The sequence below is a fragment of the Tistlia consotensis USBA 355 genome (assembly GCF_900177295.1).
GTDB classification, from domain to species: Bacteria; Pseudomonadota; Alphaproteobacteria; order Kiloniellales; family DSM-21159; genus Tistlia; species Tistlia consotensis.
Genome location: NZ_FWZX01000006.1, coordinates 54,777 through 110,274, shown reverse-complemented (window position 1 = coordinate 110,274; position 55,498 = coordinate 54,777). Strand labels below are relative to the sequence as shown.

The window sequence follows — 55,498 nt, the reverse complement described above, 5'->3', positions numbered from 1 at the left end:
CCGGGCCAGACGTAGACCGGGGCGCCGCCCATGGTGACGCGGGTCAGGGCCGACTTGACCGAGCGGGTCAGGTGCACCGGGTTCTCGGTGACGCCGGCGCGCAAGGACCCGCCGGCGCCGGCCATGAAGACGACCGAGCAGAGCGCCGGCTCGCAGTTCTCGCCGATGCGCTCGACCACCTTGCGGACCGCCGCCGGCATCTCGGCCGGCACCGGCGTCAGCGTCTCGTCGAGCACGCAGTAGAGCGCATCCTCGCCGGTCGTCGAGGTCAGCAGCAGGCGCAGGCCCGGCCAGGCCGTCTCGGGGTCGATCCGCTCGATGATCGACAGCGGCTCGGTGATGTCGGTGCCGCCCCAGCCGCTGCCCGGCTCGGCGACCTGGAAGTAGCGGCCGGGGGTCGAGCGGCGGCCGCGCACCCGGATGCCGGCCGGCGGCATGTCGAGGCAGCGGCCGGCCTGGTGCTCGGTCAGCACGCCGGTGATGTGGTCGTCGACGACGATCACCTCGTCGACCTCGCCGTGCCACTGCTGGGCGAAGATGCCGACGGTCGCCGAGCCGCAGCCGACGCGCATGCGCTCCTCGGCGTGGCCGTCGACGACCGGCGCCCGGCCGGCCTGGACGACCACCCGCGAGCCGCCGTCGATGGCCAGCTCCACGGCCTCGCCGCTGCACAGGCTGAGCAGCGTCCGGCAGGTGACGTTGCCTTCCTTCTTGCTGCCGCCGGTCAGGTGCCTGACACCGCCGAGCGACAGCATCTGCGAGCCGTACTCGGCGGTGGTGACGTGGCCGACCTGCTCGCCGTCGGCGCGGACCGCGGCGGTCTCGGGGCCGATGTGCCGGTCGGTGTCGATCTTCACCTTGACGCCGCAGTAGCTGAAGATGCCCTCGGTCACCACGGTCACGGTATCGAGGCCCTGGTACTGCGAGGCGACGATGAAGGGCGCCGGCTTGTAGTCGGGATAGGTCGTGCCGCTGCCGATGCCGGTCACGAAGGTCTCGGCCTGCTGCAGGATCCGGCCGTCCCATTCGTCTCCCCCCTGGAACGGCACCAGCTCGCCGCCGGCCTCGGCGACGCGCTGGGTCAGCACCAGCGGGTCGGTGCGGGTCAGCAGGCCCTCGAGGTTGGCGTAGCGCCCGCAGGCGCCGGCCTTGCCGGGCCGGATGCGGCAGAGCACGGGGCAGGCGTCGCAGCGCACGATGCCCTCGTCTCCCTCGCGGGCGCCGAACTTCTGGTTGACCGGCGGGGCGCCGCCCGGAAGCCCGTTAGCCATGGCCGGCCTCCTTGATCAGCGCGCGCAGCCGGTGCGGCAGGCAGGGCGCGTGGCGCACGACGACGCCGGTGGCGTGGCGGATCGCGCCGAAGATCGCCGGCGCGGTCGGCACCAGGGCCGGCTCGCCGATGCCCTTGGCGCCGTAGGGGCCGAGCGGCTCCGGGTCCTCGACCAGGTGGATCTCGATCTCCGGCACGTCGCCGATCGAGGGGATCAGGTAGTCGTGCAGGTTCTCGCTGCGCCCCGGCAGGTACTCCTCCATCAGCGCGAGGCCGATGCCCTGGGCGATGCCGCCCTGGATCTGGCCCTCGACCAGCAGCGGGTTGACCGCCTTGCCGAGGTCGTGGGCGGCGACGATGCGGTGCAGCCTGACCGTGCCGAGGTCGAGGTCGACCGAGAGATCGGCGAGCTGGGCGGCGAAGCCGTAGGTCGCGTAGGGCACGCCCTGGCCCTTGTCGTCGAGCGGCGAGGTCGGCGGGTCGAAGCGGCCGCGGCCCTCGAGGTCGGCCTCCAGGCGGTCGAGCGGGATCGAGCGGCCGTGGCCGCCCTCGATGATCTCGATGCGTCCCTCGGCGAGCCGCAGCGTCGAGTCCGGCCCGGCGTTGGCGAGGCGCAGGATCTGGGCGCGCAGGTCGAGGCCGGCCAGCTCGGCCGCCTTGCCCGAGACGAAGGTCTGGCGCGACGCCGAGGTCTTGCCGGCGTCGGGGGTGAGATCGGTGTCGCCGACGACCTGGCGGAAGGCCGAGACCGGCAGGCCGAGCGCGTCGGCGCAGATCTGCAGCATGATCGTCGCCGAGCCCTGGCCGATGTCGACGGCGCCGTTGTAGAGCGTCAGCGTGCCGTCGCGGCCGAGCACGACCCGCATGTCCGAGGGGTTGGCCAGGGCCGTATTGCCGATGCCGTACCACATGCAGCCGACGCCGACGCCGCGCCGGCTCCGGCCTTTCGTCGCGGCGTTGAAGGCCTCCGCCTCGGCGCGCAGCGCCTGCCAGCGCGGCCTTTCTCGCAATCTCTCTGCGCTGCTCTGCGCTGAGAGACAGCGCACGGGCCTTCCCGCCTTGGCTCTGAGGGGATCGATCAGACATAACTAGCCTCCGCTGCTTGCTGCGGCGAAGTAGACCACTTGCTTGCTGAGTCTGCAAGCAGGATTCTGTCTCAGGCTACTCGTCTGCTTGCTGCTTGCCCCATCGCTTTGCCGCCGCCTTCCTCGCGACCTCCCAACGCTGCTCAGGCGTCGGCTTGTCGGCGCGTGCCTTACCGCCCTTCTTGCCCAATGCCTGGCGGCCTCGTCCTTGCCGTTGTCCTCGGTCTGCGCTTCGATCTCGCTGGTGTCGATCTTGGCGACCATGGTGGCGTCGCCTACAACGTCGGCGGGGCGCTTCTCGCCTTTGGAGCCCTTAGGCTTCAATCGTCTCGGAGCTGCTCAAGGATTTCCTCCGGCGTCTCTCTCACATCAATAAAGTCGTTCCCGTCTCCAGGGAACGCAATGCGCGTCTCATCCCCGCTATGTCGCTTCAGGGTGCTGGCTGCGGCCACATTGACATAGATCGGGCCGCCAACGACCAGGGTGCATCTGATCCAATTCTTGTGCATGTTCGTTTACTCCTCCCATGCTTGCCCCTAAGCATATGGGAAGCTGAGGCGTCGAGCGAACCCCGCGCTAAGGCCGACGAAATTCAAACGGAGGCACTACCGGGCGCCCTTGGCGCGTGCAGCGCCCCGGCCGCGTCGTTCAGGCGCTCAGGCGCACGACGCGCTTGCCGAAGGCCTCGCCCCGGAGCAGCCCGACGAAGGCCGACGGCGCCTGCTCCAGTCCCTCGATGATCTCCTCGCGGTAGCGGATCTCGCCCGACTCGACCCAGGCGCCCATCGTGCGGGCGAACTCCGGATAGAGATGGCCGAAGTCCTGGAAGACGATGAATCCGCGCAGGGTCATCCGCTTGCGCAGGATCTGCCCCATCAGCAGGCTCATGCGATCGGGGCCGGGCGGCAGCGCGGTGGCGTTGTACTGCGAGACTAGGCCGCAGACCGGGATGCGTGCGCAGGGGTTCAGCAGCGGCATCACGGCGTCGAACACGGCGCCGCCGACGTTCTCGAAATAGATGTCGATGCCGTCCGGCACAGCGGCCTTCAGCGCGTCGGGAAAGCCCTCGGCCTTGTGGTCGATGCAGGCATCGAACCCCAGGGTCTCGACCACGTGGGCGCACTTCCGGGCCCCGCCCGCGATGCCGACGACGCGACAGCCCAGGATCCTGCCGACCTGGCCGACCGTCGCGCCGACCGGTCCGCTGGCCGCGGCGACCACGAGCGTCTCGCCCGCCTTCGGCTGACCGATCTGCGTCAGGCCGGCCCAGGCGGTCATGCCCGGCATGCCCAGCACGCCCAGCGCCCAGGAGGGGTTCTCGGGGGCCTTGCCCAGGTTGACCACGCCCGTGCCGTCGGACAGCGCGTAGTCCTGCCAGCCGCCGAAGGCCACGACCCAGTCGCCTTCGGTGAAGCCCGCGACGTCGGAGCCGACGACCTGTGCGACCGTGCCGCCGACCATGACGCCGCCGATCTCGACCGGCGGGGCATAGGAGGGCGCATCGCTCATCCGCCCGCGCATGTAGGGGTCCAGCGACAGATACTCGTTGCGCAGCAGCATCTGGCCCTTGCCGGGGACCGGCAGATCCTCGGTCTCCAGCCGCAGCGTCCTGTCGTCGGGCTCGCCCCTGGGGCGCTCGGCCAGGACGAACCTGCGGTTCCGGGTCTTGGACTGCGGCATGGGAGGACTCCTTTTCCTGGTCGGATCCCGGGTTCGGAATTGGCCGTGGCCGGCCGTGGCGCCTGGCGTCGGCCGGCAGGGCAGGGCAGGGCAGGGCAGGGACGAGCGCCGGCCGGGCAGGTCAAGCCATAGCTATGGCCGCAAAGCTCGAAAACAATGCCGGCCCCGTCCCGAGATCTTCTGCAGAAGACGCCGGGAGGTCCGTGCCGCCGGAGAGCGCCCGAGGGCGGCGGCAGACCCCCATGCCGTCTCCCGGTCAGCTCCGGCCGTGGTATCGCGCTCGACCCGCTCCGTTCATCGACGCAATGGCCGACTGCAAATTTCGCCGTCGAAACTAAGTCTCCAGGCAAAGGGCAAATCACGAAGTCGGGAACGGGCAGTGACAATCAAAGGAACGCGTTATTCCACTCGATGACAGGCTTCTCACCCGCTCGTGATGGCAGTTGAGGGCCATGTGAATTCCGTTGGACGGGGGCGAATGCTTAGGTCTTCAGCGTGAGTTTTCACACACCCTGAGACGGAGAACAGCATCATGCGTAAGCTTTCCCTGACCGCGCTCGGCGTCTCGGCCGCCCTGGCCACCGCGATCGCCGGCGCGGCCGCCCTGTCGACCCCGGCCTCGGCCGCCGACCAGGTCAAGTGCTACGGCGTGTCCAAGGCCGGCGAGAACGACTGCGCCAACCAGGCGGCGGGCCATTCCTGCGCCGGCCACTCGAAGGTCGACTACAGCGGCATGGACTTCAAGGCGCTCGAGAAGGCCAAGTGCATGGAGATGGGCGGCAAGGAGATGCCGTTCGAGGGCGTCAACAAGAACGTCAAGATGTAGGCTCCGGCAGCCGCCGGGGATCTCGGCCCGGGTCCGCCCGCCATGTCCGCCTCCCGCACCACCGTCGCCGCCGGCGCGCCCGCCGCGCCCCGTTCCGCTCCGCTTCCGGAGCGGGCCGGGGTCGGCCTCAGGCATCGTCACGTCCCGGACTTCCTGACCGGGCGGCCGGCGGCGGCGTGGCTGGAGGTGCACAGCGAGAACTATCTCGTCGAGGGCGGGCCGCGGACCGCCCAGCTGGAGCGGATCCGGGCCGACTATCCCCTGTCCTGCCACGGCGTCGGCCTGTCGCTCGGCTCGGCCGAGGGGCTCGACGCCGGGCATCTCGCCCGTCTGCGGGCGCTCTACGACCGCTTCGAGCCGGGCCTGGTCTCCGACCACCTGTCCTGGTCGGTCGCCGCCGGCACCTATGCCGCCGACCTGCTACCGCTGCCGATGACCGAGGAGGCGCTGGCGGTGGTCGCGCGCAACCTCGACCACGCGCAGGCCGCCCTCGGCCGGCGGCTCGCGGTCGAGAATCCCTCCTGCTACCTCTCCTTCGCCGCCTCGACGATTCCCGAGGCCGAGTTCCTGGCCGAGCTGGTGCGGCGCACCGGCTGCGCCCTGCTGCTCGATGTCAACAACCTCTACGTCTGCCAGCGCAACTTGGGTCTCGACCCGGCGGCCTGGCTCGACGCCGTGCCCGGCGAGGCGGTCGCCGAGATCCATCTCGCCGGCCATGCGCGCATCGAGGTCGAGGGCCGCGAGCTCCTGATCGACGACCACGGCAGCCGGGTGATCGAGCCGGTCTGGCAACTCTACCAGGAGACGCTGCGCCGCTTCGGACCGCGGCCGACCCTGATCGAATGGGATACCGCCCTGCCGCCGCTCGAGGTGCTGCTCGGCGAGGCCGAGCGGGCCCAGGAGTTCCTCGATGCCTGCGACATCGGTCTGCCGGCCGTCGCGCGCGGAACGGCCCGGGAGGCGCTCCATGCCGGCTGACGTCGGCAGCCCCGGCGGCCTCGCCGACCTGCAGCGCGCGATGGTGCGGGCCGTGCACGGCGACCGGCAGGCCTTCGCCAGCGTGACGGCGGCGATCGACGACGACGGCCTCGGCGCCAACAAGCGGCTGTTCTTGCACCTCAACACCATCACCCACGCCCTCACCGGCGTGCTGCGCCAGGCCTATCCGGCGACCGCCGGGCTGCTCGGCGCCGAACGCTTCGAGACCTTGGCCAGGGGCTTCCTGCGCGCGGCGCCGCCGCAGCGGGCCGAGCTGTCGGCCTATGGCGCGGGCTTCGACCGCTTCCTGGTCGCCGAGGGGGCGCTGGCCGAGCCGCTGGCCGCGGTCGCGCGGCTCGACTGGGCGGTTCAGGAGGCCTATTTCGCCGCCGACGCCGAGCCGCTGACCGCCGCCGCCCTGGCCGCGATCCCGGAGGAGCGGCAGGCCGCGCTCGGCTTCGCCCTGGTGCCCTCGGCGCGGCTGCTGCCGCTGCCGGCGGCGCTGGCCTGGCGGCGCTGGGTCGCGTTCGCCGACCGCGGCGTCGTCGCCATCGCCGAGGCGCCGGGCCGGCCGGACTCGGGGCCGGCGCCGGTGCCGGCCGCCGCGCTGGTCTGGCGCCGGCCCGACCTGACCGTGGCGGCGCGCCCGCTCTCCGTCGGCGAGCTCGTCTGCCTGGCCGCGCTGGCGGCCGGCGAGAGCCTGCTCGACGCCGCCGCCGGCGCGGAGGCCACCGCCGAATTCGATCTCGCCGCGCTGCTGACCGACGGCCTGGCCGGCGGCCTGTTCGACGCCGCGCCGCCCGGCGGCCCCTGAGGCCCTGCCGCGACGCCTGCTTCCCCTGTCCAATTCTTCGAGGAGACTTTCGCATGACCGACGTCCTGCGCCTGGCCCGGTTCGCCCTCGACCCCGGCCCGACCGCGCGCTGGTCGCAGCCGGGCGCGCTGATCGCGGGGCTGGTGCTGCTCGCCGCCCGCCTGTGGCTCGGCTGGGCCTTCCTGATGACCGGCCTGCACCGGGTCATGACCTGGGACAGCCAGGCCTTCCTGTTCATGTCGGTGCACCCGGTGCCCTACGTCCCGGCCGAGATCGCCGCGCCGCTGACGACGACCGCCGAGCTGGTGCTGCCGAGCCTGCTGATCGCCGGCCTGCTGGCGCGGCCGGCCGCGCTCGGCCTGATGGTCATGGCGGCGACGATCTACTTCGTGATCGGCCAGACGCCGGAGGGCATGGAGAACGGCATCGCGCTCGCCTCCGAGCAGTTTCCCTGGATGGCCGTCGGCCTGGCGATCGCCGCGGTCGGGGCGGGGCAGCTCTCGCTCGACGCCCTGGCGCGCAGCCGTCTCGGCCGGCGCTCGCCGGCGGAGTAAGGCGCGGGTCCATGGCATTCACGCATCCTTCTCTCTCTCGTCATCCCGGGCGCCAGGCGAGCCCGAAAGCACAGCTTTCGGCTTGCGAGCCTTGCGACCCGGGACCCAGGGCCGTCACGCCGCGGCTCGTGGCCCTGGGTCCCGGACAGCGCGCTTTGCCGTCGGCAGCCGAGCTGCCGGGCAAAGCGGCTTCCGGGATGACGGATATGTTGCGGTCTGCGGAAGGGGCACGGAGGGGCCGCCGAACCGGACCGATTTGCTGTACCTGACGGAAAGCGTTGACCGGAGGCGCCGGGCTGCACAGCTTTCCGGGAGTACCTTCCCGCTGCTCCCGGAGATTCCCCCATGACCCATCCCGCCCTCGTCCCCGGCGCCGTCGCCGTCGTCACCGGCGGCGCCGCCGGCATCGGACTCGCCGCCGCCCGGCGTTTCGCCGCGCTCGGCCTCAGGGTCTGCATCGCCGATCTCGGCGCCGAGCGCCTGGCCGAGGCCGCCGCGGCGCTGGCGGCCGAGGCGCCGGGCGGTGCCGGCGCGGTCATGGCCGAGGAGGCCGACGTCAGCCGGCTCGAGGAGCTGACCCGCCTGGAGGCGGCGGTGCGGGCCCGCTTCGGCGGCACCGACCTGCTGATGAACAACGCCGGCATCCAGCCCGGCAGCGGCCTGTTCGGCCCGCGCGAGAACTGGGAGCGGGTGCTTGCCGTCAACCTCTGGGGCGTCGTCAACGGCACCCAGGCCTTCGTGCCCGGCATGATCGAGCGCGGCCGGCCCGGGCTGGTGATCAACACCGGCTCCAAGCAGGGCATCACGACGCCGCCCGGCGATCCGGCCTACAACGTCGCCAAGGCCGGGGTGAAGGCCTTCACCGAGGCGCTGCAGCACGAGCTGCGCAACACCCCCGGCTGCAGGCTCGGCGCCCACCTGCTGATCCCGGGCTTCGTCTTCACCGGGCTGACCGCGCGCGGCCGGACCGAGAAGCCGGCCGGCGCCTGGACGCCGGAGCAGACCGTCGACTTCATGCTCGGCAGCCTCGACAGGGGCGACTTCTACATCCTCTGCCCGGACAATGACGTGCCGCGGGCGCTCGACGAGCGGCGCATCCTCTGGGCCGCCGGCGACATCGTCGAGAACCGGCCGCCGCTGTCGCGCTGGCACCCCGACTACGCGGCAGCGTTCGAGGCCTTCGCCGGGAAGCCGACCTGAGCCGCGCCCGCGCCGCCGCATTGACCTCGCCGGGGCCCCGGCGCAGCATGGCCCCAGCTGGGATCTTGCGGAGAGGCGGGCGATGGCGGACGACGGGGTGCTGGGGGCCGAGCTGGCCGAGGAGCTGCGCGGCAGGCGCATCGACTTCCACGAGGTGCCGCTGGTCGACATCGCCGGCCTGCTCGACGGCAGCGACCCGCAGGGCGTCGCCGCGAAGGTCGCCGAGGCCTGCGAGCGGGTCGGCTTCCTCTACGTCACCGGCCACGGCGTCTCCGACAAATTGATCGAGGCGGCCTTCGCCCAGACCAAGGCCCTGTTCGACCTGCCGCTCGAGGCCAAGGACCGCTGGCACATCCGGCACTCCTCGGCGCACCGCGGCTACGTGCCGCTGTTCGAGGAGAACACCGACCCCGAGGACACGGCCGACAAGAAGGAGGCCTTCGACCTCGGCGTCGACCTCGCCGCCGACGATCCCGACGTCGTCGCCGGCAAGCCGCTGCACGGGCCGAACACCTGGCCCGAGGCGGCGCTGCTGCCGGCCTTTCGCCCGACCATCGAGGCTTACGACGCCGAGATGCGCCGGCTCGCCGGTGACCTCCTGCGCGCCTTCGCGCTCGGCCTCGAGCTGCCCGAGCAGTGGTTCGCCGACAAGGTCGACCGGCCGCTGGCGCAGCTGCGCCTGCTGCACTATCCGCCCCAGGCCGGCCGCATCGAGCGGCGCGAGCTCGGCTGCGGTGCCCATACGGACTACGGCTGCCTGACCATCCTGGCCCAGGACGCGGTCGGCGGCCTGCAGCTGCTGAACTCGGCCGGCGAGTGGGTCGACGCGCCGCCGGTGCCGGGCGCCTTCGTCGTCAACATCGGCGACCAGATGGCGCGCTGGACCAACGACCGCTTCAAGGCGACGCTGCACCGGGTGATCAACGTCTCGGGCCGCGAGCGCTACTCGATGCCCTACTTCTTCGACCCGAACTACGACACCTGGGTCGAGACCCTGCCGTCCTGCCTGGCGCCCGGCGAGACGCCGCGCCACGCCCCGGTGCTGGCCGGCGAGTGGCTGGCCCAGCGCCTGACCGCGACCTTCACCTACCGCCAGCAGCCGGGGGCCTGACCGACGGCATGGCACGGGCCGCCGACCTCCGCTTCCTCTCGGCGACGGAGGCCCGGGCGGCCTTCCTCGCCGGCCGCCTGTCGCCGGTCGAGCTGCTGCAGGCGCAGCGCGCCGCCGCCGAGGCGCTGGTGCCGCGGCTCAACTGCTTCACCCAGCAGTACTGGGACGAGGCCGAGGCGCGGGCGCGCCGGGCCGAGGCGCGCTTCGCCGCGCATCGCAAGGGCTCCGGCCCGCGGCCGCGGCCGCTCGAGGGCATTCCCTTCGGCGTCAAGGAGGGCCACGGCGTCGCCGGCCAGCCCTGGACCGACGGCTCGCTGCTCTACGAGGACCGTATCGCCGCCGCGACCGACGTCTCGGTCGCCCGCCTGCTCAAGGCCGGCGCCAACCAGGTGGCGCGCACCACGGCGCCGGAGTTCGCCTGCATCACCGTGACCCACAGCCGGGCCAACGGCGTGACCCGCAACCCCTGGAACCCGGCGGTCTCGCCGGGCGGCTCCGGGGGCGGCGCGGCGGCGGCGCTCGGCGCCGGCCTGCTGACGGTCTGCGAAGGCTCCGACTACGGCGGCTCGATCCGCATCCCGGCCGGGCTCTGCGGCCTGGTCGGCTTCCGGCCGCCGGCCTTCCGGGTTCCCGAGGGCAGCGGCTGGCTGTTCAACCGCATGAACGAGCGCGGGCCGCTGGCGCGCTCGGTCGCCGACTGCCTGACGCTCTACCGGCTGATGGCCGGGCCGCACCTCGACGACCCGATGGTCGCCGCCCGGCCGCGGCTGCCCCGCGGGGCCTCCGGGCGGCTGCCGGAGGTGCGCGGCTGGCGGATCGCCTACAGCCGCGACTTCGGCGGCCTGTTCGAGGTCGAGCCGGAGGTCGCGGCGACGGTCGAGAACGCGCTGCCGGGCTTCGCCGAGGCCGGCTGCCTGGTCGAGCCGGCGCGCCTGGAGATCGCGCGGGAGCCCTTCTTCCGGGCGGCGCTCAGCGCCTATCGCCTGCATTCCCAGGGCCTCGTGGAGTCCTTCGACGATGCGCAGCGCGCCCAGCTGTCCGATTACGTGCGCCGCTACGACGACTATTTCGCCCGCCTCGACCCCTGGCCGCTCGACGAGGTCTGGGACGTCGCGAGCAGCGGCTACCGCCGGCTCGCGGCGCTGTTCCGCGGCGGCGTCCGGGCGCTGGTGACGCCGACCCTGGCGACCACGGCGGTGCCGGCCGACCTCGACCCGGTCGACGGGCCGGTGACGGTCGACGGCAGGGCGGTCGACCCGCTGCTCGGCTGGGCGCTCAGCTATCCGGTCAACCTCTGGGGCACGCTGCCGTCGATCACGCTGCCCTGCGGCCTCACCTCGAACGGCGTGCCGCTCGGCCTGCAGATCGTCGGCCGGCCCTACGACGAGGCCGCGGTCTTCGCCCTGGCCGCCGCCTTCGAGGCGGCGCGGCCGTTCCGTGACCGGCCCTGGCTCGATGGTTTCGAGGGGTAGGGGCCGGGGATGCCGCTCAGCGTCGCCATCGTCGGCTCGGGGCCCAGCGGCTTCTACGCCGCCGAGGCGCTGCTGAAAGGAGGCGACGTCGCGATCGACCTGATCGAGCGGCTGCCGACGCCCTTCGGGCTGGTGCGCGGCGGCGTGGCGCCCGACCACCAGTCGACCAAGCAGGTCGTGCGCGCCTTCGAGCGCACGGCCCGCGACAAGGCGGTTGCCTACTTCGGCCATGTCGAGATCGGGCGCGACCTCTCGATGGACGAGCTGTGCGGCCTCTACGACGCCGTGGTGCTGGCGGTCGGCGCGCCGGCCGACCGGCCGCTCGGCATTCCGGGCGAGGAGCTGCCGGGCGTGGTCGGCTCGGCGGCCTTCGTCGGCTGGTACAACGGCCATCCCGATTTCGCGAGGGTCGATCCGCCGCTCTCGACCGAGCGGGCCGTGGTCATCGGCAACGGCAACGTCGCCCTCGACGTCGCGCGCGTCCTGGTCAAGACGCCGCAGGAGATGGCGGCCTCCGACATCGCCGAGGAGGCCGAGGCGGCGATCAGCGCTGCGCCGCTGCGCGAGGTCGTGCTGCTCGGCCGGCGCGGGCCGGTCGAGGCGCGCTTCACCCTCAAGGAGCTGCGCGAGATGGGCACGCTGGCGGCGGCCGCGGTCGCGCTCGATCCGGCGCAGCTGCCGGCGGCCGCGCCCGCGGGCCTGCCGGAGCGCAAGCGGCGCCTCGCCGAGCGCAACCTCGAGATCCTGCGCGGCCTCGCCGCCGCGGCTGCGGCCCGGCCGAAGCGCGTGCGCTTCGAGTTCTACGCCCGGCCGGTCGCGGTGCTCGGCGCCCGCCGGGTCGAGGGCCTGCGCTGGGAGCGCACCGAGCTCCGGGACGGCCGGGTCGTCGGGACTGGCCAGCTCCACGACCTGCCCTGCGGCCTGATCGTGCCGGCGATCGGCTACCGCTCGAAGCGGATTCCCGGCGTGCCCTTCGACGCCGGTCGCGGCCGCCTGCGCAACCGCGACGGCCGGATCGCCGAGGGCCTCTACTGCGTCGGCTGGTGCAAGCGCGGGCCGAGCGGCGTGATCGGCTCGAACAAGCAGGACGGCGACCTGGCCGCCGAGACGATCCGCCGCGAGCTCGGGCCGCGGGTCGCGGGCGGCGGCGGCAAGCCCGGGCGGCCGGGCCTGCAGCGGCTGCTCTCCGCGCGCGGCGTGCGCTGGGTCGACTACCCGGCCTGGCAGGCGATCGACGCGGCCGAGCGGGCCGCCGCCGCCGAGGGCGCGCCGCGCCGCAAGTTCGTCTCGATCGACGACATGCTGGCACTGCTCGACCAGGCATCGCCGCACGGCTCTTGAGCCAGCTCAATGCGGCGCGCCGCCCGCCGGTGCCACTGCTGCCCCGCGTGGAGGGACAAATTCCACAGTTATTCCGGGGCTGAAGTGCGCGGAGCTACGTGCTAGAGCGCTTCAGCGCCGCCGCCGGCGTCGACTCGAAGGCCGGTGGTGCGACGAACGAAGAAGACAAGGCCGAAAACGGCCGGCGGACATAGGGTCAGGAAGCGAGGGTTGACGGGAATGGAAGGTTCTAGCGTCCTCACGCCGCCGCGGCAGGAACTGGAGTCGGCAGTCGTCCGATTCGCCGGCGACTCCGGCGACGGCATGCAGCTGACCGGCAGCCAGTTCACCCTGGCGACGGCCCTGGCCGGCAACGACCTGGCGACCTTCCCGGACTTCCCGGCGGAGATCCGCGCGCCGGTCGGCACGACCTACGGCGTCTCGGCCTTCCAGATCAACTTCGGCGCGCGCACGATCCGCACCGCCGGCGACGCGCTCGACGTGCTGGTCGCGATGAACCCGGCGGCGCTCAAGGTCAACCGCGCCGACGTCAAGCCGGGGGCCCTGATCATCGTCGACAGCGGCGCCTTCAACGCCAAGAACTTCGCCAAGGCGCACTACGAGGCCGACCCGCTGGCGGACGGCTCGCTCGACGCCTACCGCGTCCTGAAGGTCGACATGTCGTCGGCGACCGAGAAGGCGGTCGAGGGCCACGGCCTCAGCAAGAAGGAGGCCCTGCGCTGCAAGAACATGTGGGCGCTGGGCCTGATCTACTGGATGTTCGGGCGCGACCGCCAGCCGACCGTCGACTGGCTGGAGACGAAGTTCGGCAAGACCCCCGAGCTCGCCAACGCCAACATCGCGGCGCTCAACGCCGGCCACGCCTACGGCGAGACCGCCGAGCTGCCGACCGGGGTGCGCACCTATTCGGTGCCGGCCGCCAAGCTGCCCGCCGGCCTCTACCGCAACGTCACCGGCACCGAGGCGCTGGCCTGGGGCCTGGTCGCCGGCTGCGAGCTGGCCGGCCTGCCGATGACCTTCTGCAGCTATCCGATCACCCCGGCCTCGCAGCTGCTGCACAGCCTGGCGGCGCTGAAGAGCTACGGCGTCACGACCTTCCAGGCCGAGGACGAGATCGCCGCGGCCTGCGCAGCGATCGGCGCCTCCTACGCCGGCTCGCTGGGCGTGACCTCCTCCTCCGGCCCCGGCATCGCGCTCAAGACCGAGGCGCTGGGCCTGGCGATCTCTGTCGAGCTGCCGCTGGTCGTGGTCAACTCCCAGCGCGGCGGCCCCTCGACCGGCCTGCCGACCAAGACCGAGCAGTCCGACCTGTTCCAGGCGGTCTGGGGCCGCAACGGCGACGCGCCGCTGGCAGTCCTCGCCTCGCGCTCGCCGCACGACTGCTTCGAGGTCGCGATCGAGGCGGTGCGCCTGGCGACGAAGTACATGACCCCGGTGATCCTGCTGACCGACGGCTACCTCGCCAATGCCGCCGAGCCCTGGCGGATTCCGAGCTTCGCCGACTACGCGCCCTTCCCGGTCTCCTTCCGCGAGGACCCCGAGGGCTTCCAGCCCTTCCTGCGCGATCCCGAGACCCTGGCGCGGGTCTGGGCGAGGCCCGGCACGCCGGGCCTGATGCACCGCATCGGCGGCATCGAGAAGGACTACGACAGCGGCAACATCTCCTACGACCCGGCGAACCACCAGCGCATGACCGACACGCGCGCCGACAAGATCGCCGGCATCGCGAGGGACATTCCGGCGCAGACGGTGGAGCAGGGCAGCGAGGGCGGGCGCCTGGCGGTGGTCGGCTGGGGCTCGACCTACGGCCCGATCAGCCGCGCCGTCGCCAACCTGCGCAACGCCGGCCAGGACGTCAGCCACGTCCACCTGCGGCACATCTGGCCGCTGCCGGTCAACCTCGGCGAGCTGCTCGCCGGCTACGACAAGGTGCTGGTGCCCGAGATGAACCACGGCCAGCTGGTCAAGCTGCTGCGCGCCGAGTTCCTGCTGCCGGCCCAGGGCCTGTCCAAGGTCTCGGGCAAGCCGTTCAAGATCGTCGAGCTCGAGACGGCGATCCGCGCCGCCCTGGAGGGTTGAGAGAGATGAACGTCGTGCCCCCCCCGCAGACTGTCGGCGAGCTCAAGGCCAAGGACTACGCCAGCGACCAGGAGGTCCGCTGGTGCCCGGGCTGCGGCGACTACGCGATCCTGAAGGCCGTGCAGAAGACCTGCGCCGACCTGGCGCTCGAGCCGGAGAAGACCGTCTTCGTCTCGGGCATCGGCTGCGCCGCGCGCTTCCCCTATTACATGTCGACCTACGGCTTCCACACGATCCACGGCCGCGCACCCGCGGTCGCGACCGGCGTCAAGCTGGCCAACCCGGAGCTCGACGTCTGGGTGATCGGCGGCGACGGCGACATGCTGTCGATCGGCGGCAACCACCTGCTGCACGCGCTCCGGCGCAACGTCGACCTCAAGATCCTGCTGTTCAACAACGAGATCTACGGCCTGACCAAGGGCCAGTACTCGCCGACCAGCCGGATCGGCACGCGCTCGCCCTCGACGCCCGGCGGCTCGCTCGACGCGCCGGTCTCGGCGACGCTCTACGCGCTCGGCGCCGGCGCCCGCTTCGTCGCGCGCGGCGTCGACACCCAGCAGAAGCAGCTGCCCGAGGTGCTGAAGCGCGCCCACGGGCACAAGGGCGCCTCCTTCGTCGAGGTGTTCCAGAACTGCATCGTCTACAACGACGGCGCCTTCGACCACTTCACGGCGCGCGACGTCGCCGAGGAGATGCAGATCTTCGTCGAGCACGGCCGGCCGCTGGTCTTCGGCAAGAACCGCGACAAGGGCCTGCGCGTGACGCCCGGCAAGCTGGCGCTGGAGGTCGTCGAGCTCGGCGCCGAGGGGCCCGAGGCCGCGGGCGTGCTGCGCCACGACGAGACCGACCAGATGCTGGCGACCCTGCTGGCCGGCCTGCAGCCGCCGCTGCCGGTCGCGATCGGCGTGCTCTACTGCAACCCCGGCCCGTCCTACGAGCACCAGGTCGTCGGCGACCGGCCGGTCGAGCCGGTGCGGGGCGACATCGACGCCCTGCTGCGCCGCGGCCACACCTGGACCGTGGCGTAGGGGCTCGGAGGCGGGTCGCCTGGACCTTTCACAGAGCCCGATCAGGTCGCTTCGACTAGCTCATCCGGTCCCGACATGGCTTCATCCTGAGCCTGTCGAAGGGTGAAGCCATTCGGCCCTGCCCGTGCCGGGTTCGCTTCACCCTTCGACAGGCTCAGGATGAAGCGAATCAGCAGGTGCCAATGACGTGGCTGGCGTCGGCCCCTATCCCTGCTCCGCCGCCTCCCGGCAGGCGCGCCAGACCTTCTCGGCGGTCACCGGCATGTCGATGCGGGTGACGCCGAGCGGCTCCAGGGCGTGCAGCACCGCGCTGACCAGCGCCGCCGGGCCGGCGATGGCGCCGGCCTCGCCGCAGCCCTTCACGCCGAGCGGGTTGTTGCGGCAGGGCGTCTCCAGGGAGTCGAGGCGCATCGGCGGCAGGTCGGCGGCGCGCGGCAGGGCGTAGTCGAGCAGCGTGCCGGTGACCAGCTGGCCGCTGGCCTCGTCGAAGACGCACTGCTCGAACAGCGCCTGGCCGACGCCCTGGGCCAGGCCGCCGTGGATCTGCCCCGCGACGATCATCGGGTTGACCTGGACGCCGAAGTCGTCGACGGCGGCGAGCGCCAGCACCTCGGTCCGGCCGGTCTCCGGGTCGACCTCGACCTCGCAGAGGTGGCAGCCGTAGGGGAAGGTGAAGTCCGGCGGGTCGAAGTAGCTGGTCTCCTCCAGGCCGGGCTCGATCTCGTCCGGCGGGAAGGCGACCGGGTTGTAGGCGGCCGCCGCGACCTCGGCGAAGCCGGCCGAGCGGTCGGTGCCGGCGACCTGGTAGCGGCCCTGCTCGAAGGCCAGGTCGGCCGGATCGCACTCCAGCAGGTGCGCGGCGATGCGCCGGCCCTTCTCGATCACCTTGTCGAGCGACAGCTTTAGCGCCGAGCCGCCGACCGCGAGCGAGCGCGAGCCGTAGGTGCCGATGCCGTAGGGGATGCGGTCGGTGTCGCCGTGGACCACCTCGATGCGCTCGAAGTCGACGCCCAGGGCGTCGGCGGCGATCTGGGCGAAGACCGTCTCGTGGCCCTGGCCGTGGCTGTGGCTGCCGGTCAGCACCGTCACCGTCCCGGTCGGGTTGACGCGCACCGTGCCGACCTCGAACTGGCCGCCGCGGCAGCCCTCGCGGTTCAGCATCTTCGAGGGGCCCATGCCGCAGGACTCCATGTAGAAGGCGAAGCCCAGGCCGCGCAGCCGCCCGCGGGCCCGCGACTCCTCGCGGCGGGCGGCGAAGCCGGCGAAGTCGCCGACCGTCTCGGCGCGCTCCAGCAGCCGGTGCGGCTCGGCGACGTCGTAGGTCCAGAGCAGCGGCGTCTTGTAGGGGAAGGCCTCGGCGGGGATCAGGTTGCGCCGGCGGATCTCGAGCCGGTCGAGGCCCAGCTCGCGGGCCGCGGCGTCCATCAGCCGCTCCAGCGCGTAGGTGCACTCCGGCCGTCCGGCGCCGCGGTAGGCGTCGACCGGCACGGTGTTGGTGAAGACCGCGCGGACCCGGCAGTGCACGGCCCGCACCCGGTAGGCCCCGGGGAAGGGGTAGGCGTAGAAGAACGAGGGGATCGCCGGCGCGAAGGTCGAGAGGTAGGCGCCCATGTTGGCCAGGGTGTCGACCCTCAGGCCCTGCATCACGCCCTCTGCGTCGAGCGCGGCCGAGACCGTGGTGACGTGGTCGCGCGCATGGGTGTCGGAGAGGTAGCCCTCGGCGCGCGTCGCGATCCAGCGCACTGGCCGCCTGAGGCGGCGCGCGGCGAAGAGCACCAGCACCTCCTCGGCGTAGTGGTAGATCTTCATGCCGAAGCCGCCGCCGACGTCGGGCGCCACGACGCGCAGCTTCTCCTCCGAGATGCCGAGCGTCGAGGCCGCGAGCAGCACGCGGATGACGTGGGGGTTCTGGTTCGAGGTCCAGAGCGTGTAGCGGTCGCTGGAGCTGTCGTAGTGGCCGAGCGTGCCGCGCGTCTCCATCGGCGAGGCGTGGACCCGGTTGTTGACCAGCTTGACGGTGGTGACGTGGTGGGCGCCGGCGAAGGCCGCCTCGACGGCGGCGGCGTCGCCGACGTCCCAGTCGTAGCAGAGGTTGCCGGGCGCCTCGGGCCAGATCCGCGGCGCCGCGGGCCCGACCGCGGCCTCCAGGCCGACGACGTGGGGCAGCGGCTCGTAGTCGACCTCGATCGCCTCGAGGGCGTCGAGCGCGGCCTCCGGGGTCTCGGCGACGACGAAGGCGACCGGGTCGCCGACGTGGCGCACCCGCTCCGCGGCCAGCACCGGGTGCGGCGGCTCGGCCATCCTGATGCCGTCGCGGGTCGTGACACCCCAGCCGCAGGGCAGGCCGCCGACCTGGGCCGCCTCCAGGTCGGCGCTGGTCAGGATCAGCAGGACTCCGGGCAATGCGGCGGCGGCGGCCGTGTCGATGGCGCGGATCCGCGCGTGGGCGTAGGGCGAGCGCAGGACCTGGGCCTGCGCCATGGCGGGCAGCGCGAGGTCGGCGAGGTAGCGGCCCTCGCCGGTGACGAAGCGGCGGTCCTCCTTGCGGCGGATGGGCTGGCCGACCAGGCGGCCGGCGGACTCGGTCATCGCAGGCTCCGGAAGAGGTTGGACTGCGGGGATTGTGGACCCGCCGGGCGCTCGCGGCTTGCGCCCCAGCGCGCAGTCCCTTGTCGGAGAGCGCGTCAGCCGCCGCCGCGGCGTCGCGCCTCGGCCCGGCGCTCGCTCGGCGTGCGGCCGAAGCGGGCCCGGTAGTGGCGCGAGAACTGCGCCTGGTCGCCGAAGCCCCAGTCGTAGGCGACGGCCGCGATGCTGCTGTCCGAGCGCGGGTCGCCGAGCGCCGCGTCCGCCCGGCGCAGCCGCTCCTCGCGGATCCAGGCGCCGAAGGGCGTGCCGCTGTCGTGGAACAGCTGGTGCAGGTAGCGCACCGAGAGGCCGCAGGCCGCGGCGACCGAGGCCGGCGTGAGGTCGCCCGAGCCGAGGTTGCGCCGCAGGTAGCGCCGGACGCGCAGCAGATGGGCCTGGCGGACCGGGCTCTCCCGGCTCTCGCCGAGCGGCCGGTCGCCGTCCAGGGCGAGGCCGAGCAGGTCGAGGAGCTGGCGCTCGACCGCCGCCCGCGCGGGGCCGTCCAGGCCCGCGACGCAGCCGGGCAGCAGGCGCAGCATCTCGCTGAACAGGCGGCCGGCGCCGTCCGTGGCGTCGACGCTGAGCGAGGCCAGGCCTTCCGGGTCGGGCAGGCGGGCGCGCAGGGCCGCGCCGCCGACCCTCAGGATCCACAGCACCGCCGGCTCGGCATGGTCGAAGCGGTAGGGCAGGTAGCTGCGCTCGATGACGAAGGAGCCGGCCCGGCTGACCACCTCGCGGCCGTCCTGGGCGAAGCGGACCTCGCCCTCGGTCGGCACGGTGATCAGGAAGGCGTCGTCCTCGTCGCGCAGCAGGTGCCGGCTGTGGCGCCGGTAGCGGATGCCGTCGGTCGCGAGGCGCGACAGGCGTGCGCCGCCCAGGTCCCAGAGGTCGAGCGAGCCCTCGAAGCGACCGGCGTCCCGGAAGGTCAGCTCGAGCGGGAAGTAGGCCTCGGCGATGGCGCGGTTCCAGTGCCGCGCCCGGTTCGGCGGCGTCGCCTCGCCCGTGGTCAGGTGCCTGTGCACGCACGCGCCTCCAGCAGAGCCCGGCGGCCATGCTTCCAGAAGGGGCCGGGAGCTGCAAGGGCAGCGGGAAAGGTGCCTGCCGCCCAGGAGCCGATGGAGCTCGGCTCCAGCCTCTTCTCGTCATCCCCGCGCAGGCGGGGATGACGAGACAACGGGGCAAGATCAACGGAGGGAGCCGTATCGACGGCTTGCCGACTCGCGTGCGTACCGAACCGAAATGGCGAAGCGTGCCGATCGGGCCGTCAGACCGTCGCCGGCGGCGTCACCCCCAGCGGTGCGCCGACGGTCTGCTGCCAGCTGCCCGTCGGGTCGCTGGAGAACTGCCAGCCCATGGCGCCGCCGATGCCGCCGGCCTGCAGCGGGTCGATGATGTCCGAGACGATGTCGGCGGCCGGGATCCAGCCGCTGCCGGCGTCGCCCTGGCCGATCGGCTTGCCGACCAGCAGCTGCTTGGGCTTGAGCCCGGCAAAGCCGCTCCAGCCCTTGAGCAGGGTCTGGTAGTGGGCGACGACCTGGTCGGCGTCGTTGAAGCCCGGGTTGTTGTAGTACTGCATGTTCAGCCAGTCGATCTTGCCGGCCGTCTCGGTCCAGATCGTGGCGTAGACGTTCCAGCCGCCGGAGTATTCGGGCCCGGCGATGTAGGGTGGCTGCGGGGCGTGGCTGATCAGCTTGCCGCGCCCGACCCCGGCCAGCGCGTCGTGGATCGAGTTGGTCAGGGTGATGGCGAACTCGCCGCCGTTGTAGCCGCTGTTGTTCATCAGCGCGCCGCTGTCCTCGTAGTCGACGTCGATGCCGTCGAGGCCGTACTGCTTGACGAAGGCGGCGAGCTGGGCCGCGATCGCGGGCTCGTTGCCAACCATTGCCTGGTACTGGGCGCTGGAGACCGTGCCGCCGCCGAACGACAGCATGACCTTCTTGCCGGCGGCCTGGACCTGCGGCACCTGGCCGAGCAGGGTCGAGGTCAGGTTGCCGGAGATCTCCAGGGTCAGGGGATTGCTGGCGCTCGGGATGGCGAAGGCCAGATTCAGGTGGGTCAGGGCATCGCCGGCGGCGTCGAGCACCGGCGTGTAGTTCGCATTGTAGTAGACGACGAGCTTGGCATCCTCGGCCATGGCGCAGTCCTCCCCTCGGCTGGCGTGCATACCAGTATCGAGAGTGTCGACGCTCGAAGTCTACGACTTGTGAGCGGTGGCCCGGCGCAGCAGCCCGACCATGTTCTGGGTCGCGGCGTCGATGTGGTGCTGCATCTCGGCGACCGCGCGCGCGCTGTCGCGCGACCGGAAGGCGGCCAGGATGGCGCGGTGCTGGTCCTGGGAGTGGTCCTGGTAGTCCTGCATCTGCCAGACCGCGCGCAGGTAGCGGTCGGCGTTGCGCCAGAGCTGCTCGATCGTGCCCATCAGCCGCGGCCTGCCGGCCGGCGCATAGAGCGCGCGGTGGAAGTCCCAGTTGGCCGTCGCCCAGTCGTCGATCTCGCTCTTGCCCTCGGCCGCCTCGATCGCCGCCTGCGCGCGCTCCCAGTCGGCCTCGCCGGCCTTCGGCACGGCGAGCGTGACGGCGAGGCACTCCAGGGTCCGGCGCAGGTCGCCGAGGTCGATGGCATCCTCGGCGTCGAGCCTGGCGACGAAGGAGCCGCGGTTGCGCTCGGCGATGACGAAGCCCTCGACCTCCAGCTTGCGCAGGGCCTCGCGCACCGGGATGTGGCTGACGCCGTGCTCGATGGCGATCTTGTCCTGGCGCAGCGCGGTGCCGGCCGGCAGCTTGCCGGCGATGATCTCGCTGCGCAGCCGGCTGGCGATGGTCTCGGGCAGCGAGGGTCCGGCGCTCTTGGCCAAGGGTCTTCCGTCCTGTTTTAATATATAATATATTAAACGAGGTCTCCGGACCTCATTCTTCACAGCCGACAGCGGGAATCAATGCCATGCCGGTCTCGCGCTTGAAAGACATCCCGGGCATCGGCGTCGACCGGATGGGCGATCTGGCCGACGCTGCCGGGGATGCAGAGCTGCTGCGCCTCGAGAACCTCGACACCGACATCCGGCCGCCCGAGGCGGCGCTGGCCGCGACGCGGCGGGCGATCGAGGACGACGCCGCCAACAGCTACCTGCCGTTCCTCGGCCAGTGGCCGCTGCGCGAGGCCGCGGTCGAGCATGTCCGCCGGCTGAGCGGCGTCGACTACGGCGGGCCCGAGGCCTGCGTGATCACCGCCGGCGGCCTGAGCGGCATCCTGAACGCCCTGCTGGCGCTGCTCGAACCCGGAGACCGCGTGCTGCTGCCGGCGCCGATCTACGCCGGCCTGATCAACCGGGTCCGTCTCGCCGGCGGCGAGCCGGTCTTCGTGCCGACGCAGCCGACGCCGGAGGGCTGGCGGCTCGACCGCGACGCGGTGCGGGCGATGGCCGGCCGGGGCATCCGCGTCGTGCTGGCGATGAGCCCGGCGATGCCGACCGGCTGCTGGTTCGATGCCGAGGACTGGGCCGTCCTCGCCGAGCTCTGCCGGGCCGAGGACGCCTGGCTGCTCTACGACGCGGCGATGGAGCGGCTGCTCTACGACGGCCGCGGCTACCTCCACCCGGCCTCGCTGCCCGGGATGGCCGAGCGCACGATCACCGTCGACTCGGTCTCCAAGCACTACCGGATGATCGGCTGGCGGGTCGGCTGGGTGGTCGGGCCGAAGCGCATCGTCCCGGACATCGGCCTGGTCGGCATCCACAACGTGGTCTGCCAGGTCGGCATCGCCATGGCCGCGGCCCATGCGGCGCTGACCTGCGAGGACGACGGACTGGCCGCGGCGGTCGCCGAATGGCAGGCCCGGCGCGACCGCATCCTGGAGGAGCTGTCCGGCCTGCCGGTGATCCCGCCGGCCGGCGGCTGGTCGATGCTGCTGGACTGCGCGCCGCTCGGCCTGACCGGCGCCGAAGCCTCGCGGCGGCTGTTCGAGAAGGGGAGGGTGGCGGCGACGCCGATGGACGGCTGGGGGCCCGGCTCGGAGCGCTACCTGCGCTTCGTCTTCGCCAACGAGCCGGTCGCGCGCCTCGCCGGGCTCGGCGAGCGGCTGCGCCGCGCCTTCGGCTGAGTCGTCGGCCCGGTCGCCCGCGGCCGCGGCGAGCCGATCAGACCAGGCGGCGCAGCAGCGAGACGAAGAGCTCGCGCTCCTGGTCCTCGAGCGGCTCCAGCACCGAGCCGTTGACCCGTTCGGCCTCGGCGATCAGCGGCTCGATCAGCGTCCGGCCGTGGCTGGTCAGCCGCAGCACCATGCGGCGCCGGTCGGTGCTGTCCTGCAGGCGCTGGATGTAGCCGCGCTCCGCGAGCCGCTGGATGACGCCCTGGATCGTCGCAGGATCCATCGCGGCGAGGCGCCCGAGGCGGTTCTGCGAGATCTGGCCCATCTCGTGCAGCCGAGCCATCGCGAAGAACTGGGTCGGCGTCAGCTGGTGTTCGGACAGCAACCCCAGATAGATCGACGAGGCGCGCTGATGGGCTCTGCGGAGCAGATGGGCCACCTGGTCGTCTAGCTGTAAGGTTCGTGACTCTGCCACCTGGACTGGCGGAACGTTCATGCCGGAAGTGTCCATCCTGTTCTTTTTGTCCTTGCCTGTGCTGGACCGTCCGCCTGGGCCGGCGGCGTGTTGATTTCGCCGCTCGCTTGAGTTGCCTGCGATCTGTTCTTATTCAATATCTCTTAGCAGGCGAAAGGAAATTATAGTTTCTTTGCCATGGAGCGTCCACGTGCCTGGGGAAGAGGGGCCATGAGCGGAATGCAGGTCGGCCACCCGCAGGTGGGATCGTGAAGCGGGCCGAGGCCGCGCGCGCCGGCGGCTACGGGGCGCTGGCCGAAGCGCTCCGCGCGGTCGGGCTCGAAGCGCGCGGCGGCTTCCACCCGGCGGCCGAGGAGGCGATTCCCGATCGCTCGGGAGAGCCCGCCGCGACTCTCGTGCTGGTGGGCGCGATCGGCGACAGCCACTGGCCCGCCTTCTCCCGGTCGCCTGAACGCGCGGACGGCCGGCCCGATCCGCTGGACCGCTGGAGCCGCCGGATCCTGGAGCCGCTGGCCGCCGACTGGCGGGCGCGGGCGCTCTTTCCCTTCGACGGGCCGCCGTTCCGGCCGTTCCAGCAGTGGGCGGCCCGGGCGGAGCCGCTGTCGGCCTCGCCCCTCGGCCTGATGATCCACCCCGACTACGGCCTCTGGCACAGCTATCGCGGCGCGCTCGCCTTCGGGTGCCGGCTGCCCGGCCTGCCCGAGCGCGGCGAGGCCGCGAGCCCCTGCGCGCGCTGCGCCGGCCGGCCCTGCCTGTCGGCCTGCCCGGTGGGAGCCTTCTCGGACACCGGACGCGACGGGGGTCTGGGCGCCGCGCACTACGATACGCTACGCTGCGGCGCGCAGCTGGCCGGGCCGGCCGGGGCGGATTGCCTCGCGGCGGCCTGCCTCGCCCGGGCGGCTTGCCCGGTCGGCGCCGGCTTCCGATATGGAGCGGCGGCGGCGCGCTTCCACATGGCGGCGTTCAAGGCGTCGCTGGAGACGAGGAGACGGGAGAAGACGGCGGGCCCATGAGCGACACGGTGCTTCTGATCCGACACATGCCGGGCGCGCGGCAGGACCGCGTCGCCGAGTCCCTGGCGCGCCGCGGCTACGCCCTGGAGCAGGTCTGGGTCGCCGAGGGCCAGCCGCTGCCGGAGCCCGACGAGCGCCACGCCGGGGCCGTCGTCTACGGCGGCGCGCAGATGGCCAGCCGCGTCGAGGAGCACGACTACCTGGTCCGGGAGCTGGCCTGGATCGAGCGCTGGCTCGGTACCGGCAAGCCCTATCTCGGCATCTGCCTCGGCGGGCAGATGCTGGCCCGCGCAGCCGGCGCGCGGGTCGCCCCGCACGCCGAGGGCCTGACCGAGATCGGCTACGTGCCGATCGCGCCGAGCGAGCGGGCACCCGACTTCGTGCCCCGGGGCCTCGGCGTCTATCACTGGCACCGCGAGGGCTTCGAGCTGCCGGCGGGCGCCGAGCTGCTGGCGCGCGGCCCGGTCTTCGAGAACCAGGCCTTCCGGCTCGGCGCCACCGCCTACGGCCTGCAGTACCATCCCGAGGTGACGCTCGAGATGATGGAAGCCTGGATGGCCGAGGCGGCCGACATGCTGACCCTGCCGGGCGCCCATTCGGCGGAGGTCCAGCGCGCCGACGCCGAGCGCCACCACGGTCCCCTCGGCGCCTGGCTGGAGGGCTTCCTGGAGCGCTGGATCGGCCAGCGCGTCGCCCAGCCGGCCTGAGCCCGGAATCCCGAGCGCCTCGTCGCAGGCGCGCGGCCCCGACCGTGCCGGCCGGCGGAGCTCAGCCGATGGCCGGCCAGCCGAAGCAGAGATGCAGCAGCGGGCCGAGCGGCGGCTCGAGGCCGAGCGCCTCCGCCGTCGCCGCGTCCTCGAAGCCGGCGACCAGCACCGCGCCCAGGCCGGCCGCGACGGCGGCCAGCTGGACGTTCTGGGCGACGGCGCCGGCTTCGATGTAGAGGTAGCGCGCGCCGCGCTCGCCGGCCGGCGACTGGTCGGCGAAGTGGGCCCGGCCGGCCTCGAGGTCCGCCGCGAGCGACAGGATGCCGGCAGCCCGGGCGATCCAGGGCTGATCCTCCAGGGCCGCCTCGCGCAGCATCTCCCGCCGGTCGCCTTCGACCAGCCGGGTCAGGCCGCGCGTGTCCGCCGCCACGGCATGGATCCCTGGCTCCAAGCCCTCGATCCGTCCGGCGACGAGCCGGAGCGCCAGCGGATGCAGGCCGTGGGCCGAGGGGGCGGTGCGACCGCCGGCCTCGCCGGTGATGCCCTGCGCGGCCCAGAGCAGGGCCCGCGCCGCGGCCAGCGGCACCGGGCTGTCGGCGAAATCGCGGCAGCTTCGGCGTCGCGCGAGCGCTTCCTCCAGTGCCGTGGCTGCCATGGTTCCCCGCTCCCCCGCCGTTCCCCGGGCGCCCTTGTCGGCCGGCCGGGCGGGCGGGGCAACCCTCGCGGCACGGCTTCGGGCGGCGCCGTGGCTCACGGCGCCGCCCGAGTCCGCAAGGCCGGGGTCTTCGGCACGCTCAGCCGCAGCCGTGCGGCTGCGCCGCCGTCGGCCCGCTGAGCCGGGCGCCGTAGCGCGCCAGGCGCTGGCCGAGCCCGGCGATCACGCGGCCCGCCGCCCGCGCGACCGGCCGCCGCAGGCTCATCTGCCGGGCCGCCTCGCGCGCCGCCGCGTCGGAGGGCGTGCGGTGCTCGCGCATCGCCCGGCGCTCGCGGTCGTACCTGGCCAGCTGCTCGATGTGGAGCGGCAGGCCGCCGGCCCGCGCCAGGCTCAGGGTGAGAAGATCGAAGCCGTCGCTGTGCATGACGTCACCTCATTAGATTGCTGCGGCGATCGGCGCCGCTCATGCAACAGATATGCTCCGCTACTGCCGTGTGGACAAACGCCGATCTCTCACGATATGGATGAGGAAATATTGGTCATTGTGGAATCCGACGATGCGCCGGCTGCCGCCGCTGAACGCCCTGCGCGCCTTCGAGGCGGGAGCCCGCCACCTGTCCTTCACCAAGGCGGCGGCCGAGCTCAACGTGACCCAGACGGCGATCAGCCATCAGGTCCGCCAGCTCGAGGAGCTGCTCCAGGTCCGGCTGTTCCGGCGGCTGACCCGAAAGGTCGAGCTGACCGCCGCGGGGCGCCTGCTGCTGCCGGGCCTGAGCGAGGGCTTCGACCGTCTGGCCGAGGCGGTCGCGCTGGTCGAGCGGCGCCCCGACGAGCGGGTGCTGACGGTCAGCGTCACGCCGTCCTTTGGCTCGAAGTGGCTGGTCGGCCGGCTGCCGCGCTTCTGGCGCGGCCACGCCGACATCGAGCTGCGCCTGCACCACACGATGGAGCTGGTCGAGTTCGGCCGTGACGAGGTCGACATGGCGGTGCGCTACGGCAGCGGCCAGTGGCCGGGCCTGGCGGCCGACTACCTGCTGTCGGTCGACCTGCTGCCGGTCTGCAGCCCGGCGCTGCTGGAGCGGGGGCCCAGGCTGGAGGAGCCGGCCGACCTCGCCGGCCACACGCTGCTGCACGAGGACGACTACGAGGACTGGTCGCAGTGGCTGACCATCGCTGGCGCCGAGGGGGTCGAGGCGCGGCGCGGGCCGGTCGTCGACGACGGCTGGGTGCTGCTGCAGCTGGCGGTCAACGGCGAGGGGGTGGCGCTCGGCAGCTTCGCCCTGGTCGCCGACGACCTGGCGGCCGGCCGCCTGGTCAGCCCCTTCGACCTGACGCTGTCGACGGGCGCCGCCTACCACGTCGTCTATCCCCAGGGCGCGCTCAACGACCCCAAGGTGCGCGCCTTCCGGGACTGGCTGCTGCAGGAGGCCGGGCGCGACGCGGCAGCCCCGAATCAGCCCGGCAGCCCGGCGGCGAAGTAGCGGCCGGGCGTCGTGCCGAAGGCGCGGCGGAAGGCGGCGACGAAGGCGCTCGGGCTGTCGTAGCCGAGATCGAGGGCGACCGCGGTCACCGGGTCGCCGGCGGCGAGGCGCGGCAGGGCCGCGAGGAAGCGGGCCTGCTGGCGCCAGGCCGCGAAGCCGAGGCCGGTCTCGCGCTTGAAGGCGCGCAGCAGGGTGCGCGGCGCGGCGCCGGCGAAGCGCGCCCAGTCCTCGAGCCGGCGGCCGTCGTCCGGGGCGGCGAGCAGCGCCTCGGCGACCCGCCGGGCCCGCCGGTCGCTCGGCAGCGGCAGGTGGAGCGCCGCGACGTCCAGGCCCTTCAGCTCGTCGAGCAGGGCGGCGATCAGCCGGGTCCAGGTGCGGTCGGGCAGTGTCGTGCCGGCGGCGTCGACCGGCAGCTCCATCAGCCGCAGGATCAGCTCGCGCGCCAGCGGCGTCACAGACAGCACCGCCGGCTCGGCCGGCACGCCGGGCAGCACCGGCAGGAAATAGAGGCTGCGCAGCTCGACGCGTCCGTGCATGACCAGCTCGTGGTCCAGGTCGCCGGGCACCCAGACGGCCCGCTGCGGCGGCACGGTCCAGCTGCCGCGAGCGGTCTCGACGGTGACCACCCCGGCCGCGGCGAAGACCAGCTGGCTGCGCTCGTGGCGGTGTCGCCCGGTGCGCGCGCCGGCGGCGTAGCTGCCGGCCCAGGGCCGCACCGGCGCCGGTGAGAGCGCGTCGACTTGGCTGATTTTCGACATCGACTGCCAGTATAACGCAAGACGGTCAGAACGCGACGGCCTAGCCTGCCGCCATGCGCTTCCTCTTCGTCAATCTCGGGCACGCCTACGCCCACTTCTTCCTGCTGCTCTATCCGGCGGTCGTCGTCGTGCTGCAGGCCCGGGGCGGCGGCGGCTACGGCGAGCTGCTGCTGCCCTCGACCGTCGGCTTCGTCTGCTTTGCCGCCGGCACCCTGCCGGCCGGCTGGCTCGGCGACAGCTGGAGCCGGCCGGCGATGCTGGCCCTGCAGTTCTTCCTTCTCGGCGCCGGGGCCCTGCTCGCCGGCGGACGGGCCGACGCCGGGCTGCTGCTGCCCGGCCTCGCTCTCCTCGGCCTCGGCGCCTCGATCTACCATCCCGTCGGCCTGCCGCTGGCCGCGGAGACCGGCGCCGCCGACGGCCACGGCGTCGGCCGGGCGCTCGGCGTCAACGGCGTCTGGGGCAACCTGGGCGTGGCCGCGGCACCGCTGCTCGGCGTGTGGCTCGCCGGGCGCTGGGGCTGGCAGAGCGCCTTCCTGCTGCCGGGCGCCCTGTCGCTCGCCACCGGCCTCGCCTTCCTGCCGCTCTGCCGGCGCTGGTCCCGCGAGCCGCAGCGGGCGCAGGCACCGCAGGACAGCGGCGCGGCCGGCATCGCCGACGCCCGGGAGCGCCGGCGGATCACGATCTTCCTGCTCGCGAGCTCCCTGATCGGGGGCCTGGTCTTCGCCTCGGTGACCGTCGCGCTGCCGGAGATGCTGGCCGAGGTCTCGGCAGAGGGCTCGGCAGAGGGCTCGACCCTCGGCGCCGCCGGCCTGGCCAGCCTGATCTTCGCCCTCTCCGCCTTTGCGCAGCTGCCGGCCGGCCGTGCCGTCGACCGTTGGGGCGCGCGCCGCCTGGTGCTGCTGATGGCACTGCCGCAGATCGCGCTCCTCGTCCTGCTCGGGCTGGTCGGCGGGCCGGGCGGCGGCTGGCTCGCGGTGCCGTCGCTGGTCCTGCTCGTGCCGCTGATCTTCGGCGAGATCCCGGTCTACGACAGTCTGGCCGTGCGCGCCGCCGAGACCCGCTGGCGCGCCCGCTTCTTCGCCGCGATCTACCTGGTCTCGCTCGGCGTCAGCGCGACGGCGGTGCCGGTCGTCGCCTGGCTGCACGATGCCGGGAGCGGCTTCCGTCCGCTGTTCCTGCTGCTCGCTGCCGCGGTCTTCGGTGTCGTCCTCGCGGCTCTCGCGCTGCTGCCCGCGGCGCGCCCGCAAGCCGCAGCGGCCATGGCGCAAACCAAGCGGGCCCGGTCGATCTGAGGACAGTCGCTCGCCGCCGCCTCGGGCTAGCGTCCCGCGCCGTTGCCATTTCGAAGCAGCGCGAGACCAGACAGGGAGAGGCAGGACCATGGCCAGCGACATCGAGATCGCCCGCGAAGCGAAGATGCAGCCGATCGCGCAGATCGCCGCGAAGCTCGACATCCCGAGCGAGGCGGTCCTGCAGTACGGCCATCACAAGGGCAAGATCTCCTTCGACTTCATCCAGTCCCTGAAGGACCGCCCGGACGGCAAGCTGGTGCTGGTCACGGCGATCAACCCGACGCCGGCCGGCGAAGGCAAGACGACGACTACCGTCGGCCTCGGCGACGGCCTCAACCGGATCGGCAAGAAGACCGCGATCTGCCTGCGCGAGCCCTCGCTCGGCCCCTGCTTCGGCGTCAAGGGCGGGGCGGCCGGCGGCGGCTACGCCCAGGTCGTGCCGATGGAGGACATCAACCTCCACTTTACCGGCGACTTCCACGCCATCGGCGTCGCGCACAACCTGCTCTCGGCGCTGATCGACAACCACATCTACTGGGGCAACGAGCTCGGCATCGACCAGCGCCGCATCGCCTGGCGCCGGGTCGTCGACATGAACGACCGCGCGCTGCGCTCGATCGTCAACTCGCTCGGCGGCACGGCCAACGGCTTCCCGCGCGAGGACGGCTTCGACATCGTCGTCGCCTCGGAGGTCATGGCGATCCTCTGTCTGGCCACGGACCTCAAGGACCTGACCGAGCGGCTCGGCCGCATCGTCATCGCCTACACCCGCGACAAGAAGCCGATCCTGGCCTCCGACCTGAAGGCGCACGGCCCGATGGCCGTGCTGCTCAAGGACGCGATCATGCCGAACCTGGTACAGACGCTGGAGAACAACCCGGCCTTCATCCACGGCGGCCCCTTCGCCAACATCGCCCACGGCTGCAACTCGGTGATCGCGACCAGGACGGCGCTGAAGCTCGCCGACTACGTCGTCACCGAGGCCGGCTTCGGCGCCGACCTGGGCGCCGAGAAGTTCTTCGACATCAAGTGCCGCAAGGCCGGCCTGAAGCCGAACGCCGCGGTCATCGTCGCGACGGTGCGCGCGCTCAAGATGCACGGCGGCGTCGCCAAGGAGGACCTCGGCAAGCCCAACCCGGCGGCGGTCCGGAAGGGCGCGGCCAATCTGCAGCGCCACATCGCCAACGTGAAGAAGTTCGGCGTGCCGGTCGTCGTCTCGATCAACAAGTTCACCGCCGACACCGAGGAGGAGATCGCCGCGGTCAGGGAGGCGGCTTCCGCCCAGGGCGTCGAGGCGCTGCTGGCCAACCACTGGGCCGAGGGCTCGGCCGGCATCGAGGCGGTCGCGCGCAAGGTCGTCGAGCTGGTCGAGGCCAAGGTCGACCAGTTCGCGCCGCTCTACCCCGACGAGATGCCGCTGTGGGACAAGATCCGCACCATCGCGACCTCGCTCTACGGCGCCGACGAGATCCAGGCCGACAAGACGACCCGCACCCGCATCAAGGAGCTGCAGGAGGGCGGCTACGGCCACCTGCCGATCTGCATGGCCAAGACCCAGTACTCCTTCTCGACCGATCCCAACCTGCGCGGTGCGCCGAGCGGCCACTCGGTGACGATCCGCGAGGTGCGCCTCTCGGCCGGCGCCGAGTTCGTCGTCGCGATCTGCGGCGACGTCATGACCATGCCGGGCCTGCCGCGGGTGCCCTCGGCCTTCAGCATCAAGCTCAACGACGAGGGCCGGATCGAGGGTCTGTTCTGACCGCCGGCGGCGCGGCCGGACCGCGGCGCGGCGGCGCGCGGCTCCCGGCCGCGCACCGAAGGCGCGGCGCGGACCTCTCACCGGCGCGGGAACTCGCGCGACAAGTGTTTGAGATGTCGCAGTTCCCCCTTCATCCCTTGTAAACCTTATGGGGCTAGGTGTACGACGACATCACTGTTCCGGATCGAGGGGATCTCTCATGCTCCGTTGGGTCGGACGTGCCGTATCGGCTGCCGCCTTCTGTGCTTTCGCCGCGGGTTCCGTGGCCAGCGCCTCCGCCGCCAGCAACGATCAGCAGGCCCGAGGGAACGCGACCATGCCGCTGCAGCTGCAGGCGGTCATCGTCTCCGGCGCCAAGCCGATCCCGCGCAACGTCAGCTTCATGCTCGAGCGCGTCGACCAGGGCCGCCGGGAGACCGTCGCCAACCTGACCGGCGGCGTCGCCAACGTCGACGTCAAGCCCGGCCGCTACAGGCTGACCACCGCCTACGGCGCCACGGTGATCGAGGAGGACCTCGACGTCCGCTCGGCCAAGGACCTGCCGCACGAGGTCAACCTCAACGCCGGCGAGATCGGCCTCAACATGATCCCGCACGTCGGCGGCAAGCCGCTCCAGACGCCGATCGACTGGCAGATCCTCAGCTATCGCAAGAACTACCAGGGCAAGCGCGACGTGATCTTCTCGGCCAACGCCGCCGAGACCGAGGTCGTGCTGCCGGCCGGCTGGTACATGGTCCATGCCCAGCAGAAGGGCGGCAAGCTCAGGAAGCACGTCATCGAGGTCACGGCCGGGACGCGCTACAACTACACGCTGGTGCGCGACTGACGCGCTCCGGCGGCGCGCCGCGGTAGCGGCGCCGAGGCACGACGACGGCGGCGAAGCCCGGGGCTCCGCCGCCGTTTTCTTTTGCCGCCGCCGTCGTTCCGCTCAGGCGCCGTAGTCGACCGGCGTGCCGAGCCAGCCGGCCTCCTTCTTCGACCAGTAGAGATCCTTCAGCCGCCGGGTCAGCGGGCCGGGCGTGCCGTCGCCGACCGGGATGCCGTCGAGCCGGGTGACCGGCATGACGCCGCCGGCCGTGCTGGTGATGAAGATCTCGTCGGCGCCGCGCACCGCCTCGACCGGCACGGCCTCGGCCGTGACCGCGATGTTGGTCTCGGCGCAGAGCTCGATCACGGTGCGCCGGGTCATGCCGTCGAACACGCCCGCGTCCGGCGTCACCAGCCGGCCGCCCTTGCGCACGAAGACGTTGAAGCCGGGGCCCTCGGTGATGTTGCCGGCGCCGTCGATCAGCACCTCCAGGTCGCAGCCCGCGTCGTAGGCCTCGAACAGGCCCAGGGTCAGGTCGATCCAGTGGAAGTTCTTGGTCCGCGGGTCGACCGACTTCGGCGAGATGCGCTCGATCGAGGAGATGTGCAGGTTGAGCCCGGTCTTCTGCTGCTCCGGGTCGGCGATCCAGACGAAGGGCACGGCGAAGGCGTAGAAGGTGTTGACCGCGGTGCGCGGGTCGCGCGAGCCCTTGGGCGTGAGGCCGCGCGTGCAGGTCATCTGCAGGAAGGAATCCTGCAGGCCCGACAGCCGCACGCACTCGATCAGGATCTCGCGGATCCGCTCGCGCGCGTAGGGCGCCTTCAGCCTGAGCGCCGCCATGTTGCGCTCGAAGCGCTCCAGGTGGTCGTCGAGCCGGAAGATCCAGCCCTTCCAGACGTTGGTGACGTCGTAGGTCGCGTCGGAGCGCGACAGGCCGCGGTCGAGCACCGAGATCTTGGCCTCGCCGATCGGCACGAAGCGGCCGTCGATGAAGGCGGCGCCGCCGAGGAAGGCCTCCGGGCTGAAGTCCTGACTGCTGTCCATCGAGGGCTCTCCTTGGGTTCGGCCTTGCACGAGAGGAAGACGGGGCACGAGGGGAAGAGGGGCGGGGCCGTCCCGGCCTAGGGCGTGGCCGCCGCCGGCGGCTCCGGGAAATGGCAGGCCACGCGATGCCCGGACTCGCCCTGTTCGGCCAGCGCCGGCTCCTCGCGCGCGCAGATCCCCTGCGCCTTCCAGCAGCGGCTGCGGAAGCGGCAGCCCGAGGGCGGATTCAGCGGGCTCGGCACGTCGCCCTGCAGCACGATGCGCTCGCGCGCCCGCTCGCGCCGCGGATCCGGCAGCGGCACGGCCGACAGCAGCGCCTGGGTGTAGGGGTGCAGGGCACCGCCGTAGAGCGCCTCGGCGTCGGCGATCTCGACGATCTTGCCGAGATACATGACGGCGACCCGGTGCGAGATGTGCCGGACCACCGAGAGGTCGTGGGCGATGAACAGATAGGTGATGCCGAGCAGCTGCTGCAGCTCCTTCAGCAGGTTCAGCACGCCGGCCTGGATCGAGACGTCGAGCGCCGAGACCGGCTCGTCGAGCACGATCACCTCGGGATTGAGCGCCAGCGCCCGCGCGATGCCGACCCGCTGGCGCTGGCCGCCGGACAGCTCGTGCGGATAGCGCCGCGCGTGCTCGGGATCGAGCCTGACCAGCTCCAGCAGCTCGGCGACGCGCGCCCGGCGCTCGGCCGGGCTCATGGCGGTCAGGCGCAGCGGCTCGGCGATGATCCGCTCGATGCGCTGGCGGGGATGCAGCGAGGCGTAGGGGTCCTGGAAGACGATCTGCAGGTGCTGGCGCAGGGCGCGCATCTCCTCGCGCGGCACCGGCGCGATGTCGCGGCCCTTGAAGCGGATCGCGCCGCCGGTCGGCTCGATGAGCCGGACGATGCAGCGGCCGAGGGTCGACTTCCCGCAGCCCGACTCGCCGACCAGGCCGAGGGTCCGGCCGGCCGGGATCTCGAACGACACGCCGGCGACCGCGCGCACCCGTGCCGTCACCCGGTCGAAGAGCAGGCCGCCGCGCACCGGGAAGTCCTTGACCAGCCCGTCGACCGCCAGCGCCGGCGTCCCGGCAGCGGGGGAGGCCGCGGTCATGGGCCGACCGCCTTCCTGGCAGGCGCCTTGTCGAAGGGCACGACGATGCCGCCCTCCGGATCGTCGAGCCGCTCGGCGAAGTGGCAGCGGGTCTCGACCGCGCCGACCTGGCGCAGCAGCGGCTCCTCGCTGCTGCAGCGCGCTTCGGCGAGCGGGCAGCGCGGATGGAAGGGGCAGCCGCTCGGCCGGCTGGTCAGCGAGGGCGGCGCGCCCTCGATCGGCTGCAGGCGCTCCTGCCGGACGTCGAGCTTCGGGATCGAGGCGAGCAGGCCGCGCGTGTAGGGGTGGCGCGAGCGGTAGAAGACGTCGTCGACCTTGCCCTGCTCGACGACCCGGCCGCCGTACATCACGGCGATCCGGTCGGCGGCGCCGGCGACCACGCCGAGGTCGTGAGTGATCAGCACCAGGCCAATGCCGAGGCGCTCGCGCAGCTCCTTCAGCACCTCCATGATCTGCGCCTGGACCGTCACGTCGAGCGCCGTCGTCGGCTCGTCGGCGATCAGCAGGTCGGGGCTGTTGGCGACCGCCATGGCGATCATCGCGCGCTGGCGCATGCCGCCGGAGAACTCGTGGGGGTACTGGCGGACCCGGCGCTCCGGCTCGGGGATCGAGACCAGGGCCAGCAGCTCGACGGCGCGCGCCATCGCGGCCTTGCGCGACAGGCCGGGATTGTGCAGGCGCAGCGCCTCGGCGACCTGCGCGCCGATCGTCAGCACCGGGTTCAGCGAGGTCAGCGGGTCCTGGAAGATCATCGCCATGCGCGCGCCGCGGATCGCGCGCAGGCCCTTCTGCGGCATGCCGACCAGCTCCTGGCCGCGGAAGCGCACCGAGCCGCCGATGCGGGCGCTCTTCGGCGTCAGCCCCATGGCCGCCAGCATGGTCACCGACTTGCCCGAGCCGGACTCGCCGACGATGCCGAGCACCTCGCCGGGCGCCACCGTCAGGTCGACGCCGGCGACGGCGTCGGCGCTCGCGGCGCCGCGGCCGAAGGTGACCTTGAGGCCGGCGATCTCGAGCAGGGGCTGCTGGCTCATGCCCGGTGCCTCAGACGGTGCGCGGGTCGAGCATGTCGCGCAGCCCGTCGCCCAGGAAGTTGAAGCCGAGCACGACCGCCAGGATCGCCATGCCGGGGCCGAAGGCGATCCACCAGGAATAGAAGTGCGTCGCGCCGTCGGAGATCATCGAGCCCCACTCCGGCGTCGGCGGCGTGGCGCCCAGGCCGATGAAGCTGAGCGAGGCGGCGAGCAGCACGACCTGGCCGAAGTCCATGGTCGCGTTGATCATCACCGGGGTCCAGCAGAGCGACAGGATGTGCACGACCAGGAGGCGCGTGCGCGAGGCGCCGCAGGCGACCGCGGCCTCGACGTGCTCGCGCTCCTTGACCTCCAGCACCTGGGCGCGCATCAGCCGGGCGTAGACCGGCCACCAGACGATGACCATGGCGATGGCCGCGTTCTTCAGGCCCGGGCCGAGCGAGGCCGCGACCGCCATCGCCAGCAGGACCGGCGGGAACGACAGGGTGATGTCGACGAGGCGCATGATCGCGGCGCCGAACAGGCCGCCGAAGAAGCCGGAGAGCGCACCGAGGAAGGAGCCGGCCGCGACCGCGCTGGCGACCACGACCAGGGCGATCGGCAGCGAGTGTCGGGCGCCGGCCAGGGTGCGGGTCAGCACGTCGCGGCCGAGCGCGTCGGTGCCGAGCCAGTGCGCCAGGCTCGGCGGCTGCAGGCGCCGGGCGACCATGTCGAGCGGGTCGTAGGGCGCCCAGAGATGGAAGGTCAGGGCGACCAGCACCCAGAAGGCGACGACCGCCGCGCCGACGATCAGCGGCAGGGTCAGCCACTGCGGGCGGCGCCAGGTCCGGGCGAGGATGCCGTCGCTCGCCGCCATGGTCAGCCCAGCTTGATCTTCGGGTTGGCGAGGGCATAGGCGACGTCGGTCACCAGGTTGGCCAGCAGGAAGGCCAGGGCGCCGATGATCGTGACGCCGACGATCGCCGGGTAGTCGAGCGCGCGTGCCGATTCGACGGCGTAGGAGCCGATCCCGGGCCAGGAGAAGATCGCCTCGGTCAGCACCGCGCCGGTGATCAGGTAGGCGAAGGAGTAGCCGATGATGGTCAGCGTCGGGATCAGCGCGTTGCGCAGCGCGTGGTGCAGCAGGACCCGCAGCTCCGCCGCGCCCTTGGCGCGCGCGGTCAGCACGTAGTCCTGGTTCAGCACGTCGAGCATCGAGGCGCGGACCAGCCGGGAGATGATGCCCATCACCGCCCAGCCGAGCACGAAGGCCGGCAGGATCAGGTGGCCGAGCGCCTGCAGGAAGGTCTGGAGGTCGCCGGCGATCAGCGCGTCGACGGTGAACATGCCGGTGACGAAGGGCGGCGCGGCGGTGCGCGCGTCGAGCCGCCCGGCGCCGGGCAGCCAGCCGAGCTGGACCGAGAAGAGGTAGAGCAGGATCAGGCCGGACCAGAAGACCGGGATCGACGAGCCGATCAGCGCGAAGAAGCGGGCGCCGTGGTCGGCCGCCTCGTTGCGCTTGTGCGCGGCCAGGACGCCGAGGCCGATGCCGCAGCCGGTGCCGACGATCATCGCGGCGACGACCAGCTCCAGCGTCGCCGGCAGCCGGTCGGCGATGTCCTCGCCGACGCCGCGCTTGGTGCGGAACGAGGTGCCGAGGTCGCCGGTCACCAGGTTGCCGAGATAGATGCGGTACTGGTCGGGCAGGCTGCGGTCCAGGCCCCAGCGCTTGCGCGCCGCCTCGACCACCACCTTGTTGTTCATCTGGCGCTCGGAGACGACCGAGGACAGCGGATCGCCCTTGGTGACGTGCGACAGGAAGAAGGCCACCGTCACCACGCCGAGCAGCAGCAGCGGCATCATCAGCAGTCGGCGCAGGATGTACTGCTGCATCGGTGGCCTCGGTCTGGCAACCCGGAGCGCCTCCGCGGGCCAGCCGCCGCGGAAGCGCTCCAGCGTCGCACGGCTCCTACTTCAGGGACAGTTCTGCCGTCGGCAGGTTGCAGCAGGCGCTGTAGCGGACGCCCTCGACGTTCTTGCGGTAGGCCAGCACCAGCTGCGGGCTGACCACGGGGATGATCACCCGGTCCTTGATGATCTCGAGCGCGATCTCGTGGAAGTACCCGTCGCGCTTGTCGCCGGAGGCCGCGAGGGCCTTGGCGAGCAGATCGCCCTCCTTCGGATTGAGCACCGAGGGATCGTTGGCGGCGCCGGCCCGCTTGGACCAGGCCGTGCCCTTCATCATGGCGAAGTACTGCACGTACTGGCCCGAGCCGTAGTAGTCGGGGGCGTAGAACACCGCCGTCACCGGGATGCCGTCGCCGTTGATGTGCTCGCGCCAGACCGAGAAGGTGACCGGGTTGAGGTTGAGCTTGATCTTCACCTTCGAGAGGTCCTGCTGGACCTTCTGCATCATCGTCGAGAGGTCGACGCCGTAGACGTTGATGTTCGGGAAGTAGGCGTCGAGCGTGAAGCCGTCGGCGACTCCCGCCTCCTTCAGCAGGGCCTCGGCCTTGGCGACGTCGTGGACCGGCATCGGCAGGTTGTCGGTGCCCGGGAAGCCGTTCGGGATCGGCGCCGGCTGCAGGTTGCCGTCGCCGCCCAGCGTCAGGTTGATCGTGCCCTCGTAGTCGATGGCGTAGCCGATCGCCTCGCGCACCTTCGGGGTCAGCTTGACCGGCAGGTTCTTGGCGCCGGGGCTGACCGCGACGTAGACGAAGTTGAACGACGGCACGGTCTTGATCACGACGTCGCCGCTCGAGATGTTCTTGGCGGTGTCGGGATCGATCTGCATGGCGATGTCGGCGGCGCCGCTCTCCAGCATCTGCGCCTGGCTGACCGCATCCTTGGTCTGCTTGATGACGATCTCGCCGACCGCCGCCTTCTTGCCCCAGTAGTTGTCGTTGCGCTTCAGGCGCAGCTCGTCGTTCGGGCGGTAGGACTCGAGCACGAAGGGACCGCCACCGGCCGAGTTCTGCAGGAACCAGCTCTCGGCCGTGTCGGTCGAGTCCGCCTTGTCGCTGTCGTTGGCGCCGTGCTGCATCGCGACGTCGCTGTTGGTGACGCCGGTGTAGGGCGCGGTCAGCACGCCGAGGAACTCGGAGTTCGGCGCGTCCAGCTTGACGACGACGGTGTGGGCGTCCGGGGTCTCGATGGCGGTCACGCCGTCCATCATGAAGGACGGGCCGCTCTTCATGTGCTTGAGCCGCAGCCAGGACCACTTGACGTCCTTGGCCTCGACCGGCGAGCCGTCGGAGAAGGTCGCCTTGGGGTCGAGGTGGAAGGTGAACTGCGTCTGGTCGGCGTTGATCTCCCACTTGGTCGCGAGCGCCGGGACGATGGTCTTGTTGTCCGGGGCCAGGTCGACCAGCCGCTGGTAGACCGAGCTGATGTAGATCTGGCAGGTGTCGCAGAACGCCCGGGCCGGATCGAGCGAGTCGAGATCCATGTCGCGGGCGATCACCAAGGTGTCGCTGCCCGCGGCCTCGGCGCTGGCGATGATGCCGCCGGTCTGGGCCAGCCATCCGCCCGCCGCCAGGGCGACGGCGAAGACGCTGCCCGTCAGTGCCATCCGTCGTGTCTTCTTCACGATTCCACCTCCCATTTTCCCCTCCAGGTTTCCCCGGCGGGCGTCCGCCGAGGCGTTGCAGCCAGGCTAACGGTGTGGCGCGTCCAGCAGGGCGCGGGCCGTCTCGGCGATGCCGGCGGCATCGAGCTTGAAGTGCGCGTAGAGGGCGGCCGGCGGACCGACCGGCACGAACTGGTCCTCGACGCCGTGGCGCTTGAAGGGCAGGCGGTCGAGCTCGACCAGGACCTCGGCGATGGCGCTGCCCAGGCCGCCCATGACGTTGTGCTCCTCGACGCTGAGGATCGCGCCCGTCTCGGCCGCGGCCGCGCGGATCTCCCCGGCGTCGAGTGGCTTGATCGTGTGCATGTCGACGACGCGGACCGACACGCCTTCGGCCTCGAGCAGCGCCGCGGCATCGAGGCTCGGCCGCACCTCGGCGCCGGTCGCGACGATCGTCAGGTCCCGGCCCTCGCGCAGCCGGGTCGCCCTGCCGAAGCGGAAGTCCGCCGGCACCTCGGCATAGACCTCTGGATCGCGGCCGCGGCCGAGGCGGATGTACATCGCCCCGGGATGGTCGAGGCTGGCGCGCAGCACGGCCCTCAGCTGGTTGGCGTCGGCGACGCAGACCACCGTCAGGTCGGCGATCGTGCGCATCATGCCGAGGTCCTCCAGGGCATGGTGGCTGGTGCCGTAGAAGCCCATCGACAGGCCGGAGTGGTGGCCGACGACGCGCACCGGCATGCGCGGATAGGCGCAGTCGGTGCGGATCTGCTCGGCGCCGAGCAGGGCGCAGAACGAGGCGAAGGTCGCGGCGAAGGGCAACTGGCCGCAGGAGGCGAGGCCGGCCGCGGCGGTGATCATGTTCTTCTCGGCGATGCCGAAGTCGAAGAAGCGCTCCGGGTGCCGCGCCTTGAACTCGACCGTACGGTTGGCCGAGGCGAGGTCGGCGGTCAGCACGACGATGCGCGGGTCGCTCACGGCGAGCTCCGCCAGCTCCTGGCCCAGCACGAAGGCCGGCATCGCGGCGGCCGGCGTGCCCTTGACCGAGCGCGCGTCCTTGAGCTCCGGCGTCGGGGTCGTGCCGGTGAAGATGTCGCTCTGGTCCTGGGAGCCCTTGGCGGTCGCGCTCATCGGACCAGCTCCGGCGCCAGCGGCTGCAGGCCGGCCTCGAGCTCGGCGACGACCTCGTCGTAGTCGCTGCCGACCAGGTTGCCGACGTGCCAGTTGAGGCTCAGCTCCATGCGCTTGACTCCGCGCCCCTTGATGGTGTCGGCGACGATCATCCGCGGCGCGCCCTCGCCGACCGGCGGCAGGGCGTCGAAGGCCGAGAGGATCGCCTCGACGTCGTGGCCGTCGATGCGCGTCACCTGCCAGCCGAAGCTCTCGAAGCGCTTCTCGATCGGCTCGACCTGCATGACCTCCTCGGTCGTGCCGTCGATGCACAGTCGGTTGCGGTCGACGATCGCGACCAGGCCCTGCAGGCGGTAGTGGGCGGCGGCCATCGCCGCCTCCCAGACCTGGCCCTCGTGCAGCTCGCCGTCGCCGAGCATGCAGTAGACCCGGAAGCTGCGCTGCTGGACCCGGGCGCCGAGCGCCATGCCGAGGGCGATCGACAGGCCGTGGCCGAGCGAGCCGGAGCTGAAGTCGATGCCCGGCACCTTCTTCATGTCCGGATGGTCGCCGAACGGGCTGCCGAACCGGGTGTAGTTGTCGAGCAGGCCCTTGTCGAAGTAGCCGAGGTCGGCCAGCACCGGGTAGAGGCCGATCGCGGCATGGCCCTTGGACAGCACGAAGCGGTCGCGGTCCGGCCAGCCGGGCTGCGCCGGATCGATGCGCAGCTGGGCGTAGTAGAGCGCGGCCAGCAGCTCGGCTGCCGAGAAGGTGCTGGAATAGTGGCCGGCGCCGGCGATCCGCGACAGGCGCACCGTCTCCAGGCGGATGAACTTGGCCCGTTCGGCCAGGAAATCCGGCGAGACGTTGTGTCCGCTTCGAGCCTGCGAACCCTGCATTCCGGCTGTGCCTCCACCCTGACGCCCGGTCCGGCCGCGGCGGGCCGGTACCGGCTTCCCTGTCTGGCTCCGTGGCGCGTCCGCTTCTCGTCTCGGGTCGCGCCCTGCTGCGGGCGCGACGGCGCGGCCATCGTCAGCCAATCTGATATATCATATATCTAATCGGCGAACGGGCCGTCCTGTCAAGCGGCGAGGCTCGGCCGGCGGCTCTTCGGCGTCGGGGCGGGAGCGGGCTACCGCTTCGCGCTGCCGCCTGCGGTCGCGCCCTCGGCCTCTTCGAGCTCGCGCAGGTGCCTGACCAGGTTCTTGCCGCCCTCGAACAGGTCCTGTCGCACCGCCTCGCGCAGGTGATAGGCATCGCGCCGCTCCAGCGCCTCCAGGATCACCTCGTGCTGGTGCCGGTCGGCATAGACCGGCCGGGCGTGCGGGTAGAGGTCGTTGAGCAGCGGGCCGACCTGCATCCAGAGGCTCTCCAGGATCGAGATCACGACCGGCAGGTTCGAGCGCCAGTAGAGGCCGAAGTGGAAGTCGAAGTTCTCGTCCAGCGCGGCCCGGAAGTCGCCGCGGCGCTCGGCCTCGATCAGCCGCTCGTGGGTCGCCGCCAGGGTCGCGACGGCGGCGCGGTCCATGAAGGGCAGGGCGCGCTCGGCGGCCAGCGGCTCGAGGTGCAGCCGGACGTCGCGGATCTCCAGGTATTCCGGCAGGCTGAGCCGCTTGACCCGCACGTAGTGGCGCGGCTTGAGCTCCAGGGCGCCGTCGCGGACCAGCTGGAAGATCGCCTCGCGCACCGGCGTCTCGCTGGTGCCGAGCCGTCGGGCCAGGTCGCGGATCTTGAGCCGCTGGTCGGGCAGCAGCTCGCCGCGCATGAGCTGGCGGCGCAGCACGCGGTAGACCTGGTCGGCGAGGCTGGGGCCGCCGAGCAGCGGCGCCGGGCGCCCGCCCGCGCGCGCCGGCTCTTCGTGCGCCGCCGCCTCGTCGCGCTCCAGCTGCAGCTCTTCCACGCCCGTCCGGCTCCCTGCGGGAGCGGCGCCGGGCCGCATGCCCGGCTCGCCGCCGATCTCCGCTGCATGATATACCAGATCGACGGAACAAGCAGCGCCCGCCCGCCCATGACCCAGCCCCTGCTGTTCGGCGCTATCGCCGACGACCTGACCGGCGCCGCCGAGCTGGCCAGCCTGCTGGTCGCCGGCGGCGTCGCCTGCCCGCTGCTGACCGGCCCGGCGGCCGTCGCGCGACTCGAGGCGCCTGCCGTGGTGATCGGCCAGAAGTCCCGCACCGCACCGGCCGCCGAGGCCGTCGCGATGACCGCGCGCGCCGCCGAGGCGCTGCTGGCCCGGCAGGCGCGGCAGCTCTTCTTCAAGTACTGCGCGACCTTCGATTCCACGGCCGAGGGCAACATCGGCCCCTGCGCGGACCGGCTGATGGCGCTGACCGGCAGCGACCGGACCGCCTTCTGCCCGGCCTTCCCCGAGGTCGACCGCACGGTCTACCAGGGCCATCTCTTCGTCGCCGAGCAGCTGGTCTCGCGCTCGCCGAAGCGCTTCGACCCGCTGACGCCGATGACCGAGCCGGACCTCGTCCAGGTCCTGGCCGCCCAGACGGCGCAGCGCGTCGGCCTGCTGCCCCATGCCCTGCTGGCGCACGGCGCCGAGGCGGTGCGGGCCCGGGTTGCGGCCGAGGTCGCGGCCGGCGTCGCCTACTTCGTCACGGACGGCATCGACGAGGCGGACCTGCGGCAGGTGGCGGCGGCGACGGTCGACTGGCCGCTGATGACCGGCGGCTCCTCGGTCGCGGTCTACTATCCGGCGCTCTGGCGCAGCCGGGGCTGGCTGGCGGAGACGGGCGCACCGCCGCCGCTGCCGGCCGTCGCCGGCGGCGCCGCGGTGCTCGCCGGCAGCTGCGCGCCGCGGACGCTGGAGCAGCTCGATGCCTTCGCCGGCAAGCATCCGCTGCTGCAGCTCGACCTCGCCGCGCTCGCCGCCGACGAGGCGCGCCTCGGGCCGATCGTCGAGGCGCTCTGCGCCGCCGCGGCCCGCGGGCCGGTCGCCGTCGCCACCTCGGCGGGGCCCGAGGCGGTCGCGGCGATCCAGCAGAGACTGGGCATCGCCGGCGCGGCGGCGCTCGCCGAGCGGGTGCTGGGACGCTGTGCCGAGGCCCTGCTGGAGTCCGGCGTGCGCCGCTTCCTGGTCGCCGGCGGCGAGACCTCCGGGGCGGTCGTCGGCGCGCTCGGGCTGGACCTGCTGACCGTCGGCGCCTACCGGGGGCCCGGCATCGGCCGGGCCGTCGCCGAGACGCCGAGGCACGGCCGGGTCGCGCTCTGCCTGAAGTCGGGCAAGCTCGGTCCCGTCGAGATGTTCGAGCGGGTGCTGGGCGAGATGGCCGCCTGAGCCGCCGCCCGGGAAACCGAAGGGCGAGGCCTCAGCCGAAGCGGGCGGCGACGGCCGCGAAGGCGGCGTCGGTCGCCTCCAGGGCCCGGTCGATGTCGGCCGGCCGGTGCGCCGCCGAGAGGAACATGTTGTGCCAGGGGTGCAGGTAGACGCCGCGCCGCACGGTCTCCGAGGTGAAGAGGTTGCCGCGCTCGAAGTCGCTGTCGCCCTCGAAGAGGATCAGCGGCATCTGGGCCGGGCCGCTCTGGCGGAGGCCGACGCCGTGGGCCGCGGCCTGGGCGGCGAGGCCGTCGCGCAGGCGCTGGCCCATCGCCGCCATCTGCGCGATCCCGCCACCGTCGCGCAGCTTGCCGATCGTCGCGATCGCCGCCGCCATGGCGACGGCGGTGCACCAGAAGGAGCCGGTGACGAAGATCTCGCTCGCTGCGGCGCGGAAGGCGTCGCTGCCGGTGACCGCGGCCAGGGCATAGCCGTTGGCGATCGCCTTGCTCCAGGCCGAGAGGTCGGGACGCACGCCGAGCGGCTCCCAGCTGCCGGCGATGTCCAGCCGGAAGCCGGCGCGCACGTCGTCGAGCACCAGCGCGGCGCCGCTCGCGTCGCAGAGCGCGCGCGCCTTGCGGGCGAAGGCCGGGGCGGCGAGCTCCTGGTCGCGGCGGGCGTCGTGGCGGAAGGCCGTCGCCAGGATCGCCGCCAGGTCGTCGCCGGCCTCCTGCGCCGCCGCCTCCAGGCTGTCGGGGTCGTTGTAGTCGTAGTGCAGGATGTGGGCGCGGTCCTCGGCCGTGACGCCGGCCAGCGACGGCGTGCACCAGGGCACGGCGCCGTGATAGGAGCCGCGTGCGACCAGGATCTTGCGCCGCCGCGTCGCCGCCCGCGCGATGGTCACGCAGGTCGTCGTCGCATCGGTGCCGTTCTTGGAGAACAGCGCCCAGTCGGCGTGGGCGACGGTGCCGACCAGCAGCTCGGCGAGCTCGACCAGCAGCGGCGAGGGGCCGTTCATGATGTCGCCGAGCCTGGCTTGGGCGGCGGCCGCGGCATCGACGTCGGGATCGCGGTAGCCCAGCACCATCGGCCCGAAGCCGCACATGAAGTCGAGGTACTCGTTGCCGTCGGCGTCCCACAGGCGGCAGCCCTCGGCGCGCCAGAAGAACTGCGGGAAGGCCGCGGGCAGGCGCGCGGCGTTCATGTGTCCCCACATGCCACCGGGGATCACCTTGCGGGCCCGCTCGCGCAGGGCCCTGTCCTGGTCGCGCGGCGGCGCCTCGCTGCCGGAGCCGCCAGCCTCGTTCTGCTGTCCTTGCGGAAGCGCACTCATCCCCGTCACCTGCTACCGGATTTTTGATATATCATATATCCGAATCGCCGCTGGTCAATCGCCTCGCCGATGCGCGGCACCACCGCGGCGCTCAGGGCTTCGGAACCGCGGCTTCCAGCTCCTGCACGACGAAGCCGGCGGCCCGGCGGAAGGCCTCGTCCGTGTCGCCGCGGAAGGTGATCGAGCGGTCGAGAACCAGCTTGTCCCGCTCCAGGTCCACGGCCTGCACCTTCCCCCACTGGATCAGGGTGCTCATCTTGTGGATCCCGCCGTAGACCAGGAAGCGCGCGCCAGCCTTCCGGGCCGCGGCGACCAGTGCGTCCGGCCCAAGGCTGCCGACGGAGCAGGCCGATTCCGGACAGCCGAGAGGAACGACGCTGTAGCCGCCCTCGGCCAGGCTCTGCCGCAGGATGCCGGCGAAGGCCCCCACGCGCGCCGCATGCTCGGCGGCCTGGTCGCGCGGCTCGCCGGAGGTGTCGCTGTAGTCGAAATCGGCGACGGCGACGCGCAGCGCGGCGCCGGCGGCCGATCCGGGGCTGCCCATGACCGCCGCGGTCAGCAGCGCCAAGGCGGCCAGAAGCGCCTTCCTGTTTCGTCCCATGGCGGGCCTCGTCTCCCTGTCGTGCCCGACCGCCGCGCCTGCCGCGAGGGGGAGTCCTGCCGCGGCACGCTGGTCGCCCGCTCCGGGCTCGGCCAGCCTCGCGCTCAGGAATCCCCGGTCGTGCAGGCCTGAAGGCTCTTCTTGGGCGTCGGGTGCAGGCGCTGGCCGTTCCTGATCACAAGGTTCAGCGGATTGAAGCCCAGGCGATAGGCCAGCTCGGCCGGCCGCTCGATGTCCCAGACGACCAGGTCGGCGACCTTGCCGACCTCCAGCGTGCCGTGGCTGTCGCCGAGGCCGAGCGCCCTGGCGGCGACCCGGGTCGCGCCGGCCAGCGCCTCCTCCGGGGTCAGGCCGAAGAGGATGCAGGCCATGTTGAGCATGGCGAGCAGGGAACTGACCGGGCTGCTGCCCGGGTTGCAGTCGGTCGCCACGGCCATCTCGACGCCGGCCTGGCGGAAGGCCGCGACCGGAGGCTTCGTCTCGTCCTTCAGGGTGTAGAAGGCGCCGGGCAGCAGCACCGCCACCGTGCCGGCCTTGGCCATGGCGCGGATGCCGTGCTCGTTGGCGTACTCCAGGTGCTCCGCCGACAGCGCCTTGAAGCGCGCCGCCAGGGCCGCGCCGCCGCCGTCGGTCAGCTGGTCGGCGTGCAGGCGGACCGGCAGGCCGAGCGCGCTCGCGGACTCGAACAGGCGGGCGACCTGGTCGGCGTCGAAGGCGATGGTCTCGCAGAAGGCGTCGACCGAATCGGCGAGCTTCTCCTGCGCCAGCCGCGGCAGCAGCCCGATCATCGTCTGGAGGTAGCCGTTCGGGTCGTCCTTGAACTCGGGCGGCACGGCGTGGGCGCCCAGGAAGGTCTTGTGCACCGTGACCGGCTGGCTCTCGCCGAGGCGCCTGGCGACCCTGAGCTGCTTGACCTCCTGCTCCGGCTCCAGGCCGTAGCCCGACTTGATCTCGACCGTCGTGACGCCCTCGGCCATCAGGGCCTGCAGGCGCGGCAGGCTGGCGGCGAAGAGGGCCTCCTCGTCGGCCGCCCGCGTCGCGCGCACGGTCGAGAGGATGCCGCCGCCGGCCCTGGCGATCTCGGCGTAGCTCGCGCCGCCCAGCCGCTGCTCGAACTCCCCGGCGCGGTCGCCGCCGTGGACCAGGTGCGTGTGGCAGTCGATCAGGCCCGGCGTCACCCAGCGGCCGTCGAGGTCGTAGATGCGCTTGGCCAGGGCACCGGGCCGGGCGGTCAGGTCGTCGAGCGCGCCGATCCAGGCGATGCGCCCGTTGGCGATGCCCAGCGCCCCCGACTCGATGGCGCCGTACCTGGCCTTGCCCGGGACCATGGTGGCCAGGCGGGCGTTGATGAGGACGCTGTCCCACATGACGCGGCACTATCTCCCGTCGGCTGCGTTTGCGGAAGCTTGTTTCTCGCCTTCCTGGCATGCTTTCTAGCCGCCTTTGCCGGACACTTCCCCCGAGGGACGACAATGTCACGTGCTGTTTTCGCGTCTTCGGCAAGGCTGCCCGGCGGCTGGGCGCGCGACGTGACCTTCGCGATCGACGAGGCCGGCAGCCTGGCCTCGGTGACGGCGGACAGCCGACCGGCGCCGGATGCCGAGCGCGCGGCCGGCCCGGTCGTGCCCGGCCAGCCGAACCTGCACAGCCATGCCTTCCAGCGTGCCATGGCCGGCCTCGCCGAGCGGGTCGGCCGGGCCGGCGCCGGCGGCAAGGGCGGCAGCGGGGAGGGCGGCGGCGCCAACGACTCCTTCTGGGCCTGGCGGGAGACGATGTACCGCTTCCTGCCGCACCTCGGCCCGGACGAGCTGGAGGCGGTGGCGGCGCAGCTCTACGTCGAGATGCTGGAGGCCGGCTATGTCGGCGTCGGCGAGTTCCACTACCTGCATCACGACCCCGCCGGCGCCGCCTACGCCGATCCGGCCGAGATGGCCCTGCGCCTGATCGCGGCGGCGCGGGCGACCGGCATCGGCCTGACCCTGCTGCCGGTGCTCTACGGCTACGGCGGCTTCGGCGGGCAGCCGGCCGGCGAGGGGCAGCGCCGCTTCCTCAACGCGCCCGATGCGCTGCTCGCCGTCGTCGAGCGCGCCATCCGGGAGCTTGCGGGCGACCCGCAGGGCCGGGTCGGCCTCGCGCCGCACAGCCTGCGCGCGGTGACGCCCGAGACGTTGCGCGACGGCCTGGCCGGGCTCGCCGCGCTCGATCCCCGAGCGCCGGTCCACATCCACGTCGCCGAGCAGACGAAGGAGGTCGAGGACTGCCTCGCCTGGTCCGGCCGCCGGCCGGTGCGCTGGCTGCTCGACGAGGCAGGACCCGACGCGCGCTGGTGCCTGGTCCACGCGACCCACATGACCGCCGACGAGACCCGCGACCTCGCGGCCAGCGGCGCGGTCGCCGGGCTCTGCCCGACCACCGAGGCCAACCTCGGCGACGGCTTCTTCCCGGCGCCGGACTACCTCGCCGCGGGCGGTGCCTGGGGCATCGGCTCCGACAGCCACATCTCGGTCGACCCGGTCGAGGAGCTGCGCTGGCTGGAGTACGGCCAGCGCCTGCTGCTGCGCCGGCGCAACGTGCTGGCCGGCGCCAGCGGCCATCTCGGCGAGGACCTCTGGCTGGCCTCGGCGGCCGGCGGCGCGCGGGCACTCGGCCGGCCGACCGGGCGGCTGGCGCCGGGCTGCCGGGCCGACCTGGTGGTGCTGGACTCGGAGTCGCCCTGCCTCGCCGGCCGCGAGGGCGCGGCGCTGCTCGACGCCGCGGTCTTCGCCGGCAACCGGCGCCCGCTGCGCGACGTCATGGTCGGCGGCCGCTGGTGCGTGCGCGAGGGCCGGCACCTCGCGCGCGAGGCGGTGCGCGCCGGCTTCGATGCCGCGATGGCGCGGCTGACCGCCTGACCGGCCGGCCCGCGATTTCCCCTTGGGTCGCGGCGGCGGCTTCGCTAGGCTTTCCGCCCAGAACGATGAGCACGCTCGTTTTCGACAGCGGCGAGGAGCTTCCCGCCGCACAGATCGCCCAGATCCGCCACCGCGCCGCCTACGTGGAGACGCTGGTCGGCTGTCTCGAAGACGCCCCGCGGCTGGAGCCCGAGCTCTACGGCAGCTACGACGACTGGTACCTGCAGGCCCTCGAGGACGGGCTGTTCCGCCGCGTCTTCGTCGTCGAGGTGCGCGAATGGCGCCGCCACGTCGAGGACCTGCTGCGCGACCAGCTGACCCGCAACGGCGTCGACTCGGCCTGGTGGGACGGCCTCTGCGAGGCGCCGGCGGCGAGCGGCGACGGCGAGGTCGAGCGCCTGCGCCGCGGCCTCGCCGAGGGCCTGGGCCTCGAGCTGCCGGGCGCGCTCTGGCGGGACCTGGAGGAGCTGGTCGCCGTCGCGCGCACCATCGCCGAGGGCACCCGGGTCGCGCGCGCCGTGCTGCAGCGCCGCTACGAGAGCTACTTCAGCGACCTCGACGCCTTCGGCGACGGCGACCCGGGCGGCCGCCTGACCCTGAACGCCGAGCACGCCCGTCGGGCCTTCGCCGCCGTCGAGGCCTTCTGGGCGGCGCTGCCCTATCGCGTGGTCGGCGAGGGCGTGGCGTAGCGGCGACGGCGCCCGGGGGAGCCTTCGCGACCCCGCCTCGGGAATCGCCCCCACCTTAGCGATTAGCGACCCCGCTTGACGCGCCTCTGATAGTGGGCGGCGAGGGAAGGGGCTATAGCCGACTCCATTGGTCTTTTCCTCGGGGGCGGTCCGTCCGTGCCGGCCCCGCGCCTCGATGGAGTTGCTGATGGATCGTTCCTCGGGTCGCCGGCGCGGCTCCGGCCGCGAGCGCCGCTCGGTCGGCGCCTTCTCGCAGATGCCCTGGTCGCCGCCGAGCAACCCCTACGCGCCGCTCGACGTCATCTCGGCCGACCAGGTCGAGGCGATCCACAACGCCTCGCTCGAGGTGCTCGAGAAGATCGGCATGGATTTCCTCCATCCCGAGGCCCACGACATCCTGCGCAAGGCCGGGGTCGCGGTGACCCCGGGCAGCAACCGCCTGCGCTTCGACCGCGGCTTCATCGAGGAGGCGGTCGCCAAGGCGCCGTCCGAGTTCGTGCTGCATGCGCGCAACCCGGCGCACCACATCCCGGTCGGCGGCAACCGCATGGCGATCTGCTCGGTCGGCAGCGCGCCCAACGTCAGCGATCTGGAAGGCGGCCGGCGCGACGGTAATGCCAAGGACTACGACGACCTGCTGCGCCTGACGCAGATCTTCAACTGCGTCCATGTGCTGGCGGGCTATCCGGTCGAGCCGGTCGACCTGCCGCCCGAGACGCGGCACCTCGACTGCCTGCGCTCCGCCGCCGTGCTGACCGACAAGTTCTTCCACGCCTACTCGCTGGGCCGCACCCGCATCCTCGACGGCATCGAGATCGCCCGCATCGCGCGCGGCATCTCCGAAGAGCAGCTCTCACGCGAGCCGAGCCTGTTCAGCGTGGTCAACACCTCCTCGCCGCTGCGCCTCGACAACCCGATGATCGAGGGCTGCATCGAGATGGCGCGGCGCAACCAGCCGATCGCGGTGACGCCCTTCACCCTGTCCGGTGCCATGGCGCCCGCCACCATCGCCGGCGCGCTGGTCCAGCAGAACGCCGAGGCGCTGGCGACCATCGCCTTCCTGCAGACCGTCAATCCCGGCACGCCCTGCTTCTACGGCGGCTTCACCTCGAACGTCGACATGAAGTCGGGGGCGCCGGCCTTCGGCACGCCGGAGTACGCCAAGGCGGCCCTGGCCGGCGGCCAGCTGGCGCGGCGCTACCGCATCCCCTACCGCTCCTCGAACGTCAACGCCTCGAACTGCGTCGACGCCCAGGCCGCCTACGAGAGCGAGATGTCGATCTGGGCGGCCAGCCTCGGCCACGTCAACCTGATGATGCACGGCGCCGGCTGGCTGGAGGGCGGCCTCACCGCCTCCTTCGAAAAGTTCGTGCTCGACTGCGAGCTGCTGCAGATGATGGAGGCCTTCCTGCAGCCGATCGTCGTCGACGAGGACACGCTCGGCTTCGCGGCCATGGCCGATGTCGGCCCCGGCGGCCACTTCTTCGGCACGGCCCACACGCTGGAGCGCTACGAGACCGCCTTCTATGCCCCCGTCCTCTCCGACTGGCGCAACTTCGAGAGCTGGGAGGAGGCGGGCTCCGAGGACGCGACGATCCGCGCCCACAAGCTCTACCGCCGCCTGCTTGCCGAATTCGAGCCGCCGCCGCTGGATCCGGCGATCAAGGAGGAACTCGACGCCTTCGTCGAGCGCCGCACCCGCGAGGGCGGCGCCAAGGCAGCGTAGGTCGGGTGCGGGTCGGGGTCGATTCCGGACGGACCGAAATCAGCCTAGACTGAGCCCTCCGACAAGGGGGGACGTGCCATGGACACGCTGTTTGCCGCCCTCGACCTCGCGGGCGTCTTCGTCTTTGCGATCTCGGGTGCGCTGGCGGCTTCGCGCAAGCAACTCGACATCTTCGGGTTCCACTTCATCGCCACGGTGACCGCGATCGGCGGCGGCACCCTGCGCGACGTGCTGCTCGGCCGGACGCCGGTGTTCTGGGTCGAGCACCCGCACTTCATCTGGCTGACCGGCGTCGCCGCCCTGGTGGTCTATTTCCTGGCGCCGGCCGTGCAGTCGCGCGAGAAGCTGCTGATCTGGGCCGATGCGATCGGCCTCGCCATCTTCGCGGCGGGCGGCACCATCGTCACCCAGCAGACCGGCGCGCCGCCCGGGGTGGTCATCCTGATGGGCGCCGTCTCGGCGACCTTCGGCGGCCTGATCCGCGACATCGTCTGCCGCGAGATGCCGCTGCTGCTGCGCAAGGAGATCTACATCACCGCGGCCGCGGCGGGCTCTGCGCTGATGGTCGTGCTCGAACAGCTCGGGCAGCCGGTCGAGGTCGGCTACCTGGCCTGCGTCGTCGTAACCTTCGTGATCCGCGGTCTTGCGATCCGCTACAGCCTCAGCCTGCCGGCCTACAGGCCGCGACCCGCAGGCGGCGGCACCGTCGGGACGTGACCGCCGGGGCCTACTCCGCCGCGGTCGGCATCACCGGGGCGCCGTAGCCCTTGCGGATCGCGCCGCCGTGCACGTGCATCATCTCGAGCTCGGACTCGTCGTGCTCGGCGACCGGCTCCAGCGACTCGTCGCAGTAGGCCTCGATCGAGCCCTCGCGCAGGATCTTGCGGCGCAGGGTCTCCAGGGTCAGGAACAGCCAGAGCCAGCGGGCGTGGCTGGCCGCGACCTCCCAGACCCGGCGCGGGTAGAAGAGCAGCGGGTTCTCCAGCGGCAGGCCGGAGCGGCGCTGGGTGCGGACCTTGCGGCGGAACCAGCCGCCCTGGACCGGATGGACGTTCTCGATGGCGACGAAGCCGGCGAACCAGAGCAGCGGCAGGACCATCTTGTGGAGCGGGATGCCGCTCGGCCCGGCGCGGCGCAGCACGCGCTCCAGGTGCTCCCGGTCGTAGAACGATTTCCAGGCCGCGTGATAGGCCCGGTACAGCTCGGCCTCGCTCATCGCCGGATGGTCGATGGTGACGTGCTCGATGTCGTACTTGTTCATGTCGGGGTCCATGCGGACGCCCGCGAGGGTCATCTTCCTGTGGTCCTCGGAGCCCGGCAGCGGGGTCAGGATGTTGAACTCGACCAGGTCGACCGGCAGCTCGCGCTTCAGGATCTCGACGTCGCGCGCGATCTTCTCGGGGGTATCGCCGGGGAAGCCGAGGATGTAGCCGGCATAGGTCGTGCCGCCGCCGGCCTTCAGGGCCTGCAGCATCTTGCGGTACTCCCAGATCTTGTTCTGGTTCTTCTTCGCGGCGACCAGGTTGTCCGGGTTGATGTTCTCCAGGCCGACGAAGATCCGGTGCGCGCCGGCGCGCAGCGCCTTCTCGATGAAGCGCGGCGTCTTGTGGCACAGGGTGTCGACCTGGATGATGAACTTGATGTTGAGGCCTTCCTGCTCGCGCAGCTGGATGATCCGGTCGAGGATCGCCTCCCAGTTCTTGTTCCGGGCAAAGTTGTCGTCGGTGATGAAGAAGCGCCGCACGCCCTGGGCGACGTTGGTGCGGATCAGCGCCTCGACGTCGTCGGCGCTGCGGTAGCGCGAGACCCGGCCCTGGACGTTGATGATCGTGCAGAAGGAGCACTGGAAGGGGCAGCCCCGGCCGGCGTCGAACGAGCTGTAGTGGCCGGCGGCGCGGCGGACGACCTCGGCCGGCAGGAAGGGCGCCGTCGCGGCCTCCATGCCCGGCAGGTCGTCCATGTAGTTGTAGAGCGGCTTGAGGCGACCCTCGTAGGCGTCGCGCAGCACCTCGTCGAGCCGCCCCTCGGCCTCGCCGGCATAGATGCTGACGCCGAGCGCCTGGGCCTCGCGGATGTCCGCGGGCAGTTCCGGCAGCATGGCGAGGCAGCCCGAGACGTGGAAGCCGCCGACGACCACCGGCACCTCGGCGGCGCGCAGCTGGCGGGCGATGTCGAGCGCACGCGGGAACTGGTTCGACTGCACGCCGACCAGGCCGACGAAGCCGCCGGCACCGGCCGTGCGGATGCTCTGGACGATGTCCCTGATCGGGACGATGCGGTTGAACTCGTCATAGGCCTCGACGGCGATCTCGACCTCGGGGCCCAGGATCTGCTGCTCGGCGCATGCGCGCGACAGGCCGTAGAGCGTCGCCAGGCTGTTCGAGGGGATCGCGGAGCGCAGCCACTGGATGACGTAGCCGTCGTCGTCGTAGTGCGACGGCTTGATCAGCACGATCTGGAAACGGCGCTTGGCGGCTGAGACCATGACGATGCCCCCGCTGGCTCGTGGTCCGTCGAATCGCCGGCCGATCTTCCTTTCGCCTCGACCTGCCTGCGACCGTCGAAAAATCGATGGTTCCAAGAAAGTCCGAAAAAAATGGCGGAAGTACTATAGGGGAGCAGCGCGGAGCGGAGAACCCATTTCTACTCGGGGTCGCACGGAATTGTCCGGCCGGCATGCCCGGCTGGCGGGCTCCGGACTCCGGGCGGGCAAATATATCCGGCCGGGCAGAAAGATTAGGAAGCTAATAGGACGTCGATGTCTCGCTGCCCTCGGCGGGCGCGGCGGCGACCGGCCGGGCGTCGCCGAGCGGCGTCACGATCAGGCCGCCGGGATGCAGCGGCCGCTCCTTCTGGTGCAGCCCGAAGCGGGCGATTACCTCGCCGTAGCCGCGGAACAGGTAGCTGCCGTTGTCCGTCAGATAGCGCGCGCGCTCGGCGCGGTAGGCGGCCGGGATCCGGTACCAGGGCAGGCCGGGCCGCTCGTGATGGACGGCGTGCAGGTTGTTGTTCAGGAACAGCAGGGCCCAGGGCCAGGCCGCCTCGACGATCGCCGTGCGCTCGCGGACGTTGGGCACCGCGCGGTGCTCGAGGAACGAGCGGACCAGCGAGAGGGCGATGCCCGGCAGGGCGAAGAAGCCGAGATAGGCGCCGAGGCTCATGCCGCAGACCGCCACGGCCCAGGTCAGCACCAGGCCGACGCCGGCGACCTGCAGCAGCCAGACCGGCAGGTCGAAGCGGCCGCCGAGCCACTGGCCGAGCTCGCCGCGATAGAAGCGGCAGATCGCGAAGACCGGCCCCAGGACCATGCGGCCGAGCAGGCAGTTGCGCAGGCCGTAGAGGCCGCGCAGCGGCGCCGGCAGGGCACGCCAGCGCTCCGGCGGCAGGTAATAGCTCTCCGGATCGAGCTGCGGGTCGGTCAGGACCTCGTCGCGGTGATGCTGCAGATGGCCGTCGCGATAGCGCTCGTAGGGCAGCCAGAGCCAGAGGTTGGGCAGCACCAGCAGGCGGTTGAGCCAGGGCAGGCGGGTCGGGTGGCCGTGCACCACCTCATGCTGCAGCGACGAGTGCCAGGCGACCAGGTAGGCGCCGATCGGCAGCAGCAGCCAGGGCGGCAGCCGGTCGTGGAACCAGGTCGCGAGGCCGAAGCCCAGATAGATCGCGGCGGCGACCGCGACGGTCGGCCATTCGACCACGGGGACACAGGCGCCGGTCCGGGCGTTGTCGAGTCGGGCGCCCGCGCTCGGGGCGGTCACAAGGGTGGCAGCCGGGTGCACCTGCGTGGACGCGGCGCGCTCCGGCGTGCCAGAGTTCGCCGCCCGGACATTGGCCGGCGGCGGGAGGAACCTATCTTGCCTGTCGCTGTCGCTCACGGCTGGTAACCAAGGGTTGCAGAACGAAGAGAAAACGACACAACGTTGATAAAGCGAAACATCGTTGACTTTGTACAACAGACGGGAGGTCGGCGCAAGCTGCGCCGTGCCGCGCATGCAGCGTGACGAGGTGGTCGGGGTGTTCCGGGAACGCCTGCTCAAGGTCATCGAGCGGCAGGGCGTGTCGCGCTCGGCCTTCGCCCAGCAGGTCGGGCTCGACCGCTCGACGCTGTCGCAGCTGCTGTCGCCGGACAACGAGCGGCTGGCGCGCGCCGAGACGATCGTGGCGATCGCCCGCGAGGGCAAGGTCAGCGTCGACTGGCTGCTTGGCCTGAGCCAGGAGGAGGGGCGGGGTGCCGAGGTCGTCTCCAACGCCATGGAGATCGAGGCCGGCTCGGCCGGCAAGCTCGACGAGACGCTGGCGCGCTGGCACACCGAGGCCGCCGGCTACAAGATCCGCTACGTGCCGACCACCCTGCCGGACCTGCTCAAGACCGAGGAGGTCATCGCCCACGAGTATCGCGACTACGGCGAGCGCGTGCCGCAGAGCCAGTTCGAGCGCGCGGAGGCCAGGCTCGCCTACAGCCGCAAGCCGGAGACCGAGATGGAGGTCTGCTCGTCCTGGCAGTCGGTCGAGGGCTTCGCCAAGGGCGAATCGATCTGGCGCGACCTGCCGGCGGCGGCGCGGCGGCGCCAGATCGAGCAGATGATCGCGATCTGCGACGAGCTCTATCCGACCTTCCGCTGGTTCCTCTACGACGGCCTCAGGCGCTATGCCTCGCCGCTCACCGTCTTCGGGCCGCAGCGTGCCGCGCTCTATCTCGGCAACATGTATTTCGTGTTCAACGGCACCGACCAGATCCGCGTTCTGACCAAGCACTTCGACGACCTGGTGCGGGCCGCGACGGTCCAGCCGCCGGACGTCATGGCCTTCCTGGAGGGACTGATGGCCAAGTATCTCTCGCCGGCCAAGGCGCGCAGCCGATGACCGCGCCCTCGACCGGCACCCTGGCCGGCGGCTGCCTGTGCGGCGCCGTCCGCTTCGAGCTGACCGGGACGCCGCGCCCGCCGGTCGCCTGCCACTGCTCGCAGTGCCGCAGGACCAGCGGCCACTACGGCGTGTTCACGGCCGTGCCGCTGGACGGCTTCCGCCTGACCGCGGCCGGCGGCCTCAAGTGGTTCCGCTCCTCGGACGTCGCCGAGCGAGGCTTCTGCGGCGACTGCGGCTCCAGCCTGTTCTGGAAGCCGAGCGGCGCGGGCTACGTGGCGGTCGCCGCCGGCGCCCTGGACAAGCCGACGGGCCTCAGCCTGGCCGGCCACATCTTCGCCGCCGACAAGGGCGACTACTACGCGCTCGCCGACGGTCTTCCGGTCTATCCCGGCGGCGACGGCGGCCGGCTCGACGCCGGCGCCAGCAAGCAGTCGTGAGCGCGCGATGACGGGGACGCGGAGCGCCGCCGCGCCGGTGGTCGGGCTCGCCAGCCTGCCGATGTACGACCTGCCGGAGCTGCGCTGGGCGACCGACGCCTGGTGGCAGGGCCTGGCCCTGCACCTGCGCGAGGCCGGCCTGCGCAACCTGCCGGAGGCGCTGAGCCGCCCGGAGCCGGGGCGCGGGGCCGGCGGCGAGGCCGATCCCGTGCCGCTGCTGCGCGATCCCCGCCTGGTGATCGGCCAGACCTGCGGCTATCCGCTGACCCACGGCCTGGCCGGCTGGGTCTCCTACCTCGGCACGCCGCGCTACGCCGCGCCGGGCTGCAAGGGCAGCGACTACCGCAGCTTCGTCGTGCTGCGCGCGGACGATCCGGCCGAGACCCCGGCGGCCCTGCGCGGCCGGCGCGCGGTGATCAACGGCTGGGACTCGCAGTCCGGCATGAACGCGCTGCGCGCCCTGGTGGCGCCGCACGCCCAGGCCGGCCGCTTCTTCGCCCAGGTCGTGACCTCGGGCGCCCATCGCCGCTCGCTGGCGATGATCCGGGAGGGGCGGGCGGACCTCGCCGCGATCGACTGCGTCACGCTCGAGCTGCTGCGCCGGGTCGATCCGGCGGCGCTGGAGGGCCTGGAGGCGCGCTTCGAGACGCCGGCCGCGCCGGCGCTGCCCTACGTCACGCGCCACGGCGTCAAGCCCGGCCTGCTGGCCGCGCTGCGCGCCGGCATCAAGGCGGCCCTGGCCGACCCGGAGCTCGCCGAGGTCAGGG

At 72.2% G+C, this 55,498-nt stretch carries 51 protein-coding genes (2 of these 51 only partly in view); 25 read left to right on the top strand and 26 right to left on the bottom strand.

Annotation, left to right across the window (positions count from 1 at the left end; all coding sequences use genetic code 11):
- The 4 genes from B9O00_RS10350 to curA all read right to left on the bottom strand — a co-directional run.
- Positions 1-1,271 carry the 5' portion of a 6-hydroxynicotinate reductase gene (locus B9O00_RS10350; RefSeq protein WP_085122574.1) on the bottom strand. Its footprint begins 241 nt before the window's first position, so only the first 1,271 of its 1,512 coding nucleotides appear in the window; the start codon lies at positions 1,269-1,271; its stop codon lies beyond the left edge, outside the window.
- Positions 1,264-2,280: a xanthine dehydrogenase family protein molybdopterin-binding subunit gene (locus tag B9O00_RS10345; RefSeq protein ID WP_322111240.1), complete on the bottom strand. Its 1,017-nt coding sequence runs from the start codon at positions 2,278-2,280 to the stop codon at positions 1,264-1,266. The genes B9O00_RS10350 and B9O00_RS10345 overlap by 8 nt, the downstream gene beginning before the upstream one ends.
- A 395-nt stretch (positions 2,281-2,675) precedes the next feature.
- Positions 2,676-2,864, bottom strand: a complete 189-nt coding sequence (locus B9O00_RS32450; RefSeq protein ID WP_089229587.1) for a hypothetical protein — start codon at positions 2,862-2,864, stop codon at positions 2,676-2,678.
- A 139-nt stretch (positions 2,865-3,003) separates the two neighbouring features.
- Positions 3,004-4,035 carry an NADPH-dependent curcumin/dihydrocurcumin reductase gene (curA, locus tag B9O00_RS10335; RefSeq protein ID WP_085122570.1) on the bottom strand — a complete coding sequence of 344 codons (1,032 nt, stop codon included), beginning with the start codon at positions 4,033-4,035 and terminating at the stop codon, positions 3,004-3,006.
- Positions 4,036-4,567: 532 nt separating this feature from the next.
- Between curA and B9O00_RS10330 the strand changes: the two genes are divergently transcribed.
- From B9O00_RS10330 to B9O00_RS10285, 10 genes are all read left to right on the top strand, one after another.
- Positions 4,568-4,861 (top strand): BufA1 family periplasmic bufferin-type metallophore, encoded by a 294-nt coding sequence (locus tag B9O00_RS10330; protein WP_085122568.1) that lies wholly within the window; start codon positions 4,568-4,570, stop codon positions 4,859-4,861.
- 42 nt (positions 4,862-4,903) lie between these two features.
- Positions 4,904-5,839, top strand: coding sequence for an MNIO family bufferin maturase (gene bufB, locus B9O00_RS10325; RefSeq protein ID WP_085122566.1), 936 nt, complete (start codon positions 4,904-4,906; stop codon positions 5,837-5,839).
- Entirely contained in the window at positions 5,829-6,653 is an 825-nt protein-coding gene (locus B9O00_RS10320) for an HvfC/BufC family peptide modification chaperone (protein ID WP_159460176.1), read from the top strand. The genes bufB and B9O00_RS10320 overlap by 11 nt, the downstream gene beginning before the upstream one ends.
- Before the next feature lie 53 nt (positions 6,654-6,706).
- Complete coding sequence (locus B9O00_RS10315; RefSeq protein WP_085122562.1) at positions 6,707-7,207, top strand: DoxX family protein; 501 nt, start codon at positions 6,707-6,709, stop codon at positions 7,205-7,207.
- Between the two features lie 345 nt (positions 7,208-7,552).
- Positions 7,553-8,407, top strand: a complete 855-nt coding sequence (locus B9O00_RS10310) for an SDR family NAD(P)-dependent oxidoreductase (protein WP_085122561.1) — start codon at positions 7,553-7,555, stop codon at positions 8,405-8,407.
- Between the two features lie 82 nt (positions 8,408-8,489).
- Complete coding sequence (locus B9O00_RS10305; protein WP_085122559.1) at positions 8,490-9,518, top strand: isopenicillin N synthase family dioxygenase; 1,029 nt, start codon at positions 8,490-8,492, stop codon at positions 9,516-9,518.
- 8 nt (positions 9,519-9,526) lie between these two features.
- On the top strand, positions 9,527-10,990 hold the full coding sequence (locus B9O00_RS10300) for an amidase (protein ID WP_085122557.1): 1,464 nt from the start codon (positions 9,527-9,529) through the stop codon (positions 10,988-10,990).
- Positions 10,991-10,999: 9 nt separating this feature from the next.
- Entirely contained in the window at positions 11,000-12,331 is a 1,332-nt protein-coding gene (locus B9O00_RS10295) for an FAD-dependent oxidoreductase (protein ID WP_085122556.1), read from the top strand.
- A gap of 219 nt (positions 12,332-12,550) precedes the next feature.
- Positions 12,551-14,410 (top strand): 2-oxoacid:acceptor oxidoreductase subunit alpha, encoded by a 1,860-nt coding sequence (locus B9O00_RS10290; protein WP_085122554.1) that lies wholly within the window; start codon positions 12,551-12,553, stop codon positions 14,408-14,410.
- Positions 14,411-14,415: 5 nt separating this feature from the next.
- Positions 14,416-15,438, top strand: a complete 1,023-nt coding sequence (locus B9O00_RS10285) for a 2-oxoacid:ferredoxin oxidoreductase subunit beta (RefSeq protein WP_085122552.1) — start codon at positions 14,416-14,418, stop codon at positions 15,436-15,438.
- Between the two features lie 204 nt (positions 15,439-15,642).
- On the opposite strand, the gene B9O00_RS10280 is transcribed toward B9O00_RS10285, so the two are convergent.
- From B9O00_RS10280 to B9O00_RS10265, 4 genes are all read right to left on the bottom strand, one after another.
- Positions 15,643-18,027, bottom strand: coding sequence for a xanthine dehydrogenase family protein molybdopterin-binding subunit (locus B9O00_RS10280; RefSeq protein WP_085122551.1), 2,385 nt, complete (start codon positions 18,025-18,027; stop codon positions 15,643-15,645).
- 95 nt (positions 18,028-18,122) lie between these two features.
- Positions 18,123-19,085: an AraC family transcriptional regulator gene (locus B9O00_RS10275; protein WP_085122549.1), complete on the bottom strand. Its 963-nt coding sequence runs from the start codon at positions 19,083-19,085 to the stop codon at positions 18,123-18,125.
- A gap of 242 nt (positions 19,086-19,327) precedes the next feature.
- A complete protein-coding gene (locus B9O00_RS10270; RefSeq protein WP_159460175.1) occupies positions 19,328-20,197 on the bottom strand; it encodes a glycosyl hydrolase family 18 protein in 870 nt (289 codons plus the stop codon).
- A 60-nt stretch (positions 20,198-20,257) separates the two neighbouring features.
- A complete protein-coding gene (locus tag B9O00_RS10265) occupies positions 20,258-20,917 on the bottom strand; it encodes a GntR family transcriptional regulator (protein ID WP_143596198.1) in 660 nt (219 codons plus the stop codon).
- 86 nt (positions 20,918-21,003) lie between these two features.
- Here B9O00_RS10265 and B9O00_RS10260 point away from each other — a divergent pair, with 86 nt between their 5' ends.
- The gene (locus tag B9O00_RS10260) at positions 21,004-22,158 is read left to right on the top strand and encodes a pyridoxal phosphate-dependent aminotransferase (protein WP_085122545.1); all 1,155 of its coding nucleotides are present in this window, start codon (positions 21,004-21,006) and stop codon (positions 22,156-22,158) included.
- A 37-nt stretch (positions 22,159-22,195) separates the two neighbouring features.
- Here B9O00_RS10260 and B9O00_RS10255 read toward each other — a convergent pair whose 3' ends face one another.
- Positions 22,196-22,585, bottom strand: coding sequence for a MarR family winged helix-turn-helix transcriptional regulator (locus B9O00_RS10255; protein WP_218822802.1), 390 nt, complete (start codon positions 22,583-22,585; stop codon positions 22,196-22,198).
- A gap of 284 nt (positions 22,586-22,869) precedes the next feature.
- Here B9O00_RS10255 and B9O00_RS10250 point away from each other — a divergent pair, with 284 nt between their 5' ends.
- Positions 22,870-23,634 carry a 4Fe-4S dicluster domain-containing protein gene (locus B9O00_RS10250; protein WP_085122542.1) on the top strand — a complete coding sequence of 255 codons (765 nt, stop codon included), beginning with the start codon at positions 22,870-22,872 and terminating at the stop codon, positions 23,632-23,634.
- Complete coding sequence (locus B9O00_RS10245; protein WP_085122540.1) at positions 23,631-24,341, top strand: glutamine amidotransferase-related protein; 711 nt, start codon at positions 23,631-23,633, stop codon at positions 24,339-24,341. Before B9O00_RS10250 ends, B9O00_RS10245 begins: the two co-directional genes overlap by 4 nt.
- Before the next feature lie 61 nt (positions 24,342-24,402).
- Here B9O00_RS10245 and B9O00_RS10240 read toward each other — a convergent pair whose 3' ends face one another.
- Complete coding sequence (locus B9O00_RS10240; protein ID WP_085122539.1) at positions 24,403-24,996, bottom strand: nitroreductase family protein; 594 nt, start codon at positions 24,994-24,996, stop codon at positions 24,403-24,405.
- Positions 24,997-25,135: 139 nt separating this feature from the next.
- The gene (locus B9O00_RS10235; RefSeq protein ID WP_085122538.1) at positions 25,136-25,420 is read right to left on the bottom strand and encodes a hypothetical protein; all 285 of its coding nucleotides are present in this window, start codon (positions 25,418-25,420) and stop codon (positions 25,136-25,138) included.
- A 133-nt stretch (positions 25,421-25,553) separates the two neighbouring features.
- Between B9O00_RS10235 and B9O00_RS10230 the strand changes: the two genes are divergently transcribed.
- Positions 25,554-26,477 (top strand): transcriptional regulator GcvA, encoded by a 924-nt coding sequence (locus B9O00_RS10230; protein WP_085122702.1) that lies wholly within the window; start codon positions 25,554-25,556, stop codon positions 26,475-26,477.
- Here the strand turns inward: B9O00_RS10230 and B9O00_RS10225 are convergent.
- Positions 26,450-27,235, bottom strand: coding sequence for an AraC family transcriptional regulator (locus B9O00_RS10225; protein WP_085122536.1), 786 nt, complete (start codon positions 27,233-27,235; stop codon positions 26,450-26,452). The genes B9O00_RS10230 and B9O00_RS10225 overlap by 28 nt on opposite strands.
- Positions 27,236-27,288: 53 nt before the next feature.
- Here B9O00_RS10225 and B9O00_RS10220 point away from each other — a divergent pair, with 53 nt between their 5' ends.
- From B9O00_RS10220 to B9O00_RS10210, 3 genes are all read left to right on the top strand, one after another.
- Positions 27,289-28,527: an MFS transporter gene (locus tag B9O00_RS10220; protein WP_085122535.1), complete on the top strand. Its 1,239-nt coding sequence runs from the start codon at positions 27,289-27,291 to the stop codon at positions 28,525-28,527.
- Positions 28,528-28,615: 88 nt separating this feature from the next.
- A complete protein-coding gene (locus B9O00_RS10215) occupies positions 28,616-30,286 on the top strand; it encodes a formate--tetrahydrofolate ligase (RefSeq protein ID WP_085122533.1) in 1,671 nt (556 codons plus the stop codon).
- A gap of 316 nt (positions 30,287-30,602) precedes the next feature.
- Positions 30,603-31,112 carry a hypothetical protein gene (locus tag B9O00_RS10210; RefSeq protein WP_085122532.1) on the top strand — a complete coding sequence of 170 codons (510 nt, stop codon included), beginning with the start codon at positions 30,603-30,605 and terminating at the stop codon, positions 31,110-31,112.
- Positions 31,113-31,214: 102 nt separating this feature from the next.
- Here the strand turns inward: B9O00_RS10210 and B9O00_RS10205 are convergent, their stop codons facing one another.
- From B9O00_RS10205 to B9O00_RS10165, 9 genes are all read right to left on the bottom strand, one after another.
- On the bottom strand, positions 31,215-32,138 hold the full coding sequence (locus tag B9O00_RS10205) for an aminotransferase class IV (RefSeq protein WP_085122530.1): 924 nt from the start codon (positions 32,136-32,138) through the stop codon (positions 31,215-31,217).
- Between the two features lie 77 nt (positions 32,139-32,215).
- Positions 32,216-33,235, bottom strand: a complete 1,020-nt coding sequence (locus tag B9O00_RS10200) for an ABC transporter ATP-binding protein (RefSeq protein WP_085122528.1) — start codon at positions 33,233-33,235, stop codon at positions 32,216-32,218.
- A complete protein-coding gene (locus B9O00_RS10195) occupies positions 33,232-34,269 on the bottom strand; it encodes an ABC transporter ATP-binding protein (protein WP_085122527.1) in 1,038 nt (345 codons plus the stop codon). Before B9O00_RS10195 ends, B9O00_RS10200 begins: the two co-directional genes overlap by 4 nt.
- A 10-nt stretch (positions 34,270-34,279) precedes the next feature.
- The gene (locus B9O00_RS10190) at positions 34,280-35,125 is read right to left on the bottom strand and encodes an ABC transporter permease (protein WP_085122525.1); all 846 of its coding nucleotides are present in this window, start codon (positions 35,123-35,125) and stop codon (positions 34,280-34,282) included.
- Positions 35,126-35,127: 2 nt separating this feature from the next.
- On the bottom strand, positions 35,128-36,141 hold the full coding sequence (locus B9O00_RS10185) for an ABC transporter permease (protein ID WP_085122523.1): 1,014 nt from the start codon (positions 36,139-36,141) through the stop codon (positions 35,128-35,130).
- Positions 36,142-36,217: 76 nt separating this feature from the next.
- The gene (locus B9O00_RS10180; protein WP_089229589.1) at positions 36,218-37,819 is read right to left on the bottom strand and encodes an ABC transporter substrate-binding protein; all 1,602 of its coding nucleotides are present in this window, start codon (positions 37,817-37,819) and stop codon (positions 36,218-36,220) included.
- An 84-nt stretch (positions 37,820-37,903) separates the two neighbouring features.
- Complete coding sequence (locus B9O00_RS10175) at positions 37,904-38,947, bottom strand: transketolase family protein (protein WP_085122520.1); 1,044 nt, start codon at positions 38,945-38,947, stop codon at positions 37,904-37,906.
- Entirely contained in the window at positions 38,944-39,825 is an 882-nt protein-coding gene (locus B9O00_RS10170) for a transketolase (RefSeq protein ID WP_085122519.1), read from the bottom strand. The genes B9O00_RS10175 and B9O00_RS10170 overlap by 4 nt, the downstream gene beginning before the upstream one ends.
- Before the next feature lie 233 nt (positions 39,826-40,058).
- Positions 40,059-40,826, bottom strand: coding sequence for a GntR family transcriptional regulator (locus tag B9O00_RS10165; RefSeq protein WP_200808464.1), 768 nt, complete (start codon positions 40,824-40,826; stop codon positions 40,059-40,061).
- 108 nt (positions 40,827-40,934) lie between these two features.
- Here B9O00_RS10165 and otnK point away from each other — a divergent pair, with 108 nt between their 5' ends.
- Positions 40,935-42,212 (top strand): 3-oxo-tetronate kinase, encoded by a 1,278-nt coding sequence (gene otnK, locus B9O00_RS10160; protein ID WP_085122516.1) that lies wholly within the window; start codon positions 40,935-40,937, stop codon positions 42,210-42,212.
- 31 nt (positions 42,213-42,243) lie between these two features.
- Here the strand turns inward: otnK and B9O00_RS10155 are convergent, their stop codons facing one another.
- The 3 genes from B9O00_RS10155 to hutI all read right to left on the bottom strand — a co-directional run bounded on the left by B9O00_RS10155 (position 42,244) and on the right by hutI (position 45,492).
- Positions 42,244-43,524: an aminotransferase class III-fold pyridoxal phosphate-dependent enzyme gene (locus B9O00_RS10155; protein WP_085122515.1), complete on the bottom strand. Its 1,281-nt coding sequence runs from the start codon at positions 43,522-43,524 to the stop codon at positions 42,244-42,246.
- A 91-nt stretch (positions 43,525-43,615) separates the two neighbouring features.
- Positions 43,616-44,125 carry a DUF2380 domain-containing protein gene (locus B9O00_RS10150; protein ID WP_085122513.1) on the bottom strand — a complete coding sequence of 170 codons (510 nt, stop codon included), beginning with the start codon at positions 44,123-44,125 and terminating at the stop codon, positions 43,616-43,618.
- A 104-nt stretch (positions 44,126-44,229) separates the two neighbouring features.
- The gene (hutI, locus tag B9O00_RS10145) at positions 44,230-45,492 is read right to left on the bottom strand and encodes an imidazolonepropionase (RefSeq protein WP_085122511.1); all 1,263 of its coding nucleotides are present in this window, start codon (positions 45,490-45,492) and stop codon (positions 44,230-44,232) included.
- A gap of 105 nt (positions 45,493-45,597) precedes the next feature.
- Here hutI and B9O00_RS10140 point away from each other — a divergent pair, with 105 nt between their 5' ends.
- The 4 genes from B9O00_RS10140 to B9O00_RS10125 all read left to right on the top strand — a co-directional run bounded on the left by B9O00_RS10140 (position 45,598) and on the right by B9O00_RS10125 (position 50,148).
- Positions 45,598-47,016 carry a formimidoylglutamate deiminase gene (locus B9O00_RS10140; protein WP_085122510.1) on the top strand — a complete coding sequence of 473 codons (1,419 nt, stop codon included), beginning with the start codon at positions 45,598-45,600 and terminating at the stop codon, positions 47,014-47,016.
- A 65-nt stretch (positions 47,017-47,081) separates the two neighbouring features.
- Positions 47,082-47,705 (top strand): hypothetical protein, encoded by a 624-nt coding sequence (locus B9O00_RS10135; protein ID WP_085122508.1) that lies wholly within the window; start codon positions 47,082-47,084, stop codon positions 47,703-47,705.
- 187 nt (positions 47,706-47,892) lie between these two features.
- Positions 47,893-49,431 (top strand): trimethylamine methyltransferase family protein, encoded by a 1,539-nt coding sequence (locus tag B9O00_RS10130; RefSeq protein ID WP_200808463.1) that lies wholly within the window; start codon positions 47,893-47,895, stop codon positions 49,429-49,431.
- Between the two features lie 78 nt (positions 49,432-49,509).
- Entirely contained in the window at positions 49,510-50,148 is a 639-nt protein-coding gene (locus tag B9O00_RS10125) for a trimeric intracellular cation channel family protein (RefSeq protein WP_085122505.1), read from the top strand.
- Positions 50,149-50,158: 10 nt separating this feature from the next.
- On the opposite strand, the gene B9O00_RS10120 is transcribed toward B9O00_RS10125, so the two are convergent.
- Together B9O00_RS10120 and B9O00_RS10115 are read right to left on the bottom strand one after the other, a co-directional pair.
- Entirely contained in the window at positions 50,159-51,916 is a 1,758-nt protein-coding gene (locus B9O00_RS10120; RefSeq protein WP_085122504.1) for a B12-binding domain-containing radical SAM protein, read from the bottom strand.
- Between the two features lie 259 nt (positions 51,917-52,175).
- Complete coding sequence (locus B9O00_RS10115; protein WP_085122502.1) at positions 52,176-53,126, bottom strand: fatty acid desaturase; 951 nt, start codon at positions 53,124-53,126, stop codon at positions 52,176-52,178.
- A 292-nt stretch (positions 53,127-53,418) separates the two neighbouring features.
- Here B9O00_RS10115 and B9O00_RS10110 point away from each other — a divergent pair, with 292 nt between their 5' ends.
- The 3 genes in view from B9O00_RS10110 to B9O00_RS10100 are tightly spaced (at most 7 nt apart) and all read left to right on the top strand, a layout consistent with a single transcriptional unit that may run on beyond the window.
- Positions 53,419-54,291, top strand: coding sequence for a helix-turn-helix domain-containing protein (locus B9O00_RS10110; RefSeq protein WP_085122501.1), 873 nt, complete (start codon positions 53,419-53,421; stop codon positions 54,289-54,291).
- Entirely contained in the window at positions 54,288-54,731 is a 444-nt protein-coding gene (locus tag B9O00_RS10105; protein WP_085122499.1) for a GFA family protein, read from the top strand. Before B9O00_RS10110 ends, B9O00_RS10105 begins: the two co-directional genes overlap by 4 nt.
- 7 nt (positions 54,732-54,738) lie before the next feature.
- Positions 54,739-55,498, top strand: the 5' portion of a protein-coding gene (locus B9O00_RS10100; RefSeq protein ID WP_085122498.1) for a phosphate/phosphite/phosphonate ABC transporter substrate-binding protein. The gene runs 107 nt beyond the window's last position; 760 of the gene's 867 nt are visible here — the first part of the coding sequence; its start codon is at positions 54,739-54,741; its stop codon lies off the right edge, out of view.

Coding starts and splice junctions, on each gene's coding strand:
- B9O00_RS32450 (WP_089229587.1), bottom strand. CDS start 2,864: ATGCACAAGAATTGGATCAGATGCACCCTGGTCGTTGGCGGCCCGATC.
- curA (WP_085122570.1), bottom strand. CDS start 4,035: ATGCCGCAGTCCAAGACCCGGAACCGCAGGTTCGTCCTGGCCGAGCGC.
- B9O00_RS10330 (WP_085122568.1), top strand. CDS start 4,568: ATGCGTAAGCTTTCCCTGACCGCGCTCGGCGTCTCGGCCGCCCTGGCC.
- bufB (WP_085122566.1), top strand. CDS start 4,904: ATGTCCGCCTCCCGCACCACCGTCGCCGCCGGCGCGCCCGCCGCGCCC.
- B9O00_RS10320 (WP_159460176.1), top strand. CDS start 5,829: ATGCCGGCTGACGTCGGCAGCCCCGGCGGCCTCGCCGACCTGCAGCGC.
- B9O00_RS10315 (WP_085122562.1), top strand. CDS start 6,707: ATGACCGACGTCCTGCGCCTGGCCCGGTTCGCCCTCGACCCCGGCCCG.
- B9O00_RS10310 (WP_085122561.1), top strand. CDS start 7,553: ATGACCCATCCCGCCCTCGTCCCCGGCGCCGTCGCCGTCGTCACCGGC.
- B9O00_RS10305 (WP_085122559.1), top strand. CDS start 8,490: ATGGCGGACGACGGGGTGCTGGGGGCCGAGCTGGCCGAGGAGCTGCGC.
- B9O00_RS10300 (WP_085122557.1), top strand. CDS start 9,527: ATGGCACGGGCCGCCGACCTCCGCTTCCTCTCGGCGACGGAGGCCCGG.
- B9O00_RS10295 (WP_085122556.1), top strand. CDS start 11,000: ATGCCGCTCAGCGTCGCCATCGTCGGCTCGGGGCCCAGCGGCTTCTAC.
- B9O00_RS10290 (WP_085122554.1), top strand. CDS start 12,551: ATGGAAGGTTCTAGCGTCCTCACGCCGCCGCGGCAGGAACTGGAGTCG.
- B9O00_RS10285 (WP_085122552.1), top strand. CDS start 14,416: ATGAACGTCGTGCCCCCCCCGCAGACTGTCGGCGAGCTCAAGGCCAAG.
- B9O00_RS10280 (WP_085122551.1), bottom strand. CDS start 18,027: ATGACCGAGTCCGCCGGCCGCCTGGTCGGCCAGCCCATCCGCCGCAAG.
- B9O00_RS10270 (WP_159460175.1), bottom strand. CDS start 20,197: ATGGCCGAGGATGCCAAGCTCGTCGTCTACTACAATGCGAACTACACG.
- B9O00_RS10260 (WP_085122545.1), top strand. CDS start 21,004: ATGCCGGTCTCGCGCTTGAAAGACATCCCGGGCATCGGCGTCGACCGG.
- B9O00_RS10245 (WP_085122540.1), top strand. CDS start 23,631: ATGAGCGACACGGTGCTTCTGATCCGACACATGCCGGGCGCGCGGCAG.
- B9O00_RS10240 (WP_085122539.1), bottom strand. CDS start 24,996: ATGGCAGCCACGGCACTGGAGGAAGCGCTCGCGCGACGCCGAAGCTGC.
- B9O00_RS10235 (WP_085122538.1), bottom strand. CDS start 25,420: ATGCACAGCGACGGCTTCGATCTTCTCACCCTGAGCCTGGCGCGGGCC.
- B9O00_RS10230 (WP_085122702.1), top strand. CDS start 25,554: ATGCGCCGGCTGCCGCCGCTGAACGCCCTGCGCGCCTTCGAGGCGGGA.
- B9O00_RS10225 (WP_085122536.1), bottom strand. CDS start 27,235: ATGTCGAAAATCAGCCAAGTCGACGCGCTCTCACCGGCGCCGGTGCGG.
- B9O00_RS10220 (WP_085122535.1), top strand. CDS start 27,289: ATGCGCTTCCTCTTCGTCAATCTCGGGCACGCCTACGCCCACTTCTTC.
- B9O00_RS10215 (WP_085122533.1), top strand. CDS start 28,616: ATGGCCAGCGACATCGAGATCGCCCGCGAAGCGAAGATGCAGCCGATC.
- B9O00_RS10210 (WP_085122532.1), top strand. CDS start 30,603: ATGCCGCTGCAGCTGCAGGCGGTCATCGTCTCCGGCGCCAAGCCGATC.
- B9O00_RS10205 (WP_085122530.1), bottom strand. CDS start 32,138: ATGGACAGCAGTCAGGACTTCAGCCCGGAGGCCTTCCTCGGCGGCGCC.
- B9O00_RS10200 (WP_085122528.1), bottom strand. CDS start 33,235: ATGACCGCGGCCTCCCCCGCTGCCGGGACGCCGGCGCTGGCGGTCGAC.
- B9O00_RS10195 (WP_085122527.1), bottom strand. CDS start 34,269: ATGAGCCAGCAGCCCCTGCTCGAGATCGCCGGCCTCAAGGTCACCTTC.
- B9O00_RS10190 (WP_085122525.1), bottom strand. CDS start 35,125: ATGGCGGCGAGCGACGGCATCCTCGCCCGGACCTGGCGCCGCCCGCAG.
- B9O00_RS10185 (WP_085122523.1), bottom strand. CDS start 36,141: ATGCAGCAGTACATCCTGCGCCGACTGCTGATGATGCCGCTGCTGCTG.
- B9O00_RS10180 (WP_089229589.1), bottom strand. CDS start 37,819: ATGGCACTGACGGGCAGCGTCTTCGCCGTCGCCCTGGCGGCGGGCGGA.
- B9O00_RS10175 (WP_085122520.1), bottom strand. CDS start 38,947: ATGAGCGCGACCGCCAAGGGCTCCCAGGACCAGAGCGACATCTTCACC.
- B9O00_RS10170 (WP_085122519.1), bottom strand. CDS start 39,825: ATGCAGGGTTCGCAGGCTCGAAGCGGACACAACGTCTCGCCGGATTTC.
- otnK (WP_085122516.1), top strand. CDS start 40,935: ATGACCCAGCCCCTGCTGTTCGGCGCTATCGCCGACGACCTGACCGGC.
- B9O00_RS10155 (WP_085122515.1), bottom strand. CDS start 43,524: ATGAGTGCGCTTCCGCAAGGACAGCAGAACGAGGCTGGCGGCTCCGGC.
- B9O00_RS10150 (WP_085122513.1), bottom strand. CDS start 44,125: ATGGGACGAAACAGGAAGGCGCTTCTGGCCGCCTTGGCGCTGCTGACC.
- hutI (WP_085122511.1), bottom strand. CDS start 45,492: ATGTGGGACAGCGTCCTCATCAACGCCCGCCTGGCCACCATGGTCCCG.
- B9O00_RS10140 (WP_085122510.1), top strand. CDS start 45,598: ATGTCACGTGCTGTTTTCGCGTCTTCGGCAAGGCTGCCCGGCGGCTGG.
- B9O00_RS10135 (WP_085122508.1), top strand. CDS start 47,082: ATGAGCACGCTCGTTTTCGACAGCGGCGAGGAGCTTCCCGCCGCACAG.
- B9O00_RS10130 (WP_200808463.1), top strand. CDS start 47,893: ATGGATCGTTCCTCGGGTCGCCGGCGCGGCTCCGGCCGCGAGCGCCGC.
- B9O00_RS10125 (WP_085122505.1), top strand. CDS start 49,510: ATGGACACGCTGTTTGCCGCCCTCGACCTCGCGGGCGTCTTCGTCTTT.
- B9O00_RS10120 (WP_085122504.1), bottom strand. CDS start 51,916: ATGGTCTCAGCCGCCAAGCGCCGTTTCCAGATCGTGCTGATCAAGCCG.
- B9O00_RS10110 (WP_085122501.1), top strand. CDS start 53,419: ATGCAGCGTGACGAGGTGGTCGGGGTGTTCCGGGAACGCCTGCTCAAG.
- B9O00_RS10105 (WP_085122499.1), top strand. CDS start 54,288: ATGACCGCGCCCTCGACCGGCACCCTGGCCGGCGGCTGCCTGTGCGGC.